This is a genomic window from Pantoea sp. RSPAM1, from assembly GCF_038816185.1.
Lineage (GTDB): Bacteria > Pseudomonadota > Gammaproteobacteria > Enterobacterales > Enterobacteriaceae > Pantoea > Pantoea ananatis.
Genome location: NZ_CP046137.1, coordinates 4,542,196 through 4,599,866, shown reverse-complemented (window position 1 = coordinate 4,599,866; position 57,671 = coordinate 4,542,196). Strand labels below are relative to the sequence as shown.

General features: G+C 53.2%; 40 protein-coding genes, 5 tRNA genes, 5 other RNA genes and 1 pseudogene (1 of these 51 running past the window's edge). 42 read left to right on the top strand and 9 right to left on the bottom strand.

The window, feature by feature from the left end:
• Window positions 1–102 precede the first annotated feature (102 nt).
• From eptB to GKC68_RS21885, 20 genes are all read left to right on the top strand, one after another.
• On the top strand, window positions 103–1,794 hold the full coding sequence (eptB, locus tag GKC68_RS21980; protein WP_047714868.1) for a kdo(2)-lipid A phosphoethanolamine 7''-transferase: 1,692 nt from the start codon (window positions 103–105) through the stop codon (window positions 1,792–1,794).
• Between the two features lie 124 nt (window positions 1,795–1,918).
• Window positions 1,919–1,995, top strand: a tRNA-Pro gene (locus GKC68_RS21975).
• 33 nt (window positions 1,996–2,028) lie between these two features.
• Window positions 2,029–2,158: non-coding RNA, RtT sRNA (locus GKC68_RS21970), on the top strand.
• A gap of 34 nt (window positions 2,159–2,192) precedes the next feature.
• Window positions 2,193–2,322: non-coding RNA, RtT sRNA (locus GKC68_RS21965), on the top strand.
• A gap of 33 nt (window positions 2,323–2,355) precedes the next feature.
• A non-coding RNA gene (locus tag GKC68_RS21960) (RtT sRNA) lies at window positions 2,356–2,485 on the top strand.
• Between the two features lie 879 nt (window positions 2,486–3,364).
• Entirely contained in the window at window positions 3,365–4,975 is a 1,611-nt protein-coding gene (gene dppA / locus GKC68_RS21955) for a dipeptide ABC transporter periplasmic-binding protein DppA (protein WP_342656501.1), read from the top strand.
• A gap of 204 nt (window positions 4,976–5,179) precedes the next feature.
• On the top strand, window positions 5,180–6,199 hold the full coding sequence (gene dppB / locus GKC68_RS21950) for a dipeptide ABC transporter permease DppB (RefSeq protein ID WP_047714869.1): 1,020 nt from the start codon (window positions 5,180–5,182) through the stop codon (window positions 6,197–6,199).
• Between the two features lie 9 nt (window positions 6,200–6,208).
• Window positions 6,209–7,111: a dipeptide ABC transporter permease DppC gene (gene dppC, locus GKC68_RS21945; RefSeq protein WP_028725406.1), complete on the top strand. Its 903-nt coding sequence runs from the start codon at window positions 6,209–6,211 to the stop codon at window positions 7,109–7,111.
• Between the two features lie 12 nt (window positions 7,112–7,123).
• A complete protein-coding gene (gene dppD / locus GKC68_RS21940; RefSeq protein WP_028725407.1) occupies window positions 7,124–8,110 on the top strand; it encodes a dipeptide ABC transporter ATP-binding protein in 987 nt (328 codons plus the stop codon).
• Window positions 8,100–9,128, top strand: coding sequence for a dipeptide ABC transporter ATP-binding subunit DppF (gene dppF / locus GKC68_RS21935; RefSeq protein ID WP_028725408.1), 1,029 nt, complete (start codon window positions 8,100–8,102; stop codon window positions 9,126–9,128). The genes dppD and dppF overlap by 11 nt, the downstream gene beginning before the upstream one ends.
• 843 nt (window positions 9,129–9,971) lie before the next feature.
• Entirely contained in the window at window positions 9,972–10,559 is a 588-nt protein-coding gene (gene bcsO, locus GKC68_RS21930) for a cellulose biosynthesis protein BcsO (RefSeq protein ID WP_028725409.1), read from the top strand.
• Window positions 10,550–11,353, top strand: a complete 804-nt coding sequence (gene bcsQ, locus GKC68_RS21925; protein ID WP_013024034.1) for a cellulose biosynthesis protein BcsQ — start codon at window positions 10,550–10,552, stop codon at window positions 11,351–11,353. The genes bcsO and bcsQ overlap by 10 nt, the downstream gene beginning before the upstream one ends.
• A 54-nt stretch (window positions 11,354–11,407) precedes the next feature.
• Window positions 11,408–13,513, top strand: a complete 2,106-nt coding sequence (bcsA, locus tag GKC68_RS21920) for a UDP-forming cellulose synthase catalytic subunit (protein WP_052177143.1) — start codon at window positions 11,408–11,410, stop codon at window positions 13,511–13,513.
• Complete coding sequence (bcsB, locus tag GKC68_RS21915; RefSeq protein WP_342656500.1) at window positions 13,510–16,407, top strand: cellulose biosynthesis cyclic di-GMP-binding regulatory protein BcsB; 2,898 nt, start codon at window positions 13,510–13,512, stop codon at window positions 16,405–16,407. The genes bcsA and bcsB overlap by 4 nt, the downstream gene beginning before the upstream one ends.
• Window positions 16,408–16,418: 11 nt before the next feature.
• A complete protein-coding gene (locus GKC68_RS21910; protein ID WP_342656499.1) occupies window positions 16,419–20,225 on the top strand; it encodes a cellulose synthase subunit BcsC-related outer membrane protein in 3,807 nt (1,268 codons plus the stop codon).
• On the top strand, window positions 20,225–20,671 hold the full coding sequence (gene bcsD, locus GKC68_RS21905) for a cellulose biosynthesis protein BcsD (protein ID WP_028725412.1): 447 nt from the start codon (window positions 20,225–20,227) through the stop codon (window positions 20,669–20,671). Before GKC68_RS21910 ends, bcsD begins: the two co-directional genes overlap by 1 nt.
• Window positions 20,672–20,680: 9 nt before the next feature.
• Entirely contained in the window at window positions 20,681–21,685 is a 1,005-nt protein-coding gene (locus GKC68_RS21900) for a glycosyl hydrolase family 8 (protein WP_047714873.1), read from the top strand.
• 205 nt (window positions 21,686–21,890) lie between these two features.
• A complete protein-coding gene (gene hmsP, locus GKC68_RS21895; protein ID WP_264253304.1) occupies window positions 21,891–23,900 on the top strand; it encodes a biofilm formation regulator HmsP in 2,010 nt (669 codons plus the stop codon).
• A 218-nt stretch (window positions 23,901–24,118) separates the two neighbouring features.
• Window positions 24,119–25,408: a dicarboxylate/amino acid:cation symporter gene (locus tag GKC68_RS21890; protein WP_170934936.1), complete on the top strand. Its 1,290-nt coding sequence runs from the start codon at window positions 24,119–24,121 to the stop codon at window positions 25,406–25,408.
• Window positions 25,409–25,653: 245 nt separating this feature from the next.
• A complete protein-coding gene (locus GKC68_RS21885; protein WP_047714875.1) occupies window positions 25,654–27,162 on the top strand; it encodes a pitrilysin family protein in 1,509 nt (502 codons plus the stop codon).
• A gap of 4 nt (window positions 27,163–27,166) precedes the next feature.
• Here GKC68_RS21885 and GKC68_RS21880 read toward each other — a convergent pair whose 3' ends face one another.
• Together GKC68_RS21880 and GKC68_RS21875 are read right to left on the bottom strand one after the other, a co-directional pair.
• Window positions 27,167–28,039: an alpha/beta hydrolase gene (locus tag GKC68_RS21880; RefSeq protein WP_028725417.1), complete on the bottom strand. Its 873-nt coding sequence runs from the start codon at window positions 28,037–28,039 to the stop codon at window positions 27,167–27,169.
• 909 nt (window positions 28,040–28,948) lie between these two features.
• On the bottom strand, window positions 28,949–29,881 hold the full coding sequence (locus tag GKC68_RS21875; RefSeq protein WP_089528824.1) for a sugar kinase: 933 nt from the start codon (window positions 29,879–29,881) through the stop codon (window positions 28,949–28,951).
• Between the two features lie 268 nt (window positions 29,882–30,149).
• Here GKC68_RS21875 and pdeH point away from each other — a divergent pair, with 268 nt between their 5' ends.
• Complete coding sequence (gene pdeH, locus GKC68_RS21870; RefSeq protein WP_028725419.1) at window positions 30,150–30,923, top strand: cyclic-guanylate-specific phosphodiesterase; 774 nt, start codon at window positions 30,150–30,152, stop codon at window positions 30,921–30,923.
• A 63-nt stretch (window positions 30,924–30,986) separates the two neighbouring features.
• A complete protein-coding gene (locus GKC68_RS21865; protein ID WP_342656498.1) occupies window positions 30,987–33,044 on the top strand; it encodes an AsmA family protein in 2,058 nt (685 codons plus the stop codon).
• Here GKC68_RS21865 and ppiC read toward each other — a convergent pair whose 3' ends face one another.
• Window positions 33,045–33,326: a peptidylprolyl isomerase PpiC gene (gene ppiC / locus GKC68_RS21860; RefSeq protein ID WP_013024048.1), complete on the bottom strand. Its 282-nt coding sequence runs from the start codon at window positions 33,324–33,326 to the stop codon at window positions 33,045–33,047.
• Window positions 33,327–33,473: 147 nt separating this feature from the next.
• Between ppiC and rep the strand changes: the two genes are divergently transcribed.
• Window positions 33,474–35,495, top strand: coding sequence for a DNA helicase Rep (gene rep / locus GKC68_RS21855; RefSeq protein ID WP_047714879.1), 2,022 nt, complete (start codon window positions 33,474–33,476; stop codon window positions 35,493–35,495).
• Window positions 35,496–35,511: 16 nt separating this feature from the next.
• On the opposite strand, the gene gppA is transcribed toward rep, so the two are convergent.
• Together gppA and rhlB are read right to left on the bottom strand one after the other, a co-directional pair.
• A complete protein-coding gene (gene gppA, locus GKC68_RS21850) occupies window positions 35,512–36,996 on the bottom strand; it encodes a guanosine-5'-triphosphate,3'-diphosphate diphosphatase (RefSeq protein ID WP_028725422.1) in 1,485 nt (494 codons plus the stop codon).
• A gap of 7 nt (window positions 36,997–37,003) precedes the next feature.
• A complete protein-coding gene (gene rhlB, locus GKC68_RS21845; RefSeq protein WP_028725423.1) occupies window positions 37,004–38,296 on the bottom strand; it encodes an ATP-dependent RNA helicase RhlB in 1,293 nt (430 codons plus the stop codon).
• 117 nt (window positions 38,297–38,413) lie between these two features.
• On the opposite strand from rhlB, the gene trxA reads away from it, so the two are divergent.
• The 18 genes and pseudogenes from trxA (at window position 38,414) to GKC68_RS21755 (ending at window position 52,400) form a co-directional block, all read left to right on the top strand.
• Entirely contained in the window at window positions 38,414–38,746 is a 333-nt protein-coding gene (gene trxA, locus GKC68_RS21840) for a thioredoxin TrxA (RefSeq protein ID WP_006121430.1), read from the top strand.
• Window positions 38,747–39,086: 340 nt separating this feature from the next.
• Window positions 39,087–40,346, top strand: coding sequence for a transcription termination factor Rho (gene rho, locus GKC68_RS21835; RefSeq protein WP_006121431.1), 1,260 nt, complete (start codon window positions 39,087–39,089; stop codon window positions 40,344–40,346).
• 277 nt (window positions 40,347–40,623) lie between these two features.
• Complete coding sequence (gene wecA, locus GKC68_RS21830; RefSeq protein WP_028725424.1) at window positions 40,624–41,709, top strand: UDP-N-acetylglucosamine--undecaprenyl-phosphate N-acetylglucosaminephosphotransferase; 1,086 nt, start codon at window positions 40,624–40,626, stop codon at window positions 41,707–41,709.
• A gap of 27 nt (window positions 41,710–41,736) precedes the next feature.
• On the top strand, window positions 41,737–42,786 hold the full coding sequence (gene wzzE / locus GKC68_RS21825) for an ECA polysaccharide chain length modulation protein (RefSeq protein WP_028725425.1): 1,050 nt from the start codon (window positions 41,737–41,739) through the stop codon (window positions 42,784–42,786).
• 10 nt (window positions 42,787–42,796) lie between these two features.
• Window positions 42,797–43,927 (top strand): UDP-N-acetylglucosamine 2-epimerase (non-hydrolyzing), encoded by a 1,131-nt coding sequence (gene wecB, locus GKC68_RS21820; RefSeq protein WP_221611387.1) that lies wholly within the window; start codon window positions 42,797–42,799, stop codon window positions 43,925–43,927.
• Window positions 43,924–45,183: a UDP-N-acetyl-D-mannosamine dehydrogenase gene (wecC, locus tag GKC68_RS21815; RefSeq protein ID WP_028725427.1), complete on the top strand. Its 1,260-nt coding sequence runs from the start codon at window positions 43,924–43,926 to the stop codon at window positions 45,181–45,183. The genes wecB and wecC overlap by 4 nt, the downstream gene beginning before the upstream one ends.
• A gap of 32 nt (window positions 45,184–45,215) precedes the next feature.
• Window positions 45,216–45,922 (top strand): annotated as a pseudogene (gene rffC, locus GKC68_RS21810) (dTDP-4-amino-4,6-dideoxy-D-galactose acyltransferase).
• Window positions 45,909–47,039 (top strand): dTDP-4-amino-4,6-dideoxygalactose transaminase, encoded by a 1,131-nt coding sequence (gene rffA / locus GKC68_RS21805; protein ID WP_342656497.1) that lies wholly within the window; start codon window positions 45,909–45,911, stop codon window positions 47,037–47,039. The pseudogene rffC and the gene rffA overlap by 14 nt, the downstream one beginning before the upstream one ends.
• A complete protein-coding gene (gene wzxE / locus GKC68_RS21800) occupies window positions 47,039–48,289 on the top strand; it encodes a lipid III flippase WzxE (RefSeq protein ID WP_110957316.1) in 1,251 nt (416 codons plus the stop codon). The genes rffA and wzxE overlap by 1 nt, the downstream gene beginning before the upstream one ends.
• Complete coding sequence (locus GKC68_RS21795; protein WP_264228556.1) at window positions 48,286–49,353, top strand: TDP-N-acetylfucosamine:lipid II N-acetylfucosaminyltransferase; 1,068 nt, start codon at window positions 48,286–48,288, stop codon at window positions 49,351–49,353. The genes wzxE and GKC68_RS21795 overlap by 4 nt, the downstream gene beginning before the upstream one ends.
• Window positions 49,350–50,693 (top strand): ECA oligosaccharide polymerase, encoded by a 1,344-nt coding sequence (gene wzyE, locus GKC68_RS21790; RefSeq protein WP_047714887.1) that lies wholly within the window; start codon window positions 49,350–49,352, stop codon window positions 50,691–50,693. Before GKC68_RS21795 ends, wzyE begins: the two co-directional genes overlap by 4 nt.
• A gap of 37 nt (window positions 50,694–50,730) precedes the next feature.
• Window positions 50,731–51,471, top strand: a complete 741-nt coding sequence (gene wecG / locus GKC68_RS21785; protein ID WP_342656496.1) for a lipopolysaccharide N-acetylmannosaminouronosyltransferase — start codon at window positions 50,731–50,733, stop codon at window positions 51,469–51,471.
• A 158-nt stretch (window positions 51,472–51,629) separates the two neighbouring features.
• A tRNA-Arg gene (locus GKC68_RS21780) sits at window positions 51,630–51,706 on the top strand.
• A gap of 95 nt (window positions 51,707–51,801) precedes the next feature.
• Window positions 51,802–51,877 (top strand) — tRNA-His (locus tag GKC68_RS21775).
• Between the two features lie 16 nt (window positions 51,878–51,893).
• Window positions 51,894–51,980: transfer RNA gene (locus tag GKC68_RS21770), tRNA-Leu, on the top strand.
• Window positions 51,981–52,000: 20 nt separating this feature from the next.
• Window positions 52,001–52,077, top strand: a tRNA-Pro gene (locus tag GKC68_RS21765).
• Window positions 52,078–52,109: 32 nt separating this feature from the next.
• A non-coding RNA gene (locus GKC68_RS21760) (RtT sRNA) lies at window positions 52,110–52,239 on the top strand.
• 32 nt (window positions 52,240–52,271) lie between these two features.
• Window positions 52,272–52,400, top strand: a non-coding RNA gene (locus GKC68_RS21755) — RtT sRNA.
• A 689-nt stretch (window positions 52,401–53,089) separates the two neighbouring features.
• Here GKC68_RS21755 and hemY read toward each other — a convergent pair.
• Genes hemY through hemC form a run of 4 tightly spaced genes read right to left on the bottom strand, consistent with a single transcriptional unit; the run spans window position 53,090 to window position 57,113 of the window.
• The gene (hemY, locus tag GKC68_RS21750) at window positions 53,090–54,286 is read right to left on the bottom strand and encodes a protoheme IX biogenesis protein HemY (RefSeq protein ID WP_110957318.1); all 1,197 of its coding nucleotides are present in this window, start codon (window positions 54,284–54,286) and stop codon (window positions 53,090–53,092) included.
• 2 nt (window positions 54,287–54,288) lie between these two features.
• Window positions 54,289–55,422: a uroporphyrinogen-III C-methyltransferase gene (gene hemX / locus GKC68_RS21745; RefSeq protein WP_028722931.1), complete on the bottom strand. Its 1,134-nt coding sequence runs from the start codon at window positions 55,420–55,422 to the stop codon at window positions 54,289–54,291.
• A 24-nt stretch (window positions 55,423–55,446) separates the two neighbouring features.
• Window positions 55,447–56,175: a uroporphyrinogen-III synthase gene (hemD, locus tag GKC68_RS21740; protein ID WP_028722932.1), complete on the bottom strand. Its 729-nt coding sequence runs from the start codon at window positions 56,173–56,175 to the stop codon at window positions 55,447–55,449.
• Window positions 56,172–57,113 carry a hydroxymethylbilane synthase gene (hemC, locus tag GKC68_RS21735; protein WP_110957324.1) on the bottom strand — a complete coding sequence of 314 codons (942 nt, stop codon included), beginning with the start codon at window positions 57,111–57,113 and terminating at the stop codon, window positions 56,172–56,174. Before hemC ends, hemD begins: the two co-directional genes overlap by 4 nt.
• A gap of 313 nt (window positions 57,114–57,426) precedes the next feature.
• Here hemC and GKC68_RS21730 point away from each other — a divergent pair, with 313 nt between their 5' ends.
• Window positions 57,427–57,671: the 5' end (the start) of a class I adenylate cyclase gene (locus GKC68_RS21730; RefSeq protein ID WP_047714890.1), read on the top strand. It continues 2,314 nt past the right edge of the window; 245 of the gene's 2,559 nt are visible here — the first part of the coding sequence; its start codon is at window positions 57,427–57,429; its stop codon lies beyond the right edge, outside the window.

The following is a 57,671-nucleotide window of genomic DNA, read 5'->3' as shown; positions in this document are numbered from 1 at the left end:
CTTCTTATTTATCCGGCCCGCTTAATTCGCGAACTCTGCCGAAATATGGCAGTCAGATTAACGTTTAGTTAAGCGCTTCGCTCCGGGGAAACACCATTTTTCATGAATTACATAAAATCATTAACACAGCAAAAGCTGTCGCTCCTGCTGGCTCTGTATCTTGGTATCTTTCTGAATTTACCAATCTTTTATCGCCGGTTTAATGCCTTTCTGACCCGATCAACCGTGACAAACTGGCTGACTGCGTTTACCGAAGTCGTCGCTATCGTGCTGCTGACGTTTTTCCTGATGCGGTTGTTATCGCTAGGCGGAAAATGGTTCTACCGGATTCTGGCTACCCTGATCGTCCTGATCTCTGTTGCTGCTGGCTATTATATGGCCTTTTTCAATGTGGTCATTGGCTACGGAATCGTTGCATCAGTCATGACGACAGATACCGATTTGTCAAAAGAGGTGGTGGGTTATCACTTTATCCTGTGGATGGTGCTGGTCAGCGCGCTGCCACTGTTTATGATTTGGCGCAACAACCTCAGTATGACGCTCAATGAGCAGCTACGTACGCCTGGACAGCGCCTGAAACCCACTTTGATTATGCTGGCCTGCGTTGCGCTCGTGTGGTTACCCATCCGTTACTTCGACAAGTTGCAAAAGGCGAATGAGGAAGTGACCAACGTCGATCTGCCAAGCTATGGCGGAATTGTCGCGCACTCATATCTCCCCTCTAACTGGCTGGCCGCGCTGGGTTTGTTTACCTGGACCAGGATTGACGAGACGCTGGAAAATCAGGAACTCCTGGACCCTGCCCAGAAATATACCTATGTTGCTCCTCCGGGGTTAGATGATACCTATGTGGTGTTTGTTATTGGCGAAACCACCCGCTGGGACCATATGGGCTTGCTGGGCTATGAGCGAAACACCACCCCTAAGCTCTCTAAAGAGAAAAACCTGGTCGCATTCCGTGGCGAATCTTGTGATACCGCGACCAAGTTGTCTTTGCGTTGTATGTTTGTGCGCGAAGGCGGCACCATGGACAATCCCGGGCGAACACTGAAAGAGCAAAATGTGTTCGCGGTGATGAAAGAACTGGGCTTCACATCTGAGCTGTTTGCGATGCAAAGTGAGGTTTGGTTCTACGATAACATCAACGCCAATAATTTCTCATTCCGTGAGCAGATTGGTTCTGAGCCACGTAACCAGGGTAAATCAGTAGATGATATGCTGCTGGTGCCTGAGTTACAGGCCTCACTGCAGCGCTACCCGAAGGGTAAGCATCTGGTTGTCCTGCACACCAAGGGCTCACATTATCTCTACTCACAGCGCTATCCGCGCAGTTTTGCACGCTATCAGCCAGAATGCATGGGCGTGGATGAAACCTGTAGCAAAGCGCAACTGATCAACGCTTACGATAATTCCGTCCTTTACGTGGACAGCATGCTGGACAGCGTTCTGGATCAGCTGCGTGATAAAAAAGCGATCGTGTTTTATGCATCCGACCATGGCGAATCGATCAGCGACAATATGCATCTGCATGGTACGCCGCGTGAAATGGCTCCGCCGGAGCAGTTCCGTGTTCCTATGATGGTCTGGGCGTCAGATAAATATCTGGCTGACGCGACAAACCGCGAAAACTTCGAACGCCTGCAGGCGCAACAGCGCGTCGGCAAAACCCATCGTCATGTCGAGCTGTTTGATACCATTATGGGCTGCCTGGGTTATACCTCGCCAGATGGCGGGATTAAGCAGGCTAATAACTGGTGTCAGGCACCTGCCGGAACAGCGTCAAAAGCGCTGTAGCGGTAAGGCAATTTTTCGTGGCAAAGCATAAAACTCACTGGCCGCCTGCTTTCCAGGCGATTGGGCGGCAAAGCGCAAAAAGCGGTTGACGCTTCCTGGGGGGAGCAGTAACATGCGCCCCCATCGGCGAGTAGCGCAGCTTGGTAGCGCAACTGGTTTGGGACCAGTGGGTCGGAGGTTCGAATCCTCTCTCGCCGACCATATTTAAGAAACCTGTCTGCAAAGACAGGTTTTTTTTCGCCTGAATAAAAGAGGATGAGAACCTCCGAAGGAGGGTTGCGCCGAGCGAAGCGAGACAACGTTGCGAACGCAACGGCCCGAAGGGCGCGTCCCGCAGGGGCGCGTAATCCTCTCTCGCCGATCATATTTAAGAAACCTGTCTGCAAAGACAGGTTTTTTTTTCGTCTGAATAAAAGAGGATGAGCACCTCCGAAGGAGGGTTGCGCCGAGCGCAGCGAGACAACGTTGCGAACGCAACGGCCCGAAGGGCGCGTCCCGCAGGGGCGCGTAATCCTCTCTCGCCGACCATATTTAAGAAACCTGTCTGCAAAGACAGGTTTTTTTTCGCCTGAATAAAAGAGGATGAGCACCGCCGAAAGAGGGTTGCGCCGAGCGCAGCGAGACAACGTTGCGAACGCAACGGCCCGAAGGGCGCGTCCCGCAGGGGCGCGTCATCCTCTCTCGCCGACCATATTTAGAAACCTGTCTGCAAAGACAGGTTTTTTTTCGCCTGAATAAAAGAGGATGAGCACCGCCGAAGGAGGGTTGCGCCGAGCGCAGCGAGACAACGTTGCGAACGCAACGGCCCGAAGGAGAGCTGGCCCTGTGGCAATCGATTCAGGCAGACAATTTGACCTGCGGGATTCGCATAAAAGGAGACCGTCTCTCACAGGCATAAATAACATCTTTGCCAGACGCTATTGCCCCGCCTCGGTTATTAGAATATCTCATGTCACGCTTTTTTCGGGACCGCCATAATTCCTCCTTGAAATCAATTTCTGCTCCAGACAGCCTGTTTTATTGTCTCATCGCTGTGCAGGCCTTCTCATCAGAGGGTTACAGAGGGATAAAAGATAAGTTTTGGTTATGCCACAAAATGGCGAGTTGGTCATTTTTAACCCAGAGTTAACAGCATTTTTCGCTGTGTGAACGTCATAACGCACAGTAAATCGTTCAGATATCCAACATTTGGCGCTAAATGATGTCTGTTTTTTATTAGCGAAAATCACTGCTCAATTATGACCTCTGTAGCAGAATACATGGCATATAAACCCACGCCGCTGTGCATTATATGGCATTGCGTCTGTATGGGTTTTTTTATCGTTGCTTGCTATTCCTCACACTCTGTGTAAATAAGTAACCGTTGTATTGACGTTCTTTGCAACTGTTGACAAATTGATGCGTCAATAACAGTGCAGATACAGATTTTTCTGATGGGTGCTTATCAATCAGGATTATCCAAAGAAACTATCTCACTCTTATCACACCCGCAGGGTGGACCGCCTGAACCGCATAAAAAAACCAGAGGTCAGGCAATGCACACAACAACACATCACAATGGAGCAAAAGCATGATCAACTCCCTGGCCAAATCCAGGACGCTGAAGGTCGGTCTGAGCCTCGTCGCCATGACCGTAGCCGCAGGTGTTCAGGCGAAAACCCTGGTTTATTGTTCGGAAGGTTCTCCGGAAGGGTTTAACCCGCAGCTCTTTACGTCGGGAACGACGTACGATGCCAGCTCTGTTCCAATCTATAACCGTCTGGTTGAGTTCAAAACCGGTACCACCGAGCTGGTGCCGGGTTTGGCAGAAAAGTGGGACGTCAGTGCTGATGGTAAAACCTATACCTTCCATTTACGCAACGGCGTGAAATGGCAGACGACGAAAGATTTCAAACCTACGCGTGAGTTTAACGCAGATGACGTGGTGTTCTCTTTTGAGCGTCAGTTAGATAAAAACAACAAGTACCACAACGTCTCTGGCGGCAGCTACGAGTACTTTGAAGGTATGGATATGCCAAAGCTGATCAGCAAAATTGAAAAAGTGGACGATCATACTGTTCGCTTTGTGCTGACCCGTCCTGAAGCGCCATTCCTGGCTGATCTGGGCATGGATTTTGCGTCCATCATGTCCAAAGAATACGCTGACAACATGCTGAAAGCGGGTACACCGGAGAAAATTGACCTGAATCCAGTAGGTACCGGTCCGTTTGTGCTTCAGCAGTACCAAAAAGACTCGCGTATTCTGTACAAAGCGAACCCGGATTACTGGGGAACCAAGCCAAAAATTGATCGTTTGGTTTTCTCGATCACCCCCGATGCGTCAGTACGCTACGCCAAGCTGCAGAAAGGCGAATGTCAGATCATGCCGTATCCGAACCCGGCTGATATCGCCAGCATGAAGAAAGACAGCAAAATTAATCTGATGGAACAGCCTGGTCTGAACGTCGGTTATCTGTCATTTAACACCGAGAAAAAGCCGCTGGATAATGTGAAAGTGCGTCAGGCACTGACCATGGCGGTGAACAAGAAAGCCATCATTGATGCGGTTTATCAGGGCGCCGGCCAGCCAGCGAAAAACCTGATTCCACCGACAATGTGGGGCTATAACAACGACGTTAAAGACTACCCCTACGATCCTGAGAAAGCGAAAGCCCTGCTGAAAGAAGCGGGTATGGCTGACGGTTTCTCAATCGACCTGTGGGCGATGCCGGTTCAGCGTCCTTATAACCCTAATGCGCGCCGCATGGCAGAAATGATTCAGGCGGACTGGGCGAAGATTGGCGTGAAAGCCAAGATTGTGACCTATGAGTGGGGCGAGTACCTGAAGCGTGCTAAAGCAGGTGAACATCAAACTGTGATGATGGGCTGGACCGGTGATAATGGCGATCCGGATAACTTCTTCGCGACCCTGTTCAGCTGTGCGGCGGCCAAAGACGGTTCTAACTACTCGCGCTGGTGCTACAAGCCGTTTGAAGATCTTATTCAGCCAGCCCGTGCGGAATCTGACCACAACAAACGTATTGAGTACTACAAGCAAGCTCAGGTGGTAATGCATGACCAGGCGCCAGCGCTGATCATCGCGCACTCCACCGTTTATGAGCCGGTGAGTAAGAAAGTGACGGGTTATGTGGTTGATCCATTAGGTAAACATCACTTCGAAACTGTCGATATTCAGGAATAACCTTTCGGATTATTGCAGTCAGGGCCGGTTTTACCGGCCCTCAGGCGATCGTATCAGGTCGCCTGTTAGCTGCTCTTTTTTTTCGGCTAATTACTTATACAAAAAGAAGCGCTTTTTGCGTCGCGTCCTGCTGTCGCCGGATGCGGTTAATGAGCAATGTTATCTCTGGCCAGGGCCAGAGGAAAACGACTGAGATTTACGCCTATGCTGCAGTTCATACTCCGGCGTCTGGGGCTTGTCATCCCAACGTTCATCGGTATTACATTATTGACCTTCGCGTTTGTGCATATGATTCCGGGCGATCCGGTACTGATCATGGCTGGCGAGCGCGGTATCTCACCTGAGCGCCATGCTGAATTAATGGCGATGATGGGGCTGGATCAGCCGCTGTGGAAACAGTATCTGCACTATATCAGTGGTGTGCTGCACGGTGATTTAGGTATTTCACTGAAAAGCCGCATTCCTGTATGGACCGAATTCGTCCCACGCTTTAAAGCTACGCTGGAACTGGGGATCTGCGCGATGATGTTCGCCGTTGCCGTGGGGATTCCGGTCGGCGTTCTGGCCGCCGTCAAACGTGGCTCTGTATTCGATCATACCGCAGTCGGGATTTCCCTGACCGGCTACTCGATGCCGATTTTCTGGTGGGGCATCATGCTGATTATGCTGGTCTCGGTCCAGCTCAACCTTACGCCGGTTTCGGGCCGTGTGGCCGATACGGTGTTTCTGGACGACAGTCATCCATTGACCGGTTTTATGCTGATCGACACGTTCATTTGGGGGGAGCCTGGCGACTTCAAAGATGCGGTCATGCATATGATTCTGCCCGCGATTGTGCTGGGCACCATTCCACTGGCCGTCATCGTTCGCATGACGCGCTCCGCCATGCTGGAAGTGCTGGGTGAAGACTATATCCGCACCGCCCGGGCCAAAGGTTTGACGCGTATGCGGGTTATCGTCATCCACGCATTGCGTAATGCGATGTTGCCGGTTGTCACCGTTATCGGTCTGCAGGTCGGTACCTTGCTCGCAGGGGCGATTCTGACTGAAACCATCTTCTCCTGGCCGGGTCTGGGTCGCTGGTTGATCGAAGCGCTGCAACGTCGTGATTATCCCGTTGTGCAGGGCGGAGTGTTACTGACGGCTATTCTGATCATCCTGGTCAACCTGCTGGTTGATCTGCTGTATGGCGTGGTGAATCCGCGCATACGTCACAAGAAATAAGGGGACATCATGTCTGTTGTTGATCCCGCAAGCGTAAATGTCGCACCCAAGCCGATGACCCCGCTTCAGGAGTTCTGGCACTATTTTAAACGTAACAAAGGCGCGGTTATCGGCCTGGTTTACATCATTTTGATGCTGTTGATTGCCATCTTTGCCGAGGTACTGGCGCCGCACGGGCCGGCGGAGCAGTTCCGTGACGCGCTGCTGCATCCACCTGTCTGGCAGGAGGGGGGAAGCTGGAGCTATATCCTGGGCACGGACGACGTGGGCCGCGATATTTTATCGCGTCTGATGTATGGCGCCCGCCTGTCCTTACTGGTGGGCTGTATGGTCGTCGTGTTATCCCTGATTTTTGGCGTTATTTTCGGCCTGCTGGCGGGCTATATCGGTGGGGCGGTTGATGCCACGATTATGCGCCTTGTCGATATCATGCTGGCGCTACCTAGCCTGCTGTTAGCCCTTGTTCTGGTCGCCATTTTTGGCCCGTCGATCGTCAATGCCTCTATCGCACTAACCTTTGTCGCGCTGCCGCACTATATCCGTCTGACGCGCGCAGCGGTGCTGGTTGAAGTGAACCGGGACTATGTGACGGCTTCCGGTGTTGCGGGGGCAGGCATGTTGCGTCAGATGTTCGTCAACATTTTACCTAACTGTCTGGCGCCGCTGATTGTTCAGGCGTCATTAGGCTTTTCCAACGCCATTCTCGATATGGCGGCGTTGGGCTTTCTCGGAATGGGTGCGCAGCCGCCAACGCCGGAGTGGGGCACCATGCTCTCCGACGTCTTACAGTATGCGCAAAGTGCCTGGTGGGTGGTGACTTTCCCTGGATTAGTCATTCTGCTTACTGTGCTGGCATTTAACCTGATGGGCGATGGTTTGCGTGATGCCCTCGACCCGAAACTCAAGCAGTAAAGAGGCACCGAGATGGCATTATTAAATGTAGATAAATTATCGGTGCATTTCGGCGACGATAAGGCACCGTTCCGGGCAGTGGATCGCATCAGCTACCAGGTTGAGCAAGGCCAGGTGGTCGGCATTGTTGGCGAATCCGGCTCGGGTAAATCCGTGAGTTCTTTGGCCATCATGGGATTAATCGACTTTCCCGGCAAAGTCATGGCGGAAAAACTCGAGTTCAATCAACGCGATCTGAAGCGGATTTCTGAAAAAGAGCGTCGTCAGCTAGTGGGTGCCGAAGTTGCAATGATTTTTCAGGACCCGATGACCAGCCTGAATCCCTGCTATACCGTGGGCTACCAGATCATGGAAGCCATCAAGGTGCATCAGGGCGGTAATAAAAGCACCCGCCGGCAGCGCGCAATTGACCTCCTGAATCAGGTCGGGATTCCCGACCCCGCTTCGCGTCTGGATGTTTATCCTCATCAGCTTTCGGGCGGGATGAGCCAGCGTGTGATGATCGCCATGGCTATCGCCTGTCGTCCAAAGCTGCTGATTGCTGACGAACCCACCACCGCGCTGGACGTGACGATTCAGGCGCAGATCATCGAACTGCTGCTGGATCTGCAAAAGCAGGAAAACATGGCGCTGATCCTGATCACTCACGATCTGGCGCTGGTGGCGGAAGCCGCACACCATATTATTGTGATGTATGCCGGACAGGTGGTGGAAAGCGGCAAAGCGACGGATATCTTTAAAGCGCCGCGTCATCCTTACACCCAGGCACTGCTCAGGGCGTTACCGGAATTCGCGGCGGACAAAGCACGGCTGGCCTCGTTACCCGGCGTCGTGCCTGGAAAATACGATCGTCCGATGGGCTGTCTGCTGAATCCGCGCTGCCCTTATGCCAATGACCGCTGCCGTAAAGAAGAACCTGAACTGCGGACGATTCCGGGACGTCAGTCCAAATGTCACTATCCGCTGGACGATGCCGGGAGACCAACTTATGAGTCCTGATAATACAAAGCACGAGTATCTGCTGCAGGCTGTCGACCTGAAAAAACACTATCCGGTGAAGAAAGGATTGTTTGGTCAGGAACGCCTGGTTAAAGCGCTGGATGGCGTCTCTTTTAATCTGGAGCGCGGTAAAACGCTGGCGGTTGTCGGAGAGTCTGGCTGTGGCAAATCCACGTTGGGCCGTTTACTGACCATGATTGAAACGCCGACAGAAGGGCAACTGTACTGGCACGGTCAGGATTTGTTAAAACACGATCCGCAGGCGCAGAAGCTGCGTCGGCAGAAAATTCAGATCGTGTTTCAAAACCCCTATGGTTCGCTGAATCCGCGCAAAAAAGTCAGTCAGATACTGGAAGAGCCGCTGGTCATTAACACCGCGCTGACAAAAGCGGAACGTCGCGAGAAAACGCTGGAGATGATGGCTAAGGTCGGATTAAAAACCGAGCATTACGATCGTTATCCCCATATGTTTTCGGGTGGCCAACGTCAGCGTATTGCCATTGCCCGTGGCCTGATGCTTGAGCCAGACGTGCTGATTGCTGACGAGCCGGTTTCAGCACTGGACGTGTCCGTGCGGGCACAGGTGCTTAATCTGATGATGGATCTGCAGCAAGAGATGGGGCTGTCCTATGTGTTCATTTCTCACGATTTATCCGTGGTCGAGCATATCGCAGATGACGTGATGGTGATGTACCTGGGACGCTGCGTGGAAAAGGGCAGCAAAGAGGCGATTTTTGCCAATCCACGCCATCCTTACACTCAGGCGCTACTTTCTGCCACGCCGCGACTCAATCCTGATGAGCGTCGTGAACGTATTAAGCTGACCGGGGAACTCCCCAGCCCGCTGAATCCACCGCCCGGCTGCGCATTTAATGCCCGCTGCCGGCGTCGTTTTGGCACCTGTGTTCAGCTGCAGCCCCAACTCAAGCAGTATGGCGACCAACAGATAGCCTGCTTTGCGGTTGACCAGGATGAAAACCAGCTAACGGCATCGGTCGAGTCTGCCAGCCAGCCTTAATCAGTGACAGGCGGAATCCTTGTGGGGTTAACCACAGGGAGCCCGCCATCACCGCCGTACGTTCATGTCGTTATTCAGTCCGTTTAACGTCACAACGGTTTCATTCCCCTTCGCCTGTGAAAGTCCAGCAACGTGCGATGTGCGTTCCACATTCCGTGCCACATCCTGCCGGTAAAACGTCCCGTCTGGGCGCTGCTGCTGCGCGTCCGAAGCCTGTTCTGTTCATCAGCATCATCTTTTCGCACCGGCACAATCATTAGCGGGTCGTGATGAGGTCAAACGAGAGGTCTTCAACCTAATTGATACATTAGCGACATGAACAGGGGCGTTTTCAGTGCTGGCGCGCTACTGTGGCAGGATGAAGGCGCTTTATTTTTTTGCTTCATCGATGGATTAAACAAATCGACTACTGAGGGAAATGTCGTAAAAAATAATGATTTCAACAGCGATCGGTTTCTAATTAGCAATAGTTAGCCGGGTAATACTTTACCCGCTGTAATTTGAAAACACGGAATCCGGCCAGGGGTAAAGCTACACTCGCCGGTAACATGCCGAATCGAATGAATTTTTTTTGCTCAGAAATACAAAGGGTTGGAAAAGCAGCTATCCTGATGTCAGCGATTGCTAAGATATTAATCAACTGTGAAAATATTTAACTTAAGATGGTCTCAACAATTTTGACGGATATATGTGAAATAGTACTCATTTTTTGCTAAAGAGTAGTGATTAGCATTAAGCTTTCTTATTGAATTCGTCGGTTTTGTAATCAGAATTATCTCACTGTGTTTAAATTATTATGATATATTCCTGGAAAAATCCCCCCTTAGTTGTAGGCCAGGGTCTATGAAAAATTACGACGACTTGCAGCGTTTTAAGGAAAAGACAAAAACGCTCGACATCGCCTTTCAGGATATGTCAGGCCAATCGCAGGAAGCGGCGGATAAAAGTAAATGGTCTCTCATTCGTCAACTGGCGAGCGAAGACCAGCACATGCCTTTTAGTGGGGGACAACGTATTGATCTGCCTCAGCCCCAGCCGATTCAGGGTGACGAATTCAGCACGCCTGAGGTGACGGAACGTTCTCAGCCTGTCACGCCGCCTGCTGCTGTGTCTTCGCATTCTATTATGAATAGCCTGACCAATAGTGAACCCGATGTTGAGGTGGTGGCGCCCGTTGCCCCTTCTTCTGCCTCACCTCTGTTTCCGGCTCCCTCCGCGCAATCTGTTGCACAGGAAACGGCGAGGGTTTCGCCCGTGACTGAGAAAGAAACGCGGATACCGCAGGTAACGGCGCAGCCGAATACTGACGTTCCTGCCACAGACCATAGCCGTTTTAGCGGGCTCTTCCGCGCGCGCAGCAGTGGGTCAGAAAATTTACCAAAAGAAACGTTATTAAAACCGCTACTGGAGAAGATTGCCTTATGCCGTTAGTTTGTGTGTGCTCGCCCAAAGGTGGGGTGGGGAAAACGACGTTGGCAGCGAATCTGGCCTGGAGTCTGGCCCGTTCAGGTAGCAAAGTGTTAGCAATCGATTTTGATGTTCAGAACGCCCTGCGCCTTCATTTTGGCGTGCCGCTGCACGATGGACGTGGCTTTGTTGCGCGCTCCGAGGAACAGGCGGACTGGAGCCAGTCTATTCTGACGACCGGCGGAAATATTTTTGTCCTGCCCTACGGCAATGTGACCGAATCCCAGCGCGAACGTTTCGAAGAAAACCTGACCAAAGATCCTCACTTCATTAAGCGCGGCCTCGACACTTTACTGAACTATCCCGGCCTGGTCATGGTCGCGGATTTTCCGCCTGGCCCCGGCCCTGCGCTTAAAGCGATAAAGACCTTAGCCGATATGCATCTGGTCGTGATGTTAGCCGATACCGCCTCAGTATCGTTATTACCGCATATTGAAGAAAATCGCCTGATTGGTCAGCCGCTGAACAGTAAACACGGACATTATTTTGTTCTGAATCAGTGTGACAATCGCCGGAATATTAATCGTGACGTGACGGCTTTTATTCAGCAACGTCTTGGCGATAATCTTTTAGGCCAGATTCATCGCGATGAAAGTGTGGGTGAAGCGAATGCCTCCCAGCAATCTGTTTATGATTTCAGCCCGTCATCCGCCGCTGCCTTTGATATTGAACTGATCGCTAAACGCGTCGCCAGTATTCTGAATGTCAATGTAGGGAATGGCGAAGTTCAGGCACAGATTCACACCAGCAACTATTAAATGTAATGACCTGGTCAGGCCAGGTTTAAAAAAACAGCTCTTTCAGGATGGAACATGGGTAAAATCGGGTTTTACCTGCTGCTACTGGTGCTTGCACCTGTTGCTGCGGTGATCATTATCACGCCAATGGATAGCCAAAAGCAGTATATTTTTGGCTTGATAAGCATCGGTATGGTGTTTTTATTGGGTGTCAGTAAAAGCCGTAAAATAACGGTCGTTATGGTTATTCTTTCCGCCCTGATGTCGTCCCGATATATATGGTGGCGAACAACGGAAACCCTGCATTTTAATTCTGAAATCGAAGCGATACTTGGCATCGGCTTATATATTGCTGAGCTGTACGTCTGGCTGATTTTGATCCTGGGTTTCCTGCAAACCACATGGCCATTGAAACGTACTATTGAACCCTTGCCAGAAGACACCCACTTATGGCCAACGGTCGATGTCTACATCCCGACATATAATGAAAGCCTCGACGTGGTGCGCGACACGGTTCTGGCTGCTCAGTGCATCGACTATCCACGCGACAAAATTAAGGTTTACCTGCTTGATGATGGTAAACGCAGAGAATTTGCCGTTTTCGCTGCCGATGTGGGAGTGGGCTACATTACTCGTGATGATAACAGCCATGCCAAAGCGGGTAATCTTAATCACGCGATGAAGATTACCAAAGGCGAGCTGATTTGCGTCTTTGACTGTGACCACGTCGCCACCCGGACTTTCCTGCAGGCAACGGTGGGGCCGTTTTTGAAAGATCCTAAGCTGGCACTGCTGCAGACGCCTCACTACTTTTACTCGCCAGATCCGTTTGAGCGCAACCTGAGTGCCGCTCGCAGTATTCCTAATGAGGGATCGCTGTTCTATGGTCCGGTTCAGCAGGGTAACGACAACTGGAACGCGACCTTCTTCTGTGGTTCCTGTGCCGTAATTCGTCGTTCAGCCCTGGAAGAGATCGGCGGCTTCGCAGTAGAAACGGTCACTGAAGATGCGCACACCGCGCTGAAAATGCAGCGTCTGGGGTGGGGATCGGCGTTTCTGGCGATTCCACTGGCTGCTGGCCTGGCGACCGAGCGCCTCGGGCTGCACGTCATTCAACGTACGCGCTGGGCCCGTGGTATGACGCAAATTTTTCGCGTGGATAATCCGCTGTTCGGCCGTGGTTTAAAATGGCAACAGCGGCTGTGCTACCTGAATGCCATGTTGCATTTCCAGTTTGGTCTGCCGCGAGTAGCCTTCCTGACCGCGCCGCTTGCCTATCTGCTGTTTAATCTAAATATCATCCATTCGTCGGCGTCGCTGATTTTCGCCTACGTTTTGCCGCATCTTGTCCTCTCCTTGTATGTTAACTCACGCATGAATGGCCGTTTCCGCTACACCTTCTGGGGTGAAATCTATGAAACGGTTATGTGCTTTCATCTGGTCATCCCCACTATCCTCACATTGCTTTCACCCAAACACGGAAAATTTAACGTGACGGATAAGGGCGGCGTACTGGACCAGGGGTTCTTTGATTTCCATATTGTTCGTCCTCACGTCATCGTGGCCTTTCTGCTCAGCGTCGGCATTGTGGCGGGCATTGTGCGCGCCACCATGCATGACTATTTTGGCGTGGATCCCTACGTGATTGCGCTCAACGTCGGGTGGGCAGTCTTTAGCTTAATTATTTTGATGGCAGCCATTGCTGTGGCACGCGAAACCAAGCAGGTACGAAAAACGATTCGTATTGAGGTACAGATTCCGGCCATTATCCACTATGCCAGCGGCATTTCATCCCGCACGATGACCAGCGATCTGTCGATGGGCGGCGCGAATCTGGATGCGCCAGATAATCGTCATGAGCACGATACGATTGAAGAGATCGATCTGATACTGAAGTCAGGCACTATTACCATCCCGGCGACCAAAATATCGGGCGATGAAGAAAGCATTCGTCTGAGCTTTGGTGCCATGCCGTTGGCACGTCGCCGCGAACTGGTGCGCGTGGTACTGGCACGTGCCGATGCGTGGATCCAGCCTGAATATAAGCAGGACAATCCGTTAACCTCTCTGGGCACCATCATTCGAACGGTTTTCGAACTGTTCTGGCTGACCTGGCGAGATCGTCGTGAGAAACGTAAGAGCGGCTCAGACGTTGCGGCGAAAGAGGACAGCGCAGTATGAGGATCTTGATACAGTCGATGCTGGCCGGTTCCCTCTCGGCGGTGCTGTGGGTCATTCCGGCCTCGGCTGAAACGCCCCTTGCAGACAACAGCGTGATGCCGACCAGCAGTGCGGCACCCAATAACAGCGCGGCGCCGACCAATAGTGCGGTCCCGAATAACAGCGCAGCACCCAATAACAGCGCGGCGCCGACCAGCAGTCCGGCACCCAATAACAGCGCGGCGCCGACCAACAGTGCGGCACCCAATAACAGTGCGGCGCCGACCAACAGTGCGGTACCGAATAACAGTGCGGTGCCAAATAACAGTGCCGCGTCGGTTCACAATGCGGCACCGAATAACAGCGCGGCCCCGGGCAGCGACCCTTCGCTTAGCAGCCAGGTCTCGCCTGCGGACAGCAGTGCGGCGGATAACCGTCCGGCATCGAGTGTTGCGACTGGCGCGCCTGATAACAGTACGGTATCTGCCAGCCCGACGGCACCCGTTAAGGGTGCCGCCGTTGCCGATTCGGCCACACAGATCGGAGAAAAGGCTCCCGCTCCGGCGGATGCACAGCCTGCCAGCAGCGCTTCGCCCGTCACTCAGGACAGCAGCGCGTTATCCAACGTGCCACCGCCAGCCGGCCTCGGTAATGCGGAAACGGGCCTGGAAGCCGCCGCAGGCGAAGCGCCCTACAGACCAGGCCAGACCGCTTCATCCGTCGACACAACCTCAATGGTCAGCAGCATGCTCAACCAGCCGGTGAGCAGCACGCTAAACGTGGCACAGATGGGACAACGTCAGGGCATTACGCTGACCGGCGGACAACTGCAGTCAGGCATCATTTTTACGTTACCGGGCGACGAGGTGGTGACCAACGCGCGTCTCAACCTGTCCCTGCGCGTTTCACAGGCGCTTGCCGCGCGCAATACCTCATTGCAGCTGATGTTAAACGGACAGCCGCTTGGCACGCTGCCGCTGGGGTCGGGTGACAGCGATGAAAGCGATTATCAGCTGGATATTCCGGCAGCGATGATTGTGTCCAGTAACAATTTGAGTTTCAAAATTAACGACGCGGACAAGCTGCTGTGTGAAAAAGACAGCGCAGAGCAGTACCAGGTCACTATTCTGCCTAAAACGATGCTGAGCCTTGAAGGCCAGCAGTTAAATATTGGCACCAGCCTGCGTAATTTCCCGCGTCCATTTATCGATCCTCAGCGTATGACTGCGGCTGACGTGACGTTTAGCTTTGCCGACAATGTCACGCCGGATACGGTGACTGCGGCGGTGCTGGTGGCCTCCTGGTTGGGTATTCAGAGTGATTATCGTGGCATCCATTTTCCTGTGGTGCGCGGTAATCTGCCGGAAAAAAACGGCATCCTGTTTGGTCATCCTGGTGACAGGATCGGTACGTTAACCTTTCCAGCCAGTCATGGTCCATCCCTGCAGATGGTCGATAATCCGGGTAATCCGGTTTACAAGCTCCTGCTGGTCAGTGGAGAAGATGAAAGTCAGCTGCGCCAGGCCGCTTATCGTTTGACCACCCAGCCACTGGCGACCGACAGCAACAGCATGCAGGTCAAACCGCAGTCCATTGTCCTGCGCACTCCTTACGATGCGCCGCACTGGATCAATACGGCGCATCCCGTGCGATTGAGTGAACTGCTGCGTAAAGATCAAAGCCTGACGGCGACCGGCATCTGGCACGATGCGATGCGGGTGAATTTCCGGGCTGCACCCGACCTGTTCCTCTGGGATGGCGATACGGTCCCACTCTATTTGCACTACCGTTTCCCGTCTGAAAACTGGATTGACGAGAAAAACTCGCTGCTTAACGTCACGTTGAACGGCACGTTTTTACGCAATCTGACGGTGAATAAAGTGGGCTTACTTGAAAGCGCCTGGCATCGCTTAGGGGGAGATGCGCGTCAGGAACATTACCAGATTAACCTCGATCCCTATTTGATTTATGGCGACAACCAGTTGGCGCTTTATTTTAACATCAAGCCTAAAGCCGATGCGCCCTGCGGCGTTTTGCTGAACAACAATATCAAAAGTCGAATCGAAGACGATTCCTGGATTGATCTCAGCCACACGCGGCATTTCAGTATGCTGCCTAATCTCTCCTATTTTATTGGTGCCTCTTTCCCGTTTTCCCGGCTGGCTGACTTTTCGCAGACCACGCTGCTGTTGCCTGAAAATCCAAGCGATGCGGAGATCTCAACACTGTTAAACCTGTCCGCCAGGGCAGGAAATGCCACCGGCGTGGCGCTGGCACAAAATCAGGTTCTGTTTGGTCTGCCAGTCGGCGGCAATAACCTGGCTCGCGTCCAGCAAAGTGACATACTGGCAGTGAGCACGACGGGCAACAGTGCGTTTAACCAGGCGATGCTGGCGAACTCCCCGTACGAGGCCAACGGCAGTGCGCTAGGGGTTAAAGAGCCGTCTGCGCTCGAAAAATTACGTAGCTGGCTGGTGGGCGACTGGTATCGCCAGCCGCTGGATGCCGATCGCTACTTCTCTTCAAATGAGTCCTGGCGTGGGTTTCTGAGCTACCGCTCAATGTGGAATCCGGATCGTCTGGTGGTCATGGCTGTGGCGACCAGCGACGATCAACTGCTGCGGTTGCATGGTGATCTAGGCTCGGCCCGCATCAACGCGGCGGTACGCGGCGATACGGCGATTATCACCGATGAGAACGGTATCCGGAGTTTCCGTGTGGGGCCGCAGTTCCCCAGCGGCGAGATGCCGTGGTACATGATGGTGGTGTGGTACGCGAATCAGCATTCGGTATTGATGGCGTTGGCTGCACTGCTGTTCTCCTCCATCGTAGGGAGTGCAGCGTGGGTGATGCTAAAACGACATGCGTCGCGGCGTCTTCAGTCAAAACACGATCGCGATGCCGGTAAGAAGTAAGGGTCATAATAATGAATAAAAACCAAATCAGTGCCGGTATCTGTCGTGCGTTGTTACTGGGCGGGGCGCTCTCGCTGTCTTTGCCATTGCAGGCGGCGGAGAGCAGCAACCCGGCCTTGCAGGCGCTCTTTGATCAGGCGGCCTACTGGCATCAAAAGGCTCATGACGACCTGGCAAAAGCGTCACTGCAAAAAGTGCTCATGGTTGAGCCCAACAATACTCAGGCGCTTTATCTGCTGGCGCTCTATTCGCAACAAAGCGGTGACAACGCAGGAGCCATGCAGTATCGCACGCGTCTCAGTCAGGTTTCACCTGACGATCCGCACCTTGCTGAACTGGATAATGCCCGTCAGTTGCAGACAATTCCCCAGGCGCAACTCTCGCTGGCCCGTCAGCAGGCCAGAAGCGGAAATATTGCGGCGGCCTTGCAGACCTGGCGCAATACCTTTAGCGGCAACGAACCGCCCGCCAGCGTGGCTGCCGAATATTATCTGACCATGGCCGGCGATCGCACGTTGCTGCCACAGGCCATTGAAGCGTTGCGCGAGTTTTCAGCCCAGCATCCTCAGGATACGGGAGCCAAACTGGCGTTGGGCAAGGCGCTGACTTATCAGGACTCGACCCGACGTGAAGGCATTGACTTGCTGAGTACGCTGGCAAGTGGCAATCAGGATGCCGATCGTTCTCTTCGTCAGGCGCTGTTGTGGCTGGGTCCACAGGCATCGGATGCCTCGCTCTATCAAACCTGGCAGCAGCGGCATCCCCAGGATAATGCGGTAATGGACTATTACCGCAAGAACGTGGGCGGAGCCGAAAAAGGCGCAGGATTTAGCGCGCTTAACAGCGGCGACGTCAACACGGCGGAAAGCAATTTCGGCAAAGTGTTACAGGCTAACCCGCAGGATGCGGATGCGCTGGCCGGGATGGGATACGTCGCGCAACGAGAAGGCCGTTATCAGGACGCAGCGGATTATCTGCAGCGCGCGGCGCAACTGGGTGGCGATCAAAGCGCCGATCGCCAGAAGCAGGCTGCTGATGCGCGTTTTTATGCGCAGTTAGCCAGCGCCCAGCAGGCCTTTAAAAATGGCGACAGCGCGCAGGCACTGGCGCTGAGCGAACCGCTAACGCATGCAGAAGGTGAGAAGGGCGTTGCGGCCAGCTTATTCCGTGCCGATATTTTGCGCCGCAGTAATCAGCCCGATCAGGCAGAGCAGGCTTATCGCGCGATTCTGAAAACCGATCCCGATAACCGGAGCGCACGCGAAGGATTGTTCTACGTGCTGCGTCAGCAGAACCGCAGCGCTGAAGCCAATACGTTACTGGCCTCATTGCCGGAAAGCGTCAGGCAAAGTGTGGCGCCGCGAGGCAGCAGCGTTGATCCGATTCGCCAGCAGGCGAAACGTCAGGCCGCGGCAGGCAATATGAATGCCGCTATTGCTACCCTGCAGCAAGGTATCCAGCGTTATCCGCAGGATGGCTGGTTACGTCTCGACCTCGCCCGCCTTTACCGTCAGCAAGGGAATACCCTGCTGGCGGCGGGCGTCATGCAGCCGGTGATGCGGAGTGGTGCCAGCACCACGGAACGCTATGCGGGCGCTATCAACGCCAGTGAGAGTGGCGCCTGGCAGCAGGCAAGTTCGCTGTTGGCGGGTATCCCTGCCCGCGAGCAAAACCGTGATATGCGGGAACTGGCACAGCGTGTGAATTTCAATTTGCAAATGGCCACGGCCGATCAGTATCTGGCGCAAGGATCGAATGCCGCAGCGGCAAACACGCTGAAAGCGCTGGCGGTGAATCCGCCTGATAATCCTGTTGATGCCGGGAACCTGGCACAAAAGTTGGCCAAGGCCGGCGATATCAACACTGCCGTGGCGGTGGTTCGCGGAAATATGCAGCGCGGTGTTCAGGGAAATGCCGGAGATTATGCCGCTCAGATAGCCGTACTGAATCAGGCCGGGCTGGACAATGAGGCACAACGTTTTCTTAGCCTGCCCGAGCTGCAGGCACGCAGTACACCAAAGCAGCTGGCAGAGATACGTGAAGGTTACCTGATTAACGACGTTGATCGGCTGCGACAGCAGAAGCAGTATGCGGCTGCCTACGATAAGCTGATTGGTGCACTGCAGCGCGATCCGCAGAACCGTGATTTGATGTTCGCCATGGCCCGTCTGTATCAGGACGGCAAAATGAATAAAGACGCGGGCGTCGTCTACGACTATTTGATGACCCAGGATACGCCATCCCAGGATGCGCGCGTTGGCGCAATCAATGTCGCGCTGGCACAAAATAACGTGCAGCGTGCCAATGAACTGGCAAAAGGACTGACGTCAAGCCAGACGCCACAGCGTCAGTTGCTCCTGGCGCGGGTCGCCGAGGCCAATGGCGATCACATGCAGGCCATGCGCTATCTACGCTCGGCACGCGGTCAGATTATTGGTTTGCAAGGCGCACAGCCCGGTTCCACGCCGAACATTGGCGGACTGGCCCTGGCCGACAATCCCTTTATCAATCGCAGTACCTCGCCCGTGGGGCGCACGCCGTCCAGCTATGGCACCGTGCTGCCGTGGCAGGTTGCGCCGGTATCCGCAGAGGGCACGCAGGAGGGCACCCTGGCCGGTGCCAATACGGTTTCCTCTCAGCAGGCTCAGACGCTGCACGATGTTGACGCCATGATGGAGACGTTGCAGGAAAAGACCGGCACCTGGGCGCAGGGCACCGTGCAGGTGCGCGGGCGTGACGGTGAGTCAGGGCTGAGCCAGTTAACGGAAGCCAAAGCACCGCTGACCTTCTCTACCGTGCCGTTTGGCGATGCGCGTTTCAACTTTACCATGACACCCGTTTCACTCACGGCGGGTAGCGGTGCAGGCGATGCCTGGCGTCGCTTTGGCACGAATGCGCTGGAGCAGGGCAAAGTGGTCGCGGCCGGTCTTGCTAAAGTCGACGATGTCCCGGCTGCCACAACAGATTCGCAAAGCGCATCTGGCGTGGAGCTGAATCTTGCCCTTCAGGGCGACAGCTATAAAGTCGATCTGGGCAGCACGCCACTGGGCCAGGATCTTAATACGCTGGTGGGAGGGGTGCAATGGTCGCCTAAACTCACGGATTTCCTGACGCTGATTCTGACCGGTGAGCGCAGGGCTATTACCGACAGCCTGCTGTCTTACGTTGGCACGGAAGACAAGTCCAGCGGCAAACGTTGGGGTAACGTCACCAAAAACGGCGGCAATGCGCTTCTGAGTTATGACAACGGCGATGCCGGATTATTTGTCGGGGCAGGCGCTTACAGCTACGTGGGTAATAACGTGGCCAGTAACAATAATCTGCAAGCCAATGCGGGTGTTTATGTCCGTCCTTTCTATGCTGACGATCGAGAACTAAAGGTCGGCATGAGCCTGTCCTGGATGAATTTCTCGAAAAACCTCAGCTACTTTAGCTATGGCCAGGGCGGTTATTTCAGCCCACAGGACTATGCGTCGATTTCTTTCCCAGTCGACTTCTCACGCACGTTTGACGATCTTAAAGTTAACATTGGCGGCGCAGTGGGTTACCAGAGCTACAGTCAGGATAAGAGTGCTTATTTCCCGGGCGATGCGGGTCGTCAGGCGCAGCTGGAGCAGTTGGCTGCCAATGGCAATGTGAAAAGCGCCTTCTATGAAGGCAACAGTAAAAACGGTGTAGGTTATAACCTGCATGCGGGCGCGGATTACAAAATTGATAAAGATGTCACGATTGGCGGACAGCTGGGTTATGACACCTTTGGTGACTACAACGAGAGCACGGCGCAGCTCTATTTCCGTTATTTATTCGGAGAGAAGTAATGAGTGAAGCATTTAGCGGGATGACCCACCCGTATCAGCCTGGCTGGTTTGATCTGGTCAGCGTAATGGTTGAAGGAATGATTGCCAACGCCGGCCAGGAGCAGGCGGAGGCGTTTCTGCACAGCATGGGCGAATCGCTGGCGACACGCTATCCTTTACCTGAATCGCGTACGGTGCAGGATTTTGAACGAGAAGTGAACCTGCAGCTGGCCCGGTTCAGTTGGGGATTTGTGCAGTTACAGCCGCAGGAAAACGCCCTGTTGATCAAGCATCATGCTCTGCCTGTCGGCGACAGCACACAGTCGGCCGCTCACTGGCAGGCGGCATTGAGCGCCATCCTGGCGGGGATGTTTTCCGGCTGGCTTCAGGGCCAGGGCGGCAGTAAAACCGTGCCGGTTGTGCTGGAGCTGAACGATGGTCATACCATGCATTTTCGATATCAATAAGGTGCTCTGATGAGAGTTAAGCCCGTGTGGTCCGGTATTCTGGTTTTGTTTATGATGTTTTTCAGCACCCAGGCGATGGCAAGTGGTTGGGATACCTATAAAAGCCGCTTTCTTCAGTCAGACGGACGCATTATTGATACGGCAAATAATAATGTCAGTCACACAGAAGGCCAGGGTTACGGCATGTTGCTGGCGGTGGCTTATAACGATCGCGCGACGTTCGATAAACTCTGGAAGTGGACGCGCACGAACCTGCGCAATCCGCAAAACGATCTGTTCTACTGGCGCTACATTCCTGATGCACAGGATCCTGTCGCGGATAAAAATAACGCGTCCGATGGCGATGTACTGATTGCATGGGCGTTGCAACGGGCAGCGCAAAAATGGAATGCAAGCGATTATCAGCAGGAATCGGACCGCATTCAGCGTGCGATAGTCAAACTCGATGTGACGAACTTCGGTGGCCACACCGTAATGATGCCGGGTGCCCAGGGATTCAATAAGAACAGCTATGTGGTTTTGAATCCCTCTTATTTCCTTTTTGTCGCCTGGCAGGAGTTCGGCCAGCGCAGCCATTTGCAGGTCTGGAACAAGCTGATTGATGGCGGGATGGCGCTGCTGGGCAAGATGCATTTTGGCAACAGCGATCTGCCGCTTGACTGGGTCGCGCTGAACGCCGACGGCTCCGTCGCGCCTGCGGTGGGTTATTCAAATCGCTTTAGTTACGATGCCATCCGCGTGCCGCTGAATATCTGGTGGTACGATCCGCAAAGCCTGGCACTGGGGCCTTTCCAGCGACTCTGGCAGGGCTATGGTCGTATGAATACGCCGGCCTGGTTTGATGTGCTGGCCAATACGGCGGCGCCTTACCATCTGGAAGGCGGCTTGCTGGCGGTACGTGATTTGGTACTCAACGAAACAGGCTACCTGAGTGACAAACTGTCTCCTGAGCAGAACTACTTTTCTGCCAGCCTGCAGTTACTGACCTGGATGGCTTATCAGGAAAAGCGCTGATCGTGGCCTGAACACAGACGGCAGCATTCCTTCCCTGTTCCACATTAAGGGGATGCTGCTGAGACAACTCTCTTTTTGTTACATCCTCCTTTCTGAATCGTCTGCTTCCGCCCCCTTAAGCCACAAAATAACGCTGCAATAGGATATACTTGACACGCTTTTCCAGACGGATATCTACACTCTTAGCGAGCCGGGAGTAAAATTTTTGCGCGTAAGCCGATCACTGACGATAAAACAGATGGCAACCGTTTCTCTGATTGCGACGGTCACCATCAGCATTTTTATCGTTATCCAACTGTTCCATTTTGTGCAGCAGCGCAGGATCGACTACGCCCAGCAAATGGAGAATATCGCGCATACCGTGCGTCAGCCGCTGTCTGAAGCCGTCCTTAAAGCCGATATTCCTCAGGCCGAACGCATTCTTCACTCTCTTAAACCGGCAGGCATCTTATCGCGCGCGGATGTGGTGTTGCCCAATGCTTTTCAGGCGCTCCACGCGAATTTTGAAAACGAAAAGCCGGTTCCCAGGCTGGTGGCCCGTCTGTTTGAGCTGCCGGTGCAAATCACGCTACCGCTCTATTCGGTGGAACATACTGGCCTACCTAAGCCGCTGGCCTATCTGGTTTTACAGGCCAATTCAACGCGTGTTTATCAGTTTATCCTGAGCACGCTCTCGACGATGATCATCACCTACCTACTGCTGGCGCTGATACTGTCGGTCTCGATAAGCTGGTGCATCAACCGGTTAGTGGTGCATCCACTGCGGCGAATTTCACGTGAGATACAGGAGTTGCCGCCCCAGTCAATTCTGACGCACAAACTCACCCTGCCTGCCGATCATCGCGACGATGAAATCGGTATGTTGATTCGCAGTTATAACCGCAATCAACACGTGCTGGAGTCTATCCACGATGAGATGAGCCGGTTAACGACGCACTTTGCCGTTACCGATCTGCCTAACCGGGCATTGTTTTTAGCACTGTTGGACCAGTTTATCTCTTCCCGGAGACAGCCTTTTAGTTTGATGGTCATCCGCATTGAAACGCTGCAGGAAGCCAACGGCGTATTAAGCGACGAGCAGCGCGATACGCTGATGTTAACGCTGGTCGACAAAATTCGCAGCACCATTGATGACCGCACTGTCTTAGCGCAGACCACAACCAGCGATTTCGTTCTGTTGATGAAATCAGCCAATAACCCGTTTCGCGCCCTGCGTCTGGCCCGTAATCTGATGATTCGCCTAAACCAGCCCGTCAATCTGCATCAATTACAGCTACGGCCTAATGCCAGCATCGGCCTGGCATTAGGTGAAGAGGGTGAGTCGATGGGCGCCGGTGAAATGCTGGACAGAGCGACTTCGGCCATGATGTCAGCACGCCGTCAGGGCAAAAATCAGATCCTGTTTTTTGATGCGGCGTTAACTGAGCGTGCGCAAAAACGCCTGACCCAGGAACATGATATTTTACAAGGCCTGCACGACGACCAGTTTGCCCTTTATCTGCAGCCTCAAATCGATATGCAGACCGGCAGGTTAGCCGGTGCGGAAGCGCTGTTACGCATGCGTCAGGCCGACGGCAGCTATGGCTTACCCGAAGAATTCATCGCCAGTGCTGAAGAGATCGGGGTGATTTCCGCCATTGGCCGTTGGGTCGTTGAGGAAGCCTGTCGCATTCTGGCGGGCTGGCAGCGTCACGGCGTAACGGTGCCGCTGAGTATCAATATTTCTGCCGTACAGTTACGCGATGCCAGCATCGTCAGCCATTTGCACGCTCTGCTTGAGCGGCATCGCATTGCGCCCGGTTCTCTGGTGCTGGAGATGACCGAAACCGCGCAGATTGGCGATGCCGAGCAGGCTATTTCTCTGCTGAGAATGCTGCAAAAAACCGGTGTTGCCGTCGCGCTTGATGACTTTGGGATGGGCTATTCCAACCTGAACTATCTGCACCAGTTTAAGTCATTGCCAGTCAATAAGCTTAAAATGGACCGCAGCTTTGTGGCCGCCTTACCTGAAGATGACACGATGGTGCGCATCGTTGCGGCCATTGCGGATATTATCGATCTGGATGTGATTGCTGAAGGGGTAGAAACCTGTGAGCAGCGTGACTGGCTGCTTGCGCGTGGTATCACGATTGGTCAGGGTTATCTCTACTCTGAAGCCCTGCCGCTGGCGCAGTTCAATGCGCAATGGGTTCCCTCACCTCAACCGGAGGATTAGTCCTCTGATTCCTTGATTTTGCAAGAATTTTAGTTACAAAACCCCTTGCTGAAGCGTTTCAGTTCAGAATTACGCTTGTATCATTTCCCCTGACTTTGCAGCCCTGTATTAATCACGTAAACAGAGTGTTATTTTCTGTCCACTGTCTGGCCCGGCCTGCCTCGCCAGCCAGTCACTATAAAAAATCCGACAACATTACCCTATTCGTTAGTGGATACCTGTTTATGAAACTATTTAAAAGCCTTTATTTCCAGGTTCTGGTCGCCATTGCTATCGGCGTACTTATGGGCCATTTCTATCCAGATTTAGGTACCCAAATGAAGCCGTTAGGGGATGGCTTCGTTAAATTGATCAAAATGATCATCGCGCCTGTGATTTTCTGTACGGTGGTGACCGGTATCGCCGGGATGGAAAGCATGAAAGCCGTCGGCCGCACGGGTGCGGTTGCGCTGCTCTATTTTGAAATCGTCAGTACTATTGCGCTGATCATCGGTCTGATCGTGGTTAACGTTGTACAGCCTGGTGTGGGCATGAACGTTGATCCCGCGACGCTGGATGCGAAAGCTGTGGCCATTTATGCCCAGCAGGCCGAGCAGCAAGGCATCGTTGCCTTCTTACTGGATGTGATTCCGGGCAGCGTGATTGGTGCTTTTGCCAGCGGTAACATTTTGCAGGTCCTGTTGTTTGCCGTCCTGTTCGGTTTTGCGCTGCATCGTCTGGGCAACACGGGCACGTTAATTTTCAACGTGATCGAAAGCTTCTCCAAAGTGATTTTTGGCATCATCAATATGATCATGCGCCTTGCGCCTATTGGGGCATTTGGTGCCATGGCCTTTACCATCGGTAAATATGGCGTAGGTTCACTGGTCCAGCTTGGACAGCTGATTATCTGCTTCTATATCACCTGTATTCTGTTTGTGGTGGTGGTGCTGGGACTCATCGCTCGCGTCTTCGGTGGCTTCAGCATCTTTAAATTCATTGCCTACATCAAAGAAGAGCTGCTGATTGTACTGGGCACCTCTTCATCGGAATCTGCACTACCACGTATGCTGGATAAGATGGAACGGCTGGGTTGTAAGAAGTCCGTGGTGGGGTTGGTAATTCCAACAGGCTATTCCTTTAACCTGGACGGAACCTCAATCTACCTGACGATGGCGGCTGTCTTTATCGCCCAGGCCACCAATGCCCACATGGATATCTTCCATCAGATTACGCTGCTGGTCGTGCTACTGCTGTCTTCCAAGGGCGCAGCCGGGGTAACGGGCAGCGGGTTTATTGTGCTGGCGGCAACGCTTTCAGCAGTAGGACATTTACCGGTTGCTGGCCTGGCGCTGATTTTAGGTATTGACCGCTTTATGTCCGAAGCGCGTGCGCTGACCAATCTGGTCGGTAACGGCGTTGCTACGGTGGTGGTGGCAAAATGGGTCGATCAGCTGGATAAAAAACAGCTGGGTGACACGCTGGCGGGCAAAAATAAGGCAGAAAATCCCTCAGAATCTGCGATTTAACCTTTGAATGTGATTTAATCCTCTCAAATGCCCGCTGTCACTTGCCCTGACAGCGGGCATTTGGATAATAAACCCCACTTGTTTTTTTCAACGTTTTTCACTTCGTTGCGTGACATCCCGGTCTTCCTGTGGTCAAACCTGTTGTTAATGATCGGCAGCGCGAATCGGCCATGTCCGGTTTGCTTATAAACGCGGCTAAACGCGCCAGTGATAACGATTTTTGAATTGTTTGAGTAGGGGTTCACATGCAGGGCACCAGAATTCGGCTTTTGGTTGGTGGATTAGTACTGGCAGCGACCAGTTACGGTGCGCCGGCAGAAACGCTGCAACCTGATCCAGCCTGGCAACAGGGAAGACTGGACAACGGATTTAACTGGCAACTGTTGGCAACACCGCAACGGCCAAGCGATCGCATTGAGTTACGCATGGTGGTTAATACCGGTTCACTGGTGGAAAGCGCCCAGCAAACCGGTTTCAGCCACCTTTTGTCACGCCTGGCGCTGGTACATAATACCGCCCTGGATACGAATCAGCAGCGCGCATTATGGCAGCAGAGTATCGATCCACAGCGGCCTCTGCCGCCGGTTATTTCATCGTATGATTACACGCAATACAATTTAAGCCTGCCCAATAACCGCCCTGAGTTACTGAAAGAAGCCCTGAACTGGCTGGCGGCCACGGCGGGTGATATGGCAATTACTAATCAGGTTGTCGATACAGCCCTGTCCGCTTCCGATCCGGTAAGAACCTGGCCTGCGGATACTCAGGATGTCTGGTGGCGCTATCGGCTGAAAGGATCGGCGTTGCTGGCGCACGACCCGGCTGAGAAACCGCGTGCCCCCGTTGACGTCGCGCAGTTGAAAAGTTTCTACCAGCAGTGGTATACGCCAGATGCCATGACACTTTATGTCGTCGGCAATGTCGACAGCCGTAACCTTTCCGAACAAATCAACAAAGCGTTTTCACCGCTGGAAGGCAAGCGCAGCGCCCCTGCATCCATGCCCACCCTGTCTCCTTTGCCGCACGATCCGGTTAACCTGGTCAGCGGCACGTTAGCGCAGGATCGCCTGTCCCTTGTCTGGGATACGCCGTGGCAGCCCATCCGGGACTCACAGAACTTGCAGCGTTACTGGCGTAGCGATCTGGCGCGCGAAGCGCTGTTCTGGCACGTTCAGCGCGCAATGAGCAATAAAAAAGTTCAGGGTGCGCAGGTGGGATTTGACTGTCGGGTGCTTTACCAGCGCGCGCAGTGTTCCATTAATATGGATACGCGCAATGACAGCCTGGAACAGAATATGAACCTGGTTGCCCGCGAGCTGGCTGCCGTGCGCGATAACGGTTTGCCCCAGGAAGAGTTTGATGCCCTGATGGCCCAAAAACTTCTGGAGCTGAATAAGCTGTTCACAACCTACGCGCGCACAGATACTGACGTGCTGATCAGCCAGCGTTTACGCTCGCAGCGCAATTCGGTGGTAGATATTGCACCGGAGCAGTATCAAAAGCTGCGGCAGAATTTTCTCTCCGGCCTGACGCGGGAGCAGCTCAATCAGGAGCTGCGGCAGCAACTGAGTCAGGAGTTAATGATGGTACTGATTCAACCGGAAGGGGAATCAGAAACCAACGTTAAGAGCCTTAAAACGGGCTGGGATAAGCTGATGGCGTTGCCTGCGACAGCATCTGCACCGGCGGCTGGCGGGGACGTCAGCCAGCCGGACAGTAATGCTGCCGGTGATGCAGCGCCACCCACCTCCTGATCTATCAGGTTTTTGCCCTGAGCCATTCGGTCACTAACATTGGCCAACTGGCGAGGGGCAAATCCGCAACGCCACGGATGCCAAAACCGTGCCCGCCTTTCTGGTAAAAATGCACTTCGACGGGAACATTGTGTTCCCGTAATGCACTGAAAAACACCATGCTGTTATTCACCGGGACGGCATCATCATCGGCGGCATGAATCAGCAAGGTCGGCGGCACCTGGCTGTGCACCCGGGTTTCGAGTGAATAGGCATCAATCGCTTTCTGGTCAGGCCATGCGCCTAATAAACGGGTGCGCGAGCCTTCATGGGCCAGGCCATCACGCATGCTGATCACAGGATAAACCAGCACCATGGCGTCCGGACGAGGCGAAAAACTCTCTGCATTGTCCTGAACGGGATAAATCTTCTCCGCAAACCGCGTGCCGAGACTTGCGGCAACATGGCCACCAGCCGAAAAACCCATCATAACAATGTATTTGCCGTTCAGGCCACGCTGCGCCCGCTCGCGCAGGACGCGCACGGCTCGCTGCGCATCGGCGAGCGGGGCATCCGGTCCTTCATGATGTCCGTCATAGGGCAGGCGATAGGTCATGACGGCGAGGGTATAACCCATAGAGGTGAAAAAGGTTGCCAGCGCGCTGCCTTCACGGTCAATCATAATGCGATGGTAGCCCCCGCCGGGCGCGACCAGGAGCGTAATCCCGTTGGATTCCACAGGATGCCAGATAGCCATTTCCGGGCAGCGAACGCCGGTTGCCACGCGATCGTAGGGTTCGTACTCTTTTGCCGTATCAACTATTTGTGGCTGAGCGCGTGAATCGCTGGCACCGGGCGCATCACCATTAGGCCAGATATTAATGATTTCAGTATTCATAGCTGTGTCCTGATGCGAGAGATGTTGTCGTTGTTTTGTTCGCGGCCGTGAAAACAGCATCCTGCTGTCGCTGTTTAAAAGATGGCCTCTTTTGGCCTAATCGTCCAACTCAAAACCGCTAAAATGCCGAGATTCAGACTATGCCTGGCATGCTGAGCATGGTGCTAAGCCAATAATTTTAAAGGAATAAAAATGAATTAAGATTAGCTGGCATTAACGGACGAGGACAGGATAAAGCAAGAAGGAAACGGGTTAGCTGACTTAAGTTAAATGAATGGGTTTTCCTTTTGCCCTGACGGAAACGCAGGACATATTTATCATATTTTTATTTAAAGAAAGTGATGTGTTACTGCGCGGTTAATCGCTGTGCAAGCGGGAAGTCTGGCACGGGCTGCGGCGCGCAGAACGCGAGCGCTACGCGCTTTCATCAATAATTAGCCTGTTTCGAGCGTCAAACGTCCAGAAGGATGCCCAGGCAATCTCCCGGAAATAGCCATCGGGATCGCGAAAATAATCGCTGTAGCCGCCCCAGTGGACTTTTTGTGGCGGCTTAACCCGGTTCCCCCTGATGTTGTACCAAAGCCATGAGATTATTAACCTCCTGCTCTGACTTAACATTTATGGCATCAGTAATCCCGTTGAACCCGCCCTCAGCATGGCTTTCATTGATATCTTTTGCCAGATTTGGCAGCGGATAAAGCTCAAGCCCGGTGCCGGCATGACTGAAAAACACAATGGGCGGATTCTGCTCAGTCACCTGCGTTTTAAAATCGATGCCTTTGTAAAAGGCCAGGAATTTTCCCTATCACGCACGCTCATGCAGACCAGATTGCTGCGATTCCTACTCACTCCGTTTACAGTCAGGCGTGGCCAGGATACTCGTCTCATCCTGGCCACGCGACAGAGCAATTATGCAGGCATATCTTCCAGCGGAATAATCGCCCCACGAAACTGAATAACCGTGCTGGCAGTGAGATGACCACGCTGGGCGGCCTCCTCGACCGAGGCGCCAACCAGACGCTTAGCCAGATAGCCTGCACTGAACGAATCGCCCGCCGCCGTGGTGTCAATAATCTTTTCTTTAGCCAGCATGATTGACGGAACCTCCCTAACAGGTTGCTCTCCCGCGGCAATCAGGCAGGATTCCGCGCCGCGCTTAATGACGATTTCGCTAACGCCTGCCTGACGTGCCCGGGCAATGACGTCTTCGACAGGCTGCACGCCCCATAACAGATGCTCGTCATCCAGCGTCAGGAAGGCAATATCCGTGTTATCGAGCATCTTTTGATAGGCCTGGCGAGTGCTGGCATTGTCTTTCCACAGGCGAGGCCGGTAATTATTATCAAAAATCACCTTGCCCCCGTTTTCGCGGCAGTTTGCCAGCAGCTGCATGAGCTTTGCACGGCTGGCGTCAGTCAGGATGGCAAGACTGATACCACTGAGATAAATGTAGTCGTAATGTTCCAGCTGCTGGCAAATGTCTTCAGCCAGAGGGCCATCAAGCCAGTAGCGTGCCGCTGCGTCATTGCGCCAGTACCAGAATGTGCGCTCGCCCTCGTCGTCTGTCTGGATCATGTACAGACCGGGCATTTTATCCTCAAGGCGTTGGATCAGGTCGGTATGCACGTTTTCCTGCTGCCAGCGGGCCATCATTTGTGCGCTAAAGGGATCGTTTCCCAGCGCCGTCACGTAATCCACCCGGACTTCGTGTTGATCGACCTGTCGGGCAAGGTAAACGGCCGTGTTGAGCGTGTCACCGCCAAAGCCGCGTTTAATGTTGTCGCCTTTTTCAGACAGTTCAATCATGCATTCACCGATAACGGCGATTTTTTTATGCGTCATGGTTTCAGGCCTGTAGTTTACATTTGCTACAGTCTCGCGTTTGTTAGCGTCATCGTCAACTTTTTAAAACAGCGTTTTAATTTAATTTGGGATGAGGTAAAGCGATAATTAACCCGATAAAGCGGCTTGTTTCGGCGATTGTCGCGCTAAAAGAGGCGTAGACTCGTTGCTTCAACGTGGCCGGGTTTTCACTAAGTTGTCGAATGTTAAACGATAAGCGCTGCCAGGCCGCCAGATGAAGGCGCTTACTATCAACCAGGAAAAGACCATGGTTATGGAGAATTTTAGTCAATGGCTACCTTCTTCAATTGACATCAATCTGCAGCAAAAAAAACGTCTCATCTGGCAACAGTGTCAACGCAGCTATACCTTTCAGCCCATCTATAAGGTTTCCGGGCAACTGCTGGCGATTGAACTGCTGACGGCCATCACACATCCGTCTGAACCAGAGAAGAAACTGTCTCCTGAAGCCTATTTTTCTGAGCTGGAAATAGTACAACGCCTTGATATTGTTCAGGAGCAGTTAGAATTACTCACCCAGTGGGAATCGTTCTTTAGTCGCAATAACGTCATGGCATCAGTGAATATTGACGGCCCTTCGTTGTCGTTGATACAAAACCATATGCCGATTCGCAGTCTGATTACCCGTTTACCCTGGGTGCGCTTTGAGCTGACCGAGCACCACGTCCTGCCTCAGGAGGAGATGGTCGCGCAAATGCCTGAACTGGGGCCGTTGTGGCTGGACGATTTCGGTTCGGGCATGGCGAACTTCTCTGCACTGACCGAGCTTAAATACGACTACATTAAGCTGTCACGTGAACTTTTTATTCTCTTACGTGCGTCGGATGAAGGCCGGATACTTTTTCCCATGCTGTTGTCGCTGATTAATCGTTACTGTAACGGCGTGATTGTTGAGGGCGTTGAGACGCAACAGGAGTGGGATCAGGTTAAATCGTCCCCGGCGATGGCGGCTCAAGGGTATTTTTTTTCTCGTCCTGCTCCTTTTTCCGAACTGAAAAGCCTTCCTGTCCAGCTTGATTGATCCCTTCCCGCGCGCTCTCGACTATCTTTAACGGAGACCGTGAAAGAGCAGGGAGGAAGCCTAATGTCACGCGCCGGAAAAATCGTAAGCTGGATTGGCGGGATTGTTGTATTGCTGATCGTCGTTGTAGTGATAGTCATTGCAACATTCGACTGGAATCGCCTGAAACCCACTATTAATCAGAAAGTGTCTGCGGAACTTAACCGTCCCTTTGCCATTCGGGGGGATTTGGGCGTCGCATGGCAGCGTAACCCTGAAGAACCCGGATGGCGCGGCTGGTTACCCTGGCCTCATCTGCACGCCGAAGACATAATGTTGGGCAATCCCCCTGATATTCCTGACGTGACCATGATTCACCTGCAACGCGTGGACGCCACACTTGCCCCTCTGGCCCTGCTGCACAAAGAAGTTTTTATCCCATGGATAAAACTGCAGCAGCCGGATGCCCGCCTGATTCAGACCGCCGATAAGAAAAACAACTGGACCTTTACCCTCGCTAACAGCGACAGCAAAGATAACAATGCGGCACCTTCAGCCTGGTCATTTCGTCTTGATAATATTCTGTTCGATCAGGGCACCCTTCTTTACCGCGATGCCGTTAACCAGGCCGATGTTACGCTGAAGGTTAACCCGCTCGGCAAGCCTGTGCCCTATTCTCAAATCGCGGGCGGAGACGATAAACAGCAAGGCGCGGGTGATTTTGTCTTTGGCTGGCAGGCAAGCGGCAGCTACCACAATGAACAACTCACGGGTCAGGGCAAGACTGGCGGCATGTTATCCCTGCGTAGTCAGACCACACCGTTCCCGATTCAGGCAGACGTTCGGAACGGTAGCACGCGCGTACAGCTGACCGGCGGCGTCCAGGACCCCCTGAATCTGGGCGGGCTGGACGTGCGTCTACGTTTTTCTGGCGATACGCTGGCAAACCTCTACGGTCTGACCGGCGTTCTGTTACCGGATACGCCGCCTTATGAAACTGATGGCCGCCTGATTGCCAAATTCACCGGTAAAGACGGCGCCGTTTTTCGTTACCAGGGATTCAATGGTCATATTGGCGACAGCGATATTCATGGCTCCCTGACCTACAGCCAGGGCAAGCCACGGCCAAAACTGGTCGGTGAACTTAGATCGGATCAGTTACGTATGGCGGATCTGGGCCCGTTGATCGGTGTTAACTCGGGCAAGGGCAGCGAGAAAACCGAACAGGCCAAGGCAAAACGCGGTGAAAAAACCGTACAGCCTGCGGACCGCGTTCTGCCTCACGACAGGTTTAACACCAAAAGCTGGGACGTAATGGACGCGGATGTGAAGTTTAGCGGCAAACGCATCGAACACAGCGGCTCACTACCGTTGAGCGATCTTTATACCCATTTGCAGCTCGATAATGGAAACCTGCTGCTTGATCCACTGCGTTTCGGTATGGCGGGCGGTAATCTGAACAGCACCATCCGCCTGGAAGGGGATCGCTCACCGATGCGCGGCCGGGCTGATATTCATGCCCGTAAACTTCGCCTGCGCCAGCTGTTCCCCGACGTACAGGCAATGCAAAACAGCCTTGGTCAGCTGAACGGCGATGCCAGCCTGACCGGCACCGGCAACTCCGTTGCTGACCTGCTGGCAACCAGCAACGGTCAGTTGAAACTGCTGATGAACGACGGACTGATCAGCCGCAACCTGATGGAAATTGCCGGACTAAACGTCGGCAACTATCTGGTCGGTAAGCTGTTTGGTGATGATGAAGTTCGTATTAACTGTGCGGCCACCGATCTTAAACTGCAAAACGGTCTGGCCACGCCAAACCTGTTTGTGTTCGATACGGAAAATGCCCTCATCAACGTCTCAGGCAACGCGAACTTTGCCAACGAGCGGCTGGATCTTACGGTCAATCCAGAGAGTAAAGGCATCCGAATCGTAACCCTGCGCTCGCCTTTGTATGTTCGGGGCACCTTCAAGCATCCGGACGCTGGCGTGAAAACGGGTCCCTTACTGGCGCGCGGGGCAGCGGCCGTGGCATTAGGTGCTGTGGTCGGGCCTGCGGCAGCGCTGTTGGCGCTGATTTCACCCAGCGATACTGACGAGAATCAGTGCAGCCGGGTCCTGCAGCAAATGAAGAAGAAGTGATCAGTTGCGATAGAGCACTTTGATAATGTGATAACCAAAAGCGGTTTTCACCGGCCCGAAAGGTTGTAGCAACGGGCAGGTGAATACCGCTTTATCAAAAGCCGCGACCATTTTTCCCCGACGAAACTCGCCTAAATCTCCCCCGTTCCGACCAGAAGGGCACACAGAATGCTTGCGGGCAAGCTGCTGGAAGTTTTCGCCTTTTTGCAGTTTTTCCAGCAGGGCGATTGCCTGCGCCTCATGTTTCACCAGAATATGTAAAGCTGCGGCAGTTTTCGCCATGATAATGTCTCTGTTGTGTATAATCGTCCCCCATTATAAACCTGTCTTTTCAAATCGCAGATGCGTTTACCGCGCCTGTTCACTGAGCCAGTACATGCCGGCTCGCGGTTTGGAATTAGTATCTTATTTCAACAGAGCGATGTCCTGATGCGTTTAAACTCCAGCCAACAACGAGCCGTCGAATTTGTTACCGGTCCCTGTCTGGTGCTGGCAGGCGCTGGCTCGGGAAAAACCCGCGTAATCACCAACAAAATCGCGCATCTGATTCGTGAGTGTGGCTATCAGGCCCGCCATATCGCCGCCGTAACCTTCACCAATAAAGCCTCACGTGAAATGAAAGAGCGCGTGGCGCAAACGCTGGGGCGCAAAGAGGCGCGCGGCCTGATGATCTCCACGTTTCACACGCTGGGTCTGGAAATCATCAAGCGCGAATATGTGGCGCTGGGCATGAAGTCCAACTTTTCCCTGTTCGACGATCAGGATCAGCTGGCGTTACTCAAAGAGCTGACCCGCGAGTGGCTGGAAGAGGACAAGACGTTACTGCAGCAGCTTATTTCTACCATTTCGAACTGGAAAAACGATCTGGTCGATCCGCCGCAGGCGGCCGCGCTGGCCCGCTCGGAGCGGGATAACGTGTTTGCCCATTGCTACGCCCTGTATGACCGGCATCTGAAATCCTGTAACGTGCTGGATTTTGACGACCTGATTCTGTTGCCTACGCTTCTGCTACAGCGTAATCAGGACGTCCGCGAGCGCTGGCAACAACGTATTCGCTACCTGCTGGTGGATGAATATCAGGATACAAACACCAGTCAGTACGAACTGGTGAAGCTGTTGGTCGGCACCCGCGCGCGTTTTACCGTTGTCGGAGATGACGATCAGTCGATTTACTCCTGGCGCGGTGCCCGGCCACAGAATCTGGTCCTGCTTAATGAGGATTTTCCAGCGCTGGAGGTGGTCAAGCTTGAGCAAAACTACCGCTCTTCACAGCGTATTCTCAAAGCCGCGAATATTTTGATCGCTAATAATCCTCATGTGTTTGAGAAGCGTCTTTTTTCTGAACTGGGTCTGGGCAGTGAACTCAAGGTGCTGAGCGCCAATAGCGAAGAACATGAGGCCGAACGGGTAACGGGCGAACTTATTGCCCATCACTTTATTAATAAAACGCAGTATAAAGATTACGCGATCCTGTACCGCGGTAATCATCAGTCCCGCGTGTTCGAAAAATTCTTGATGCAGAACCGCATTCCCTATCGCATTTCAGGCGGAACCTCGTTTTTCTCTCGTCCTGAGATCAAAGACCTGCTGGCTTATCTGCGGGTGCTGACCAATCCCGATGATGACAGCGCTTTCTTACGTATTGTGAATACGCCACGGCGCGAAATTGGTCCGGCAACGCTGCAAAAACTCGGTGAGTGGGCCAATATCCGCAATAAAAGCCTGTTTAACGCCAGCTTTGATGTGGGCCTTGGGCAAACGCTGACGGGGCGCGGCCTTGAACATCTGCAGCGCTTCACCCACTGGCTCAACGACATTATCCAGCTCAGTGAGCGTGAACCGGTTAATGCCGTGCGCGATCTGATTCGCGGCATTGATTACGAAAGCTGGCTGTTTGAGACATCGGGCAGCCCCAAAGCCGCTGAAATGCGGATGAAAAACGTCAATACGCTGTTTCAGTGGATGACGGAAATGCTGGAGGGCAGCGATCTGGATGAGCCGATGACGCTGGCGCAGGTTGTCACCCGCTTTACGCTGCGCGATATGATGGAGCGCGGTGAGAGCGACGAAGAGCTTGATCAGGTACAGCTGATGACGCTTCATGCCTCAAAAGGGCTGGAGTTTCCCTTCGTGTTTCTGGTCGGCATGGAAGAAGGGTTGTTACCGCATCAGAGCAGTATCGATGAGAACAACATTGAGGAAGAGCGCCGTCTGGCCTACGTTGGCATCACCCGCGCGCAGAAAGAGCTGACGTTTACCTTGTGTCGGGAGCGCCGTCAGTATGGTGAGCTCATCCGCCCTGAACCCAGCCGTTTTTTGCTGGAGCTGCCGCAGGACGACGTCGTGTGGGAAACCGAGCGCAAAGTGGTTAGTGCAGAAGAGCGCATGAAAACCGGCCAGAGTCGGGTGGCCGGGTTACGTGCAATGCTGGAAAAGGCGAAAAAGAGCTAATCAGTCGCAGACGGGATCAGGAAAGCGTTAACGACCAGTGAACATAGGACTGATAGTGGCTTTCCTGCTCAAGCAGCTCGGCCCGCAGAGGATGTGCTTCCAGCCAGCCCGCCGGTAATGTAACGTGCAGGGCTTCATCATCCGCCTGCATACGAACGGCGGGTAACGTGTCATCACGACGCCGAGTCGAGAAGATAATGGACAGCCGTAGCAGACGGCACAACCGCTCGGCCAGCCGCGGCGGCAGGGCATTTTGTTGTGTGAGTAGCGCAAGGTCGATGCTGCCACTTTGATTTTGCAGTAAACAGGCCAGCAATTTTTTCTGCGCTGGGGTAAAACCCGGAAGATCAAGATGGCGGACCAGATAGGCCGCGTGCTGCGGTGCCTGACGGAAATCGACGCTCAACCCGATTTCATGAATCGCACAGGCGCTTAGCAGAAGCTCCCGACAGCGCTGATCCAGTTTCCAGTGAACACTGACCTGGCGAAAAAAACTTTCCGCGAGCTGCCGGACCCTGTCTGCCTGGCAGACATCAATATTGAACCGGCGCTGCACGTTTTGCAGCGTGCGGCTGCGAATATCGCGATCGACAGGCAGGTGCAGCATTCCGTACACCAGCCCTTCACGTAGCGCGCCGCCGGCCAGCGTCATGCTGTCAATATTGAGTTCCTGAAAGATGGCGATAAGAATGGACAAACCGCTTGGAAACACCAACGCCCGCTCCAGCGTCAGGCCTTCGATTTCAAGCTCTTCGAGTTTGCCGCACTGAATGGCGCGCTGTTTTAACTGCTGTAGCTTACTCAGGGTGATGCGCTCATCCATGCCCTGGGCGACCATGATTTCCTGCAGAGCCTGAACGGTTCCGGACGCACCAACGCACACCTGCCAGCTCTGTTTGCGCAGTTCACCGGCAACAGGTTTCAGCATCGCTTTGGCAGCCTCTTCAGCCTGGTCAAAATTCTCTTTCGCCAGGTGGCGATCGCCAAAGAATCGCTCCAGCCAGGTGACACAGCCCATCTGCAGGCTAAACAACACGTTGGCATGGGAGCCATCGCCGGTGGCTAACTCTGTGCTGCCACCGCCAATATCCACGACCAGGCGTTGATCAGAACCCCCGGTAGTATGTGCTACGCCTTGATAAATCAGACGCGCTTCTTCTTCGCCGCTAATCACATTGATGGTGCAACCCAGAATCTGTTGCGCCTTATCAAGAAACGCCTGCGCATTGGCGGCAATGCGTAACGTGGCGGTTGCCACTACCCGAATTTGATCGGGAGGAATATCCTGAAGCTGTTCAGAGAAAAGCCGCAGACATTGCCAGCCCCGAGTCATGGCTTCGGCTGACAGGCAATTGGATTGATCCAGGCCTGCTGCCAGGCGCACCTTGCGTTTGATTTTGGCGATGGTCTGGATACTTCCTGACACTTCGCTGACGACCAGCATATGAAAGCTGTTAGAGCCTAAATCAATTGCAGCATAGAGTGTCGATGCGCTTAGCATGGTCAACTTAACCCGAACGTTTACGGTTGCTATGACGGGGTGCACCGCGACGGCCGGTATTGTTGCCTCCGCGACGCTGACCGTTGCCTGAACGATTGCGCGTCAGACGTTTCGGTGGCGGTAATTCACTTAACAGCGCGTCGCTATTGTATTTACTCACCGGAATGCTATGACCAATGTACTCTTCAATACCGGGCAGGTTTAATGCGTACTCTTCACAGGCCAGGCTGATGGAGTGACCGCTTGCGCCTGCACGTCCCGTACGGCCAATGCGGTGAACATAGTCTTCGCGATCGTCCGGCAGGTCATAGTTAAATACGTGCGTCACCGCAGGGATATGCAGGCCACGAGCCGCAACGTCCGTCGCGACCAGAATATCAATATCGCCTTTGGTAAAGTCATCCAGGATACGTAAACGCTTCTTCTGTGCCACGTCACCCGTCAGCAGGCCGACCCGGTGACCGTCTGCAGCCAGATGGCCCCAAATATCTTCACAGCGATGCTTGGTATTCGCAAAAATGATGGCTCTGTCAGGCCACTCCTCTTCTACCAGCGTCTGAAGCAGGCGCATTTTCTCTTCGTTCGAAGGGTAGAAAAGCTCTTCTTTAATGCGATGACCGGTTTTTTGCTCAGGTTCAACTTCAACGTATTCAGCACTGTTCATGTGCTCGAATGCCAGTTCACGCACGCGGTAAGAGAGTGTGGCGGAGAACAGCATGCTCAGGCGTTGCGTGGCAGCAGGCATGCGACGGAACAACCAACGGATATCTTTTATAAAGCCGAGATCGAACATGCGATCGGCTTCGTCCAGTACCATGACCTGAATGGCACCAAGATTGACGTGATTCTGCTTGGCGTAATCGATTAAACGGCCGGTGGTACCCACCAGAATGTCGACACCGTTTTCCAGTACTTTTAACTGTTTGTCGTAGCCATCGCCACCGTAAGCCAGACCTAATTTAAGGCCGGTTGATGCCGTCAGTGGTTCAGCATCGGCGTGAATTTGCACCGCAAGTTCACGGGTTGGGGCCAGAATTAACGCCCGAGGTTGGTTAACCTGGCGGCCCTCTGGAGCAGGGTGAGAGAGAAGATGATGAAACGTTGACGTTAAAAACGCCATCGTTTTGCCGGTACCGGTTTGCGCCTGACCTGCGACATCACGCCCTGAAAGCGTAAACGGCAGTGCTAACGCCTGGATAGGCGTGCAGTTATGAAACCCTTTTTTATCAAGGGCTTCCACCACCAGAGGGTGCAGGGCGAAGTCGGAAAACTTCTGTTCAGTTAAGTGTGTTTTGCTCATAGTGTGGTAGAATATCAGCTTACTATCGCTTTACGAAAGCGTATCCGATGAAATAAAGTCAACCAACATTGGTTTATATTACGCCAATTCGCCAGGCACAATCTTGTGGAGTAAAACATGAGCAGCGATAAAATCGTTCATCTGACCGATGACAGTTTCGACACCGACGTGCTAAAAGCCGACGGCGTTATACTGGTAGATTTCTGGGCTGAATGGTGTGGTCCTTGTAAAATGATCGCGCCAATCCTTGATGAAGTTGCAGAAGAGTATGATGGCAAACTGACCATCGCTAAGCTGAATATTGACGATAACCCAGGCACTGCGCCTAAATACGGCATTCGCGGCATCCCGACGCTGCTGCTGTTCAAAAACGGTGAAGTCGCTGCGACAAAAGTGGGCGCATTGTCCAAAGGTCAGTTAAAAGAGTTCCTGAACGCCAACCTGGCGTAATCGGGCCGGGCGTCCGGCAGTGGTTAAATTTTTGCCTGCTGCTGGACGTTCGCTTTTAAGCGTGCTAACTTATTTTCACTGCACTATGAACATACCTTGTAGTTAGCATTCAAAGTTTTCTCTTGTTAGACCCTGTCATACTGTACCTACCAGCGGTTTAGCAATCTATTGACTAGCTCTACTCTGACTAAGTCGACCGTCTCTCGCTCCCAGTCATTATTCAAGACGATGATCGTTGAGAAGAGTTGAAAAAGTCATTAACAGAACAGGCATGGACTAACTGCCATACCATTCACGACAAACATTTCGAGTATTACCCCGAGTTTAAGAACCCATCAATATGAATCTTACCGAATTAAAGAATACGCCGGTTTCTGAGCTGATTACCCTCGGCGAGAATATGGGGCTGGAAAACCAGGCTCGTATGCGCAAGCAGGACATTATTTTCTCAATCCTGAAGCAGCACGCGAAAAGCGGCGAGGACATCTTCGGTGATGGCGTGCTGGAGATATTGCAGGATGGATTTGGATTCCTCCGCTCTGGAGACAGCTCCTACCTCGCCGGTCCTGATGACATCTACGTTTCTCCCAGCCAAATTCGCCGCTTTAACCTTCGCACTGGTGACACCATCGCCGGCAAAATCCGTCCACCAAAAGAAGGTGAGCGCTACTTTGCCCTGCTGAAAGTTAACGAAGTTAACTACGACAAACCAGAAAACTCGCGTAACAAGATTCTGTTCGAAAACCTCACGCCGCTGCACGCTAACAGCCGTCTGCGTATGGAGCGGGGTAATGGCTCAACTGAAGACTTAACCGCTCGCGTACTGGACCTGGCATCACCGATTGGTCGTGGTCAGCGTGGTCTGATTGTGGCACCGCCTAAAGCCGGTAAAACGATGCTGCTGCAGAATATCGCGCAGAGCATTGCTTACAACCATCCAGACTGTGTGCTGATGGTGCTGCTAATCGATGAGCGTCCGGAAGAAGTGACAGAGATGCAACGCCTGGTAAAAGGTGAAGTGATCGCGTCTACCTTTGATGAACCAGCTTCGCGTCACGTTCAGGTGGCCGAGATGGTGATCGAAAAGGCCAAGCGCCTTGTCGAGCACAAAAAAGACGTTATCATTTTACTCGACTCCATCACGCGTCTGGCCCGTGCCTACAACACCGTCGTTCCGGCCTCCGGTAAAGTACTGACCGGTGGTGTGGACGCCAACGCCCTGCATCGTCCTAAGCGTTTCTTCGGTGCGGCACGTAATGTGGAAGAGGGCGGTAGCCTGACCATCATTGCGACGGCTCTGGTGGATACGGGTTCGAAGATGGATGAAGTGATTTACGAAGAGTTTAAAGGCACCGGTAACATGGAGCTGCATCTCTCGCGTAAAATTGCCGAAAAACGCGTCTTCCCGGCGATTGACTACAACCGTTCAGGTACACGTAAAGAAGAGCTATTAACCTCTCAGGAAGAGCTGCAGAAAATGTGGATCCTGCGTAAGATTATCCATCCAATGGGTGAAATCGACGCGATGGAATTCCTGATTAACAAGTTGGCCATGACCAAAACCAACGACGAATTCTTCGATATGATGAAGCGTTCTTGATCCTTTAGAGCGTCATCTGACTATGATGGCGTTTTTTTCTTTGAATGATCATAAAATAGCCCTGACGCCACGTTCTGACGTGGCGTTTTTTATTTTCGGGCTATAGGATTGAATGCTGGCAGACGTAATAATAATGACGGTGGCAGTGGTGGACGATTGACCGTTCGTGCACCTCTTCATGCCGAATTCGGAATCTGGAACGGTAACAGGCGCGATTTTTGACGTAATGTGAGTTCCAGGATGATAGCTGAGAGCATTTAACGTGAATTTACTCACTATGAGTACTGAGCTTGGTTTAGTTTTTATCTTTTCCTTAGTATTTCTTTTCCTTGCTCGCAAAGTAGCAGAAAAAATTGGATTGGTAGACAAGCCAAACATGCGCAAGCGCCATCTTGGCGTTATTCCACTGGTTGGCGGGATATCCGTGTATGCAGGAATTTGCTTCGCCTTCTTCATCACTGACTACTACTTGCCGCACGCTAAGCTTTATCTAGGTTGTGCAGGCGTACTGGTGTTGGTTGGTGCACTTGACGATCGCTTTGATATCAGCGTGAAGATTCGGGCAACAGTACAGGGTATTGTTGCGCTGGTAATGATGTTTTGCGCCAAACTCTACCTGTTGAGTCTGGGATTCATCATTGGCCCGGTAGAACTGATTGTTGGGCCCTTTGGTTATGTGTTGACGCTTTTTGCCGTCTGGGCAGCGATTAATGCTTTTAACATGGTTGACGGTATTGATGGTCTGCTGGGCGGCCTTTCTATGGTGACGTTTGGCGCCATGGGGATCATTCTTTATCTTGATGGGCAGCACAGTCTCGCAATGTGGTGCTTTGCCATGATAGCTGCCACGATCCCCTATATTTTACTTAATCTTGGTTTTCTGGGACGCCGTTTTAAAGTATTCATGGGCGATGCCGGCAGTACCATGATTGGTTTTACGATTATCTGGATTTTGCTTGAAACCACGCAAGGCTTAAGCCATCCCATCACACCGGTTACAGCATTATGGCTGATTGCCATTCCTCTGATGGATATGGTCGCGATTATGTACCGTCGGTTACGCAAAGGAATGAGCCCTTTTTCTGCCGATCGCCAACATATACATCACTTAATCATGCGAGCGGGTTTTACGCCTCGTCAGGCTTTCGTACTGATTACCGCTGCTGCTGCTCTGCTGGCGGGCATAGGCGTGCTGGGTGAATACCTTGCCTTTATCCCTGAATGGGTGATGTTAGTCCTGTTCTTGATTGCCTTCATGGGCTACGGCTATTGTTTGAAACATGCATGGCGCGTCGCGAGAAAGATCCGACGCTTCAAACGACGCCTTAATAATCTCAGCAATGCCCGAAAAAATGTACCCTGATAAGACTTAACAAAGGATAACGCTGTGATGCGCGCTAACGTTGTGGAGAACGAACTGGATATTCGCGGCCTGGGCTGCAGGCTATGGCGTGGAAAGCGCTGGATAGTCGGCTGTGCAGTCGTGTTTGCATTGGTAGCCTGGATGGCGACGCTGCTGATGAAACAGGTGTGGAGCACGACCGCGATAACAGGGCGGCCTACGGTGAATATGCTGGGATCCTACTATTCCCAGCAACAGTTCCTGAACAATCTGGATATGCGCAATAACGCTTTAACGTTAAATACGGCGTCACCTACCGTGATGGACGAGGTGTATCAGGAGTTCCTGATGCAGCTCTCATCCTGGGATACCCGCCGGGAGTTTTGGCAGCAAACCGATTATTATAAAACGCGAAAAAGCGGCAATGCCCATAACGATGCTGCCTTGTTGGACGATATGATTGATAACATTCAGTTTACGCCAGCGGATAGCGCACGAAATATTTTCGACAGCGTCAAACTCAAGGCAGAAACTGCTGCGGATGCAAATAATTTGCTGCGCCAGTATATTGCCTATGCCAGTGAACGCGCTGCACGCCATCTCAATGCAGAGTTAAACGGGGCGTGGCAGGCAAGGACCAGCCAACTTAAGGCGCAGGTCAAACGTCAGGAAGACGTAGCGAATGCGGTATTCCTGCGACGGCAACATCGGCTGGAACAGGCGCTTAAAATTGCCAGCCAGCAGGGTATCAATGAAAAGCAGACGCGTGAGGTGAGTGAAAATCTGGCTGACAGCGATCTGTTTCTAATGGGGCAGCCTTTATTGCAGGGGCAGTTAGATACCCTGAGAGCGACCGGGCCGAGCTTTGATATCAGCTACGACCAAAATAAAGCGATGCTGATCACACTGGATGCAGGCCCGACGCTTAACAACAAATTCCAAACCTACCGTTATTTGCGTACGCCGGAAGAGCCGGTCTCACGCGACAGTCCCCGCCGGGCATTTATGATGGTGATGTGGGGCGCGGTAGGTGCGCTGGTCGGTGCGGGCGTGGCGCTAGCGCGTCGTCAGCGTCCGATGTCAGATACACAAGATTGAGAGAAACAGTGTGAAAGTTCTGACAGTTTTTGGCACCCGACCTGAAGCCATTAAGATGGCACCACTCGTGCAGGCACTGGCACAGGACCCTGCTTTTGAATCACGGCTGTGCGTCACTGCGCAACACCGTGAAATGCTTGATCAGGTGCTGAGCTTGTTTCAGCTGCAACCTGACTACGACCTTAACGTTATGCGACCCGAACAGGGATTAACGGAGATAACCTGCCGTATTTTACAAGGCATGCATACCGTACTGCTCGATTTCAAACCCGATATTGTGCTGGTCCACGGGGATACGACGACCACGCTGGCGGCCAGCCTGGCGGCTTTCTATCAGCAAATTCCCGTCGGGCATGTTGAAGCGGGTTTACGCACGGGCGATCTGGCGTCGCCGTGGCCGGAAGAGGGGAATCGTAAGCTGACGGGACATCTTGCCCGTTTACACTTTACGCCTACACTGCGTTCCCGACAGAACCTGCTGGATGAAAACCTCGCCGCCGACAGTATTGTTGTCACCGGTAATACGGTCATTGATGCCTTGCTGTGGGTGCGGGATCGGGTGCTGGACGATAATGAGATAAACGCGCAGCTGGCTTCACGCTATCCCTTTCTTGACGACAGTAAAAAGCTGGTACTGGTGACGGGTCATCGTCGTGAAAGCTTCGGCGAAGGTTTTGAGCGCATCTGTAGCGCTCTGGCCCAGATTGCGCGCCAGCATCCTCATACGCAAATCGTTTATCCGGTCCATCTCAATCCTAACGTACATGAACCCGTCAACCGCATTCTGCGCGGCATTGATAACATTGTGTTGATTGAACCTCAGGAGTATCTGCCGTTTGTCTGGTTGATGAACCGGGCGTGGCTGATTCTCACCGATTCTGGCGGTATTCAGGAAGAAGCGCCTTCACTGGGTAAACCCGTGTTGGTCATGCGTGAAACCACCGAGCGTCCAGAGGCCGTCGAAGCCGGAACGGTGAAGCTGGTTGGTACGGACACGGCAAGAATTGTTAATGAGGTCAGTACATTACTTAATGATGATGAGGCCTGGCAGACCATGAGCCGTGCCCATAACCCTTATGGGGATGGCGAAGCCTGCGGGCGAATAGTGCAATCCTTAAAAGATAACAGAGCCAACTTATGAGTTTTGAAACCATTTCCGTTATTGGACTGGGTTACATTGGGCTGCCAACCGCAGCCGTTTTTGCCTCAAAGGGAAAGAAAGTGGTGGGCGTCGATATCAATGCCCACGCGGTTGACACCATCAATCGTGGTGCCATTCATATTGTCGAACCCGATTTGGATCGGGTGGTTCAGGCTGCGGTCGAGCGTGGAGATTTACGTGCTACGACGCAACCCGAAGCCGCTGACGCTTTTTTGATCGCCGTACCCACGCCCTTTATGGCGGAACGCCAACCGGACTTACGCTTTGTGCGTGCGGCTGCGCTGTCGATTGCGCCGGTACTGAAAAAAGGCGATCTGGTGATTCTGGAATCGACTTCTCCGGTTGGCAGTACAGAACAGATGGCGGACTGGCTGGCCGCGGCGCGGCCAGATTTACGTTTCCCACAGCACGACGGGGATCCTGACGTCTTTGTCGCCTACTGTCCCGAACGCGTTTTACCCGGTCAGATCATGACTGAGCTGATCAGCAACGATCGCGTGATTGGCGGCATGACGCCAGCCTGTTCTGCCCGTGCGAGTGATTTGTATCGTATTTTTTTACAGGGCGAGTGCGTCGAGACAAATGCACGCACCGCTGAAATGTGCAAGCTGACAGAAAACAGCTTTCGCGACGTAAACATCGCCTTTGCCAATGAGCTGTCACTCATTTGTGCTGCGCAGCAGATTAACGTCTGGGAGCTTATTGCACTGGCGAATCGTCATCCGCGCGTCAATATCCTGCAGCCGGGGCCTGGCGTCGGCGGTCACTGCATTGCGGTCGATCCCTGGTTTATCGTGGCGCAAAATCCGGACTTAGCGCGCCTGATTCGGACTGCCCGCGAAGTGAATGATGCCAAGCCGCACTGGGTGCTGGATCAGGTAAAAAAAGCGCTGGCAGACTGCCTGATGCAGACTGGAAAACGAGCCAGCGATCTGACCATCGCCTGCTTTGGCCTGGCGTTTAAACCGAACATTGATGACCTGCGTGAAAGCCCAGCCATGGAAGTGGCGCACCTGATTGCCGACTGGCATCAGGGCCGCACGTGGGTAACCGAACCGCATATTCAGCAGATTCCCGACATCCTGGCGACACAGGCCACCCTGGTTTCAACCGAGCAGGCGCTGCAGGAGGCGGATATTTTGGTGATGCTGGTCGATCACCATGCTTTCCGCCGTGTTGATGCTGCACAGATCACTCAGCAATGGGTTGTTGATACGAAAGGTGTCTGGCGCTAAAAAACTCTGGTTAACAAGGATCCGATTAACTTATGTCTGTCCACGTTAAGGTTAATCCACTCACCTGGGAGAGCCAGTTCTTCGGCTTTGACGCCGTGAGGCTGGAAACCGGGGGGATCTGTCGCTCGAAAACGCGCTTCGGCACGCCTGCGCGCTGTTTCAAATCAAAGTGTCAGCGGAACAAACCGACATCATCGATGCGTTAAATCAGCACCAGTTTCACCTGGTGGAAGGTGAAGTGGATTTGTCGTTGACGATCAAACGCACCGAACGCCAGACAGGCATTCGTATTGCCCGGGAAACACAAATCCCGGCATTACGTGAAGCCGCATCTCTGGCCTTCCGTCAAAGTCGTTTTCGCACGCCGTGGTTTGCGCCTGATGACAGTGCCCGCTTCTATGCGCAGTGGATCGAAAATGCGGTCCGCGGCACCTTCGATCACCAGTGCCTTGTGGCCAGTGATGAATGCGGCGCGCTTCAGGGCTTTGTCTCTTTACGTGAGGTCGAAGGCGATGCACGTATTGGCCTGCTGGCGGTAGTGCCTGAGGCGCAGGGACAAAGTATCGGTCAGCGCCTGATGCTGGCTGCAGCGGACTGGGGCCGTGCGCGTCAGCTCGAACGTCTGCGGGTTGCCACGCAAATCAGTAATCTTACGGCGATGCGTCTTTATCTTCGCAGTGGCGCACGTCTTGAAAGCACGGCGTACTGGTTTTACAGGAGAGGTCATGATTCCCTTTAATGCGCCCCCGGTTGTGGGAAGCGAAATCGAGTATATGAAGTCTGCCATGAGCAGCGGCAAGCTGTGTGGCGACGGCGGTTACACTCGCCGCTGTCAGCAGTGGATGGAGCAGCGCTTCGGTAGTGCGAAAGTTTTACTGACGCCTTCCTGTACCGCCTCGCTGGAGATGGCCGCGCTGCTGATCGATATCCAGCCGGGTGATGAAGTGATCATGCCGAGCTACACCTTTGTTTCAACCGCCAACGCCTTTGTATTACGTGGCGCAAAAATTGTGTTCGTGGATGTGCGCCCCGACACCATGAACATTGATGAAACGCTGATTGAAGCGGCGATTACCAATAAAACCCGCGCTATCGTGCCGGTCCACTATGCGGGTGTTGCCTGTGAGATGGATACGATTATGGCGCTGGCGGCACAGTATAAGCTGTTTGTTATTGAGGATGCTGCGCAGGGCGTGATGTCAGGGTACAAAGGCCGGGCATTAGGCACCATTGGTCATATCGGATGTTTCAGCTTTCACGAAACCAAGAATTACACCGCAGGTGGAGAAGGCGGCGCGACGTTAATTAACGATGCCAGCCTGGTAGAACGCGCAGAAATTATTCGCGAAAAGGGCACCAATCGCAGTCAGTTTTTCCGGGGACAGGTAGATAAATATACCTGGCGGGACATGGGGTCCAGCTATCTGATGGCTGACCTGCAGGCGGCTTATCTCTGGGCTCAGCTGGAGTCTTCTGAACGAATTAATCAACAGCGCTTGCGCTTGTGGCAACGTTATTACGATGCCCTGAAGCCGCTGGCGGAAAACGGCAAGATGACACTGCCTTCCATCCCGGCTGATTGTCAGCACAATGCCCATATGTTTTATATAAAGCTGCGTGATGAGAAGCACCGTCAGGCCCTGATCAACTGGCTTAAAGAGGCCGAAATCCTGGCCGTTTTCCATTATATCCCTTTGCACAGTTCGCCTGCGGGCCAGCGTTTTTCACGTTTTGCTGGTGAGGATCGTTTTACTACAGCAGAGAGTGAGCGCTTATTACGTTTACCGCTGTTTTATAATCTGTCGGATAACAATCAGAGCACCGTGATCGGCTCGCTACTGAGCTTTTTTTCCTGATGTCATTAGCCAAAGCATCGTTATGGACCGCCTCATCGACGATAGTAAAAATTGCGGTTGGGCTGCTGGTCGTCAAGTTACTGGCCATCAGCTTTGGTCCTGAAGGCGTGGGCCAGGCCGGTAACTTTCGCCAGCTCATCACCGTGCTGGGCGTGCTGGCCGGTGCGGGTATCTTTAACGGCGTCACCACGTATGTTGCACAATACCAACAGCAGCCCCGACAACTCCGCGCGCTCATCGGCACCGCCTCGGCAATGGTGACGGGCTTCTCAACGCTGCTGGCGCTGGTCTTTTTATTGGCTGCGGCTCCCATCTGCACTGCGCTGTTCGGTCACGATCGCTATCAAAACGTGATACGTATCGTTGCCTTTCTTCAGTTTGGTATCGCGTGGGCAAACCTGCTTCTGGCGTTCATAAAAGGCTACCGTGATGCGCGCGGTAATGCGCTGGCCCTGATTTGCGGTAGCATAACGGGCGTGCTCGGTTACGTGCTGTGTTGGTGGCTGGGGGGCTATACGGGCGCATTGACCGGGCTGGCTTTGGTGCCCGCGTTACTCGTTTTTCCAGCGCTGGTGATACTGAAACGTCGTGTCCCGCTCCCCTTGAGCTGGCTGCGGCCCACCTGGCAGCCGGAAATGGCGCGTCATCTGGCAAAATACACGATTATGGCGCTGATCACCGCTGTCACCCTGCCGGTTGCCTGGGTGATGATGCGAAATCAACTGGCGGCCAGTAACGGCTGGGCCCAGGTAGGATTATGGCAGGGCGTAACCAGTATATCTGATGCTTATCTGCAGTTTATCACCGCGACCTTTAGCGTCTGGCTACTGCCGACACTGGCCCGGTTAGAGAACAAAAAGGATATTGCGCGTGAGATCGGCCGGGCGTTACGCTTTGTGTTACCGGCGGTCGCGGCGGCCAGCCTGAGCGTGTGGATGATGCGTGATATCGCCATCAGCCTGCTGTTCTCCGCGGCATTTCACGACATGCGGGATTTGTTTGTCTGGCAACTCTGTGGCGATGTTTTCAAAGTCGGCGCCTACGTTTTCGGCTATCTGGTCATCGCGAAAGCCTCATTACGCTTTTATGTGCTGACCGAAATCAGTCAGTTTATTTTGCTGACGCTGTTCTCGCGCTGGCTTATCCCGTTACAGGGGGCCAGTGGGGCAGCGCAAGCCTATATGTTCACCTACGTTACCTATTTCGCGCTCTGCTGTGGCGCATTTATTCTTTACTGCCGAAGAAAATGACTTTAATTCACGTTTTGGGATCCAATATCCCCCATCACAATCTGACGGTGTTGCGTTTTTTTAACGACGTGATGAGCATCGAGCAGCCTGTTACCGCACCGCGTCACTTTATGGTGGTGGCATCGCAGTCTGAAAACCTCACCGGTTTTGGCGCTTTGCACATTGAAACCTTTAGCAGTAAGAAAGCGCTGGCTGAGGCGCTGTTGCAGCGGGCGAAAAATCGCGACCAACGCTTCTTTTGCCACGGGCAGTTTAACCCCTGGCTTTGGCTGGCGTTGCTGAGCGGCAGGTTACGCCGTTCTCAACTGTTCTGGCACGTCTGGGGAGCGGATTTGTATGAAGATTCACGCAGCCTGAAGTTCCGGCTGTTTTATTTCCTGCGCCGTGCTGCGCAGGGGCGCGTTGCACACCTGTTCGCCACCCAAGGCGATCTGTATCACTACCAGCAACGCCACAAGTCTGTACCGCAGTCTTTACTTTATTTTCCCACAAAGTTACCTGCAGTCGCCATTACGCCCCATCCAGACAAGACGTTTACCGTGCTGCTGGGTAATTCTGGTGATGCCAGTAACCGCCATATTGAGGGGCTTGCAGCAATCAAGGCTCAGTTTGGCGAAGATGTGCGCATTAACGTGCCGCTGGGTTATCCGCCTGACAATGATGAATATATCGGACAGATTCAGAACGCCGCTGACAGACTCTTTCCGCAGGGGCAGGTAAGGTTACTGCGTGATAATCTTGCGTTTGACGACTATCTGACGCTGTTGGCTCGCTGCCATTTGGGCTATTTTATGTTCGAACGGCAACAGGGTGTGGGAACGCTATGTTTGCTGATTCAGGCTAATGTGCCTTTCGTCCTGACGCGTAAAAATCCGTTCTGGCGGGATGTTACCGCGCAGCGGCTTCCTGTCTTGTTCAGCGACGATGCGCTGACGCCTGATATCGTCTCAGAGGCGCGTCGGCAACTTGTGGGATGCGATAAACAGCGTATTGCTTTCCTGGCCCCGGGCTATCTGGAAGGCTGGCGAACAGCGTTGCGCCTTTGCGAAGGAGAGCCCTCATGAGTCTTATGGCATTTAGTGGTCTGCTGGTCGTGTATGTGCTGTCACTGGTGACCATTGTGACCCTAAACCTGCGCGAACTCAGACAGGAACGATTTAACTTTCACCTGTTTTTTACCCTATTGTTTTTACTGACCTTCTACTTCGGTTTCCCGCTAACCAGTATTCTGGTCTTTCGGTTTGATACGCAGGTGGTTCCGGCGGATTTTCTGCTGCAGGCGATGCTGTCGGCCACGGCGTTTTATGCTATTTACTTTGTCAGTTACAAGGTTCGCCTCAGGCCAGCATCCGCAGCGCCTGCCCGGCCCTGGCTACAAATGAACCGGGTCGAAACGCATCTGACCGGCGGGCTACTGGCGCTGGTGGCGGTTGCAACCGTAACGGTATTCTTTATCCATAACGGATTTTTGTTATTCCGACTGACGGCCTATAACCAGATCTTTTCCAGTGAAGTATCCGGCGTTGCACTGAAGCGGTTCTTTTATTTCTTCATCCCGGCGATGCTGATTCCCTATTTCTTGCATCCCACGCGCCGTAACTGGCTGCTGTTTCTCATCATCACGGTCAGCTTTGGCTTACTGACCTACGCGCTGGTTGGTGGCACGCGTGCCAATATCATTATCGCTTTTGCGTTATTTCTGTTTATCGGTATCACACGCGGCTGGATCACATTGTGGATGCTGGCCGCTGCGGGCGTGATGGCGATTGGAGGAATGTTCTGGCTGGCGCTGCGTCGCTACAATCTGGCTGTCATGGGCGACGAGGCTTTTTACACCTTTCTGTACCTGACGCGCGACACGTTTTCGCCATGGGAAAACCTGGCTTTGCTGCTGGAGAATTACCATAAGATAGACTTTCAGGGCTTAGCGCCCATGTGGCGAGATTTCTATGTGTTTATCCCAACCTGGCTATGGCCCGATCGTCCTCTGTCAGTACTGAACAGCGCTAATTACTTTACCTGGGATGTACTGAACAACCATTCCGGACTGGCGATTTCGCCTACCTTAATCGGTTCGCTACTGGTGATGGGCGGCGTCTGGGCCATTCCGCCAGGCGCTGTGGCCGTTGGGCTCATCATCAAAGCTTTCGACACGCTCTATAAGCGCGGACGCAATGAATCGAATCGTTATACCGCGGCGATTCTGCAGAGCTTTTGTTTCGGTGCCGTATTCAACATGATTGTGCTGGCGCGTGAGGGGCTGGATGCATTTGGCTCACGTGTTGTGTTTTTCTGTATTATTTTTGCCGCCTGTCTGGGGATGGCGAAATTGCTTTTCTGGTTACTGGATCATGTCGGCCTGATTCGCAGCCGACGTGAGCGGGCGCTGCATAGCCCATCCTGATTAACCCTCTGGGATCTAAGGGAAGAATTAAAAAGAGATGAGTACCGTTTCCGAAACGCCACGCTATGTAATTCGCGGCATCACGTTGTACGGCTTTGACAACATGGCTTCTTTTGTGGATTTCCTGATGCCGGATTCTGCTGTCCGGAGCGGCAAGCTGGTGGCTATCAACGCGGAAAAAGTGCTAAATGCCGAACAGGATGCAGCACTGCATGCTCACATTCAGCAGGCTGAATTCAAATATCCGGATGGCATCAGCATTGTTCGCTCTGTTCGCAAGAAATACCCGCAGGCCTCGTTACAGCGGATTGCAGGAGCCGATCTGTGGGAAGCCTTAATGGAACGTGCCGGACGCAACGGAACGCCGGTGTTTTTGATCGGCGGTCAGCAGGCAGTGTTGGACGAAACCTGCGATAAACTGCGTCGTCAGTGGAGTGTGAATATTGTAGGGGCGCAGGATGGCTATTTTGTCCCGGCGGAACGCGATGCGCTGTTTGCCAGGGTAGCGGCCAGCGGAGCCAGGCTGGTAACGGTAGCGATGGGCTCTCCGCGTCAGGAGCTTTTGATGGCCGAATGTCAGAAGCACTGGCCTGATGCGTTGTATATGGGCGTAGGCGGTACCTATGACGTGTTTACCGGTCATGTAAAGCGCGCGCCTGTAATCTGGCAGAAGCTTGGACTGGAATGGTTTTATCGCTTAATCAAACAGCCCAGTCGCCTAAGCAGGCAATTGAAGCTGGTGAAATATTTGCGTTATCACTGGCGTGGCGATCTGTAAGATCGCTGATTAACGCCATGTTTTTCGCATGAGTAACGGCATAAATGCGCTAATTGTCGACGAAATGCACAAAGCGTAATCAAACGCGCTATTTTCTTTAAAAAGCACTAGACAGCGTGGGCGCTTATCTCTAGTATGCACATCCGCAACGGCGCTACGCGCCCGTAGCTCAGCTGGATAGAGCGCTGCCCTCCGGAGGCAGAGGTCTCAGGTTCGAATCCTGTCGGGCGCGCCATTTAGTTTGTGCGTATGAGCTTCGGTGGTTTGAGTACCGCGTTAGTAACAAAGATTTAAATGCTGTGGGTTTGACTTGCAACATTCAGTACAGTGGTGGCTATAGCTCAGTTGGTAGAGCCCTGGATTGTGATTCCAGTTGTCGTGGGTTCGAGTCCCATTAGCCACCCCAGATTTTGCTGGGATACGCGAAGGTGGCGGAATTGGTAGACGCGCTAGCTTCAGGTGTTAGTGTCTTAACGGACGTGAGGGTTCAAGTCCCTCTCTTCGCACCAGGCAAAACAAAATAAAAAATCGGCGAGTAGCGCAGCTTGGTAGCGCAACTGGTTTGGGACCAGTGGGTCGGAGGTTCGAATCCTCTCTCGCCGACCATTTTTAGAAACCTGTCTGCAAAGACAGGTTTTTTTTCGCCTGAATAAAAGAGGATGAGAACCTCCGAAGGAGGGTTGCGCCGAGCGAAGCGAGACAACGTTGCGAACGCAACGGCCCGAAGGGCGCGTCCCGCAGGGGCGCGTAATCCTCTCTCGCCGACCATTTTTAGAAACCTGTCTGTAAAGACAGGTTTTTTTTCGCCTGAATAAAAGAGGATGAGAACCTCCGAGGAGGGTTGCGCCGAGCGCAGCGAGACAACGTTGCGAACGCAACGGCCCGAAGGGCGCGTCCCGCAGGGGCGCGTAATCCTCTCTCGCCGACCATATTTAAGAAACCTGTCTGCAAAGACAGGTTTTTTTTCGTCTGAATAAAAGAGGATGAGCACCGCCGAAGGCGGTTCGCGCCGGGCGCCATTGAGACAACGTTGCGCAGGCAGTGTTATCTTTCGGGGGCAGAAAATCTGCTCAGACGGGCACATCATTTTTCCTGAAAGTGGAGTCGGATCGGAGTCATCATAATGGCTGTCGCAAAACTGAGACGCTTAATTTCCTGTTTTAACAAGGATTGACAAGTCTTTACCTTGTTTGTCGCCTGTATGCGACATCCATTGTCTGGTTTGTCGTAATAACACGACGCTCATCGCAAAGAGAAAGAACCCAAAAAAAGCGGCAAGGAATAAGTATATGATTTTTATGGTTAATTAAAATAATAATAGCAACTGGCATGGATTATGCAATAATTAACGTGTAGATGCTCATTCCACCTCTTATGTTTGCTTCGGCTACATAAACCTGGGAATGACGCAGAGCCAATTTTGGGTACCTGTTGTCTGCCTGCCTGTATCGCGAAAGTCTTACAGGGTTATCAGACACCACGTTGAGTCGGGTACCTCTCGGTTGTCAAACCGACCTGATCTTACACCTGCTTTTAGCAGGTGTTTTTTTTTGCCTGAAAGCGCAGACACAAAAAAACCGGGCGAGCCCGGCTTTTTACTAAACGCGATGCTGTGCTGTCAGGCATCAGGATTATTTTTTAGCGTGAGCAACAGGCCTTCACGACGCATTTTTGCCGCCTCTTCCGGACGGCGAAGGCGATCGTAAACGTCGGCCAGCCACGCGTAATCAAAGGCGTCAGGGCGCTGAGCCAGTGCCTGCTGAAGTGCTTCCGCTGCCTGCTGCCATTCACCGTGGCGCATTAACAACTGCCCCAGAGTACTGTGCAACAAGGGCGTCGCGCCATGCTGTTTAATTTGCTGACGTAAGGCTTTTTCCAGTGCTTCTGGGTTGCCGCTCTTAATACGTGGCATCAGCAGCACCAGACGGTCATCGTAATGACGTTTAAGCCCATCCAGCAAGATGTCCTGTGCGGTATCGTGGTCGTCACACTCAATCAAATGGTCAATCATCGCTACCTGCAATGATGTCTCATGGCGAGTTTTACGGCTCAGATTGCCCCACCAGCGCTTTAGTCCCTCGCTGCCCTGATCGGCCATCGCCTGGTTCATCAGGCCCAGCCAGGCCTGTTGCTGCAGCAGGGTGCGTTGCTCTTCTGTCCCGACCTCGGATTTTTCCATGGCGGGAAGAATATCCAGCAGTGCGCTCCAGGCGCTGGTGCGGACATATGCCTGCTCAGCCAGACGAAGCACTTCCGGATGACGAGGCGCGACTTCGAGCAGGCGATCGATGCTGTGGCGCGCTGCATGATCTTCATGACGCGCCAGTTGAATGCGGGTACGGGTAATTTCGACCGGAATCACATCATTGCCGGCCAGCTCAGCCGCCCGTTCAAGGTGCTGGTTGGCCCGCATTTCATCTCCACGCTGTTGTGCGGCTTCTGCAGCTAGCAGGTAGTTAGCGACAGGCACATCAGCATGCTCTGCGTCTTTAGATAACAGTTTCTCTACCTGTCTGAAATCCCCTTCCGCCAGTTTCATCAGGGCATTTTGCGTATGGCGCTGGGCACGACGACGCTTACGGCCCGTGAACCAGCCGTGGGTACGCGCGCCGGTGCGAAATAAACGGCGCAGTATCCATTCCACGGCCAGGATCACAAGCAGGCTAATAATCAGGATGATGGCCAGGCCCGTCACGCTGGTTTCAACGTTCCAGTTGTCGGTCTGAATCAGCACGTAGCCCTGATGACCCGCAATCATCGGCCCCAGTACGATGCCGGCAATCAGCAGAACAAAGAGGATAAATACCTTTAGCATGATTAGCCTCCCTGCTGATTAGCGGCGGCAGAAGGCTGTGCCATCAGATTACGAACGCGGGTTTGCATCAGCTTTTCAAGCAGCGGCTGGCTCTCCAGGCTGTCGGGCAGATCCATGTTGATGTTCTGCTGGCTTAATTCATCCAACTGGGCCAGAAACGCTTTGGTTGAGGCATCATTGGTGTCATACCACGCGCGCACCCATGTTGAGACGGTTTCAAGCGACTGCTTGTAAATCTCTTCCTGGTGACGTGGTACGGCCTGAGCAGCGATGAGCAGGCGCGAGCGGATGTTCTCACGCAGATAAACATCCTGATTCGGTGCCAGCAGCGGCTGTGCGGTATTATCGCGACGGCGGATGGTAATAAAGTCATCCATAAAGTTATGCCAGCTCTTCACCAGATTCTGACGCCATTCACGAATGGAACTGGAAAGTTCACCGCTGTCGCTGTCCATAGGCGCATCATCGCTGTCGTTATCTGCCAGCCGCAGATTATCCACACCGTTTGATAACTGATTAAGTTTCAGAATAATGCCGTCATAATCCACCTGGGAGATGGCGGAGAGCGTACTGATATCCTGAGTTAATGCACGACGCACGTTCATGACGCTGGGATCGTTCATGTCTGCCAGGCTGGCATCTGCACTTTTCAGCAGCGCTGCAGCGGTGGTCACGTCTTGATCGCTCCACAATTTACGTCCGGCCAGCTTCACCAGGTAGTCAGCCTGGGCCACTAGCCAACTGCGCACGTCATTACCTGAAATTGACGCCATTTTTTCACGCAGCGTTTCCAGCTCTTTGGCCGATGCCGCCTGCTGTGACTGCGCGGTCTCTAATGCTTTTTCTGTCGCGCTCAACTGTTGGGCCAGCTGCTGTTTGTCGCTGTTTGCCTGTTTCTGCAGCGTGGACAGCTGATCACTCAGTTCCTGGTTGGTTTGTGCCTGCTGTTCGGCCTGGTGTTTATCGTTCAGGTACAATCCTGCGCCAATCGCCAGTGCGATGACAATCGCGACTGCTCCCAGCACCATGCCGCCATTATTGCGATTGCGCGGTGATTTTTCCTGGGTAGAAGAGGGGCGATCAACCGCTGGTGTGGTTTCATCAACCACGGCGGAGGTGTCTTTTTGTTCCGTCATATCTGGCACATCCCATTGTTAAGTTCAACATAACGCGCGCAACAGCGCATCGTTATCGGCACCATCGGCTACCTGAATAGTCTGCCAACCGAGATCGGCGGCCAGGGAAGCCAAACGTTCGCTGACGACGAGTAGTCGACAGCGGAGCAGCCATTCCTCACGATCGACCTCGGGGAACAGCGAATACAGCTGATGCAGCATCTCACCGCTGGTCACGACCAGCGTGTGAATATTACGATCGCGCCAGCGACGGCCTTCGATGGCGCCGTCATAGTGTTTTTGGCAACGTTGATAGCACTCTGCATAGGTGACCTGCGCGCCACGGGCCGCCAGCGTTTCTGACAGCAGCTCGCGTCCCTGATTCCCTCGAAGGATAAGCGCATGCTTACCCGCTATTTGCTGCAATGTCGCCAGTTTTATCAACTCTTCGCTGGTTTCATGCGCGTGAGGGTAGGTCACCTGCAGGCCGCTGATCGTATGAAAAGCCAAAGCGGTACTGCGACCAATTGCATAATAGTCTACGTCAGCGGGCCATGCCTTGATGGCATGCTGTGCAAAGTGAATAACCTGCTGCGAAAGGAGAAAAACAAGATCGCCGCGTTTCAACGTGGCAAGGGTGGCCGGTAACTGCAGGAGATCGTTACCCGGCGCGAATTCTATCAGCGGCAGGCTCCACGCCTGTTTACCCTGGGCGTGCAGGCGCGAGACCAGCTCCGCCGCTGCGGGTTCCGGGCGCGTCACCAGAATCGTCATACGGGAGATTGCCCCTGATAAACGTCGCGCAGAATTTCACGCGCGCCACCGTTGAGCAACTCGTCTGCCAACGAAATGCCCATTTGCTCTGCCTGATCGCGAGGCCCACGGCGTTCACCGCTCACCATGACGCTCCCATCGGGTGCCCCCACCAGACCGCGAAGCCACAGTTCGTCGCCTTCAAGCACGGCAAAGCTGCCAATTGGAACCTGGCAGCCGCCTTCAAGTCGGGTATTCATGGCACGTTCCGCTTTCACACAGACCGCCGTATCATCGTGATTCAATGCCTGTAACAGCGCAATCAACGTGCTGTCGTCTAACCGACATTCGATGCCAACTGCGCCCTGACCCACAGCGGGTAAGGAAATATCCGCAGGCAGCGGCTGGCGAATACGATCGGCCAGGCCAAGTCGATTCAACCCAGCGGCGGCAAGAATAATGGCGTCATATTCGCCAGCATCAAGCTTACTTAATCGTGTGCCCACGTTCCCGCGCAGCGAACGAATCACCAGATCGGGACGTCGCGCGCTAATCTGGCACTGACGCCGCAGGCTTGACGTTCCAATGACGGCGCCCTGTGGAAGTTCATCAATTGACGCGTAGTGGTTGGAGACAAACGCATCGCGCGGATCGTCCCGCTGGCAAATGGTGACCAGGCCCAGACCTTCCGGAAATGCCACGGGCACATCTTTCATCGAATGTACGGCCAGATCGGCACGGTTTTCTAACATTGCCTGCTCGAGCTCTTTAACGAACAGCCCTTTCCCCCCCACTTTCGCGAGCGGTGTATCAAGAATGATATCGCCCTTCGTCACCATAGGTACCAGCTCCACGCGCAGGCCAGGATGGGCACTGATCAATCGTTGCTGTACATATTGTGCTTGCCACAGGGCAAGTGGGCTTTGTCGTGTAGCAATTCTGAAAATTTTGTTTAACATGCCGTTAACCATTTAGATCGTTCATCGAATATCCTATCATCGTTGAGGGAATGCTGTCAGTTTCAACGGATTGAAAAGAACCGTCTGCGGATTAAACCTGATATATCAGACAGTAATCTCAGGCCAGGCGCAGAGTGAGCGAAAAGTAGACGAAACCGTGCTAAAATGCAGGTAGCGTAACTTTCTTTACGGTCAATCCGGCGAGTGATAGATTGATCACGTTTCCAGCAATTATCTGCACGACATTTCTCTTATTACGCGGCAGAGACTGGAAACAGGGTGCTTAAACTCCAGGACAACCAGGCGAAACGTCTTGTACCTCTATATTGAGACACTAAAACAGAGACTGGATGCAATTAACCAGCTGCGCGTTGATCGCGCACTCGCTGCCATGGGGCCCGCTTTTCAGCGAGTCTACAGTCTGCTTCCGATCTTACTACATTATCAACATCCGCTGATGCCGGGTTACCTCGAAGGTAGCGTTCCCCACGGCATCAACGTCTTCACGCCTGATGAAAACCAACTGCAGCTGCTTGCAGAGTTAACGGGCAAACAGGA

What these genes read in the sequence shown, in the direction of transcription:
- dppD (WP_028725407.1), top strand. Translation starts at nt 7,124, where the DNA reads ATGGCATTATTAAATGTAGATAAATTATCGGTGCATTTCGGCGACGAT.
- gppA (WP_028725422.1), bottom strand. Translation starts at nt 36,996, where the DNA reads ATGCTAAGCGCATCGACACTCTATGCTGCAATTGATTTAGGCTCTAAC.
- wecA (WP_028725424.1), top strand. Translation starts at nt 40,624, where the DNA reads ATGAGTACTGAGCTTGGTTTAGTTTTTATCTTTTCCTTAGTATTTCTT.
- rep (WP_047714879.1), top strand. Translation starts at nt 33,474, where the DNA reads ATGCGTTTAAACTCCAGCCAACAACGAGCCGTCGAATTTGTTACCGGT.
- bcsB (WP_342656500.1), top strand. Translation starts at nt 13,510, where the DNA reads ATGAGGATCTTGATACAGTCGATGCTGGCCGGTTCCCTCTCGGCGGTG.
- bcsO (WP_028725409.1), top strand. Translation starts at nt 9,972, where the DNA reads ATGAAAAATTACGACGACTTGCAGCGTTTTAAGGAAAAGACAAAAACG.
- wecC (WP_028725427.1), top strand. Translation starts at nt 43,924, where the DNA reads ATGAGTTTTGAAACCATTTCCGTTATTGGACTGGGTTACATTGGGCTG.
- wzxE (WP_110957316.1), top strand. Translation starts at nt 47,039, where the DNA reads ATGTCATTAGCCAAAGCATCGTTATGGACCGCCTCATCGACGATAGTA.
- bcsQ (WP_013024034.1), top strand. Translation starts at nt 10,550, where the DNA reads ATGCCGTTAGTTTGTGTGTGCTCGCCCAAAGGTGGGGTGGGGAAAACG.
- wzzE (WP_028725425.1), top strand. Translation starts at nt 41,737, where the DNA reads ATGCGCGCTAACGTTGTGGAGAACGAACTGGATATTCGCGGCCTGGGC.
- hemY (WP_110957318.1), bottom strand. Translation starts at nt 54,286, where the DNA reads ATGCTAAAGGTATTTATCCTCTTTGTTCTGCTGATTGCCGGCATCGTA.
- ppiC (WP_013024048.1), bottom strand. Translation starts at nt 33,326, where the DNA reads ATGGCGAAAACTGCCGCAGCTTTACATATTCTGGTGAAACATGAGGCG.
- GKC68_RS21910 (WP_342656499.1), top strand. Translation starts at nt 16,419, where the DNA reads ATGAATAAAAACCAAATCAGTGCCGGTATCTGTCGTGCGTTGTTACTG.
- GKC68_RS21885 (WP_047714875.1), top strand. Translation starts at nt 25,654, where the DNA reads ATGCAGGGCACCAGAATTCGGCTTTTGGTTGGTGGATTAGTACTGGCA.
- GKC68_RS21865 (WP_342656498.1), top strand. Translation starts at nt 30,987, where the DNA reads ATGTCACGCGCCGGAAAAATCGTAAGCTGGATTGGCGGGATTGTTGTA.
- eptB (WP_047714868.1), top strand. Translation starts at nt 103, where the DNA reads ATGAATTACATAAAATCATTAACACAGCAAAAGCTGTCGCTCCTGCTG.
- hemC (WP_110957324.1), bottom strand. Translation starts at nt 57,113, where the DNA reads ATGTTAAACAAAATTTTCAGAATTGCTACACGACAAAGCCCACTTGCC.
- wzyE (WP_047714887.1), top strand. Translation starts at nt 49,350, where the DNA reads ATGAGTCTTATGGCATTTAGTGGTCTGCTGGTCGTGTATGTGCTGTCA.
- trxA (WP_006121430.1), top strand. Translation starts at nt 38,414, where the DNA reads ATGAGCAGCGATAAAATCGTTCATCTGACCGATGACAGTTTCGACACC.
- rhlB (WP_028725423.1), bottom strand. Translation starts at nt 38,296, where the DNA reads ATGAGCAAAACACACTTAACTGAACAGAAGTTTTCCGACTTCGCCCTG.
- wecG (WP_342656496.1), top strand. Translation starts at nt 50,731, where the DNA reads ATGAGTACCGTTTCCGAAACGCCACGCTATGTAATTCGCGGCATCACG.
- rffA (WP_342656497.1), top strand. Translation starts at nt 45,909, where the DNA reads ATGATTCCCTTTAATGCGCCCCCGGTTGTGGGAAGCGAAATCGAGTAT.
- GKC68_RS21875 (WP_089528824.1), bottom strand. Translation starts at nt 29,881, where the DNA reads ATGACGCATAAAAAAATCGCCGTTATCGGTGAATGCATGATTGAACTG.
- GKC68_RS21795 (WP_264228556.1), top strand. Translation starts at nt 48,286, where the DNA reads ATGACTTTAATTCACGTTTTGGGATCCAATATCCCCCATCACAATCTG.
- pdeH (WP_028725419.1), top strand. Translation starts at nt 30,150, where the DNA reads ATGGTTATGGAGAATTTTAGTCAATGGCTACCTTCTTCAATTGACATC.
- dppB (WP_047714869.1), top strand. Translation starts at nt 5,180, where the DNA reads ATGCTGCAGTTCATACTCCGGCGTCTGGGGCTTGTCATCCCAACGTTC.
- bcsD (WP_028725412.1), top strand. Translation starts at nt 20,225, where the DNA reads ATGAGTGAAGCATTTAGCGGGATGACCCACCCGTATCAGCCTGGCTGG.
- dppA (WP_342656501.1), top strand. Translation starts at nt 3,365, where the DNA reads ATGATCAACTCCCTGGCCAAATCCAGGACGCTGAAGGTCGGTCTGAGC.
- hemD (WP_028722932.1), bottom strand. Translation starts at nt 56,175, where the DNA reads ATGACGATTCTGGTGACGCGCCCGGAACCCGCAGCGGCGGAGCTGGTC.
- GKC68_RS21880 (WP_028725417.1), bottom strand. Translation starts at nt 28,039, where the DNA reads ATGAATACTGAAATCATTAATATCTGGCCTAATGGTGATGCGCCCGGT.
- hemX (WP_028722931.1), bottom strand. Translation starts at nt 55,422, where the DNA reads ATGACGGAACAAAAAGACACCTCCGCCGTGGTTGATGAAACCACACCA.
- rho (WP_006121431.1), top strand. Translation starts at nt 39,087, where the DNA reads ATGAATCTTACCGAATTAAAGAATACGCCGGTTTCTGAGCTGATTACC.
- dppF (WP_028725408.1), top strand. Translation starts at nt 8,100, where the DNA reads ATGAGTCCTGATAATACAAAGCACGAGTATCTGCTGCAGGCTGTCGAC.
- bcsA (WP_052177143.1), top strand. Translation starts at nt 11,408, where the DNA reads ATGGGTAAAATCGGGTTTTACCTGCTGCTACTGGTGCTTGCACCTGTT.
- GKC68_RS21900 (WP_047714873.1), top strand. Translation starts at nt 20,681, where the DNA reads ATGAGAGTTAAGCCCGTGTGGTCCGGTATTCTGGTTTTGTTTATGATG.
- dppC (WP_028725406.1), top strand. Translation starts at nt 6,209, where the DNA reads ATGTCTGTTGTTGATCCCGCAAGCGTAAATGTCGCACCCAAGCCGATG.